Raw genomic sequence first — 57,671 nt, forward strand, 5'->3', positions numbered from 1 at the left:
GCCGTTTTTGGTCCTGGATCGGATATGGCACGATTATCACCGGTTTTCTCGTTAGTTCATTCTATAGTGTAGTTGCAGGTTGGATCCTCGGCTACTTGGTTGAATCGATTAGAGGCAATATCACAAGCTTAAGCTATGCAAGTGAAGCGATCGATCACTATAATGGATTAATTGAGAACCCTTTTTGGGGGGTTGGATTTCATGCTTTGTTTTTAGTGATTTGCGTTGGGGTTCTATTTTTGGGGGTTAAAAGAGGAATTGAACAAGGGAATAAAGTCATGATGCCCAGTCTTCTGATCATCCTTATTCTGCTTGTGATTAAAGGCGTTTCTCTTCCCAATGCAAGCGAGGGCATCCGTTATTTGCTCAGCCCGGACTGGAGCGAACTGACTCCAAAAGCGATCATGATTGCGCTAGGTCAGGCGTTTTTCACATTAAGCCTTGGGCAGGGGACTATGGTGACTTATGGCAGTTACTTAAACAAAGAGGAAAACCTGGTTACAAGCTGTTTTCCGGTTGTTATTGTGGATACGGGAGTTTCTCTTCTCGCGGCAATTGCAGTCTTTTCTATCGTGTTTGCTGGAGGAATGCAGCCTGATTCGGGACCGGGGCTGATCTTTCATACTTTGCCGTTGATTTTCAGCCAGATTCCTGGCGGTTATCTGTTTGCCGTGATGTTTTTCCTACTCGTTCTTTTAGCTGCAATCACTTCTCAAATTTCTGCGATGGAACCGACGATCGCCTACTTTCAGGATGAGTTGGGATGGGGCAGGCACTTGAGCACAACGGTTTGTGGAGCGCTTGTTTTCTTGGCAGGAATTCCCAGCGCTTTATCTTATAGCATGATGAGGAGCTGCACATTTTTCGACTGCAACTTTCTTGATTTTATGAGCATGCTTTGCAGCAGCTTTTTGATTCCTTTGGGAGGATTTTTTGCAGTGATTTTGGTTGGCTGGGTTTGGGGCACAAACAATGCGATTGCTCAGATCAAGCAAGGAGCATCCGATCTTTTTCAAAGAAAGCCTTGGTTGAAAACCTATTTTAGGTTTTGCTTTAAATACGCAGCACCTATTTTAATGCTGTTTGTTTTTTTAAATGCTTTGGGTCTCTTTTTGTGAGAACGTTTATTGAATCAACTCTAACAGAAGAGGATAAAACATTTGAGGTTCCTCTACGTCCTCAAAGCTTGTCCGATTTTCAAGGACAAGATCTTGTTCGAGAGCGGTTGGAGGTGTTGATTACTGCAGCCAAACAACGAGGAGATCCATTGACTCATTGTTTGTTTACAGGGCCTCCCGGTCTTGGAAAAACAACGCTTGCCAATATTTTAGCAAAGTCGATGGGAACTAACTTAGTTGTGACCAGCGGTCCCATGATCGAAAAACCGGGAGATTTGGCTGGAATCCTCACTAACTTGCATTGCGGCGATTTTTTGTTTATTGACGAACTTCATCGGCTTAACCGATCAGTTGAAGAGTACCTGTATTCTGCAATGGAAGATTTCACCTTGGATCTCATGATCGATACCGGTCCTAATGCACGCAGTGTGCAAGTAAAGCTGAATCCTTTTTCCCTTGTAGGAGCGACAACGCGTACCGGATTACTGACAGCGCCTTTGCGTTCCCGCTTTGGCTTTACCTGCCGTTTAGACTACTACACACCGCAAGTTTTGGAAAAGATCGTGTTGCGAGCAGCTAGCATCATCAATTTTTCCCTTAGTGCCGAAGAGGCTTACGAAATTGCCAGACGTTCCAGAGGCACCCCAAGAATTGCCAATAATTTACTGAAGTGGGTGCGAGATTTTTCTCAGGTGCGCAATGGAGGAAAAACCAACCTTGACCTGGTTGTCCAAGCTCTCGATATGCTGCATATCGATGAACAAGGCTTAGATGAGATGGACATTAAAATCCTGGAAGTGATGTTGGAGCAATACAATGGCGGACCTGTTGGAATCAGCACGATAGCGGTCGCCGTTGGAGAGGAAAAACATACCCTTGAAGAGGTTTATGAACCTTATCTGATTTTATTAGGTTTTATCAAGCGCACTCTAAGAGGAAGGGAGCTTACTCAGCTTGGGATGAAAGTTGTTGAAAAAACTAAAAAATGTTCCTGAAATCTTCTGGAAAATAAACTCCTTTCAAGGTATAAGATTTGGATGCATAGATTTAAGTCAGCTAATGAGCTGTGAGGAGAAAAGATAATGATCTTAAGAGCATGGTTACTTGTTGTCGCACTTTTGCCTTTCGCTGCGTCGGTAGAAGCTGGATTTTTGTCGAATATGCGGAATATCTTCGTCAAGCATCAGCATCCTGTTCCTGCCATCGATGTTTTGGTGGTGAATGACAAGCCTTCGGCGATGATTGAAGTAAGCGGGAAATATCAGCTCTATAATCCTCACACCAAGTCATTGATTAGCAAACGTTATATCGGTAAGAAAAAGCTCATGCAAACCGACTCTAGCGGACTTAAGTGGGGAGAAGGATTCCCTGGTATTTTTCAGCTAACGATTATTCCTGAAGATCCTTCTGTTGGCGTTTCGATTGACGGGGTTGCGTACAAAGGCAATGTGACAGTGTACGATATCGGAGGCTCGATCAGTATTGTCAATCGTGTGCCCATTGAAGAGTTCCTGAAATCTACCCTGCCTCGCATGTATAGCGAACCTATGCCTGAAGAGGCAATGGCTGCAATCGCTATTGTTGCCCGCACAAATACTTATTACTTTTCTTGCAATCCAAAGAGCAAATTTTGGTCGATAGATGCAGCTCAAGTTGGATATGAGGGGGTCGAATCGCAAAATCCTTCTTCACCGATGGATCAGGCTGTCAGCTCGACTCGGCACATGATTTTGAGTCAAACAGGTGCGTATGAAGGAAAAATTACCCCGTTCCCCGCTCAATGGAAAGAAGGGCATGGCGCACATTCAGGATCATCTTCTCGAATCATGCTCTATGAAGCAGAAGATATTGCTCGAACAGGTGGGCATGCCGCTCAAATTTTATCTAAAGCATTTCCCGGTTCTCATATCGAGTTGATTTATTAGCAGCGTGAGCCTGAATAGGCTCTTGTTTGCAACATGACCACGTCAAAAATCAAATTTTGAGTTATGTTAGACAAACTTGAATCATATCAATTCGATCTTCCCGAGGATCTCATTGCGAAAGTTCCCGTTACGCCTCGCGATCATTCACGCTTAATGGTGATCGACCGCTCAAGTGGAAAAATTGAAGAGATCCCCTTTTATGAACTGCCACAGTTTCTTGGAGACGGCGATCGCATTGTGTTTAACAACACAAAAGTGATTCCTGCGCGTTTGATCGGTCGTAAAGAGACTGGGGGACAAGTTGAACTTTTACTTTTAGAAGAGAAGACTGAGGGAGTCTGGCTAACCATGGCTAGGCCTGCGCGCAAGCTTAAAAAAGGAACAAAAGTGATCGTTTCAGACCGGCTATGCGCAGAAATGATTGAAGAGCTAGATGAAGGGATGCGGTTGGTGCGTTTTGATTATGAAGGCTTATTCTGGGAAGTTTTAGCAGCTCATGGAGAAATGCCTCTTCCTCCTTATTTGCAAAGAGATGAACTGCCGAAATTGGACAGAGAACGCTATCAAACCATCTATGCGAAGCACGCAGGTGCTGTTGCAGCTCCGACAGCTGGATTGCATTTTACAAAAACTTTATTGGAGGAGCTAACAGAAAAAGGAGTGGATATCGTCGAAATTACTCTGCATGTAGGGTTAGGGACTTTTCGACCTGTCACGGCAAAAACCATTACCGAACACAAAATGCATGAGGAAAGATATTGGATTACTCAAGAGGCTGCATCCAGATTAAATAGACCCGCTAAGCGTGAAATTTGCGTCGGAACAACGTGCTGCAGAGCTCTTGAAAGTGCTGTGAATGAACAAGGTAATGTTTTTTCTGGAGAGGGGCGAACAGATATTTTCATTCGTCCAGGTTATCAATTTAAAAAAGTGACATCTTTGTTAACGAATTTCCATCTGCCCGGATCGACTCTTATGATGCTGGTTTCGGCGTTTGCGGGATATGATTTAACGATGAATGCTTATAAAAAAGCCGTTTTGGATAAATTCCGCTTCTTTTCCTACGGGGATGCAATGCTCATTTTATGAACCTATCCTTATATTGATAGATTCATAGAAAAATACTCTCCCTTTTGTACCGAATCAAATTCAAGGCGACTCTTTGCGAAAATTCGGTACAAAAGGGAGAGTATTTTTTTAGTGCTTGCAATTATGGAATTAAACTTGCTAATGTATAAGTAGATAAATAAGAAAATATAGGACACAGTGACTTAGGTTGCTGATATTATCCTTTTGGAGGTTACAATTATGTCTTTTGAAAACGCTAAACAGAATTTAGCAGAGTTTGGAAAGGAACTGGGACTGGAAGGACTCGAATTTGATGAAAACAACACGTGTATTTTAGGGATTGATGATGAATTTTCCCTTCATTTAACTTACGAGCCAAATTCCAAGCGTCTTTACCTTTATTCTCCTCTTTTGGATGGTCTTCCTCGCGATGATAAAACCCGTTTAAAGCTGTACGAAACCCTTTTGGAAGGTTCCATGCTGGGTGGACAAATGGCTGGCGGCGGTGTCGGTGTTGCTGTGAAGGAAGAACTTATCTTAATGCACTGCACAATTGATATGGAGCATGCAGTTTCTTCCGCACTCCGTGCATTTGCACCGCTTTATGTTGAGACTGTAGAAAAGTGGAGAAAAATCTGCACAGACGTTTCTGAAGGGCGCGAGGTGACTCCTGAAATGACGAAAGCCGTTCCAGGTTCCGGATCTCCTGGTCAACGTGGAGACGAACCGAAAGGGATCAAAATTTAAGCTCAAGTCATGCTGCCCGTCTTTGCGGGCAGCATCGTGATTTAAGAGTGTTGATCAATCCAAAGATTGAGCATTTCTTCTTGGCTAGAGGCGTTTTTCTCTGCTTCTTTCTTAAACATTTCCATTTGATCAGCCAATGGTGTCAGGGTGCCTTTCAAAGGCATTAGCCGTTTATCGATTTTTCCATAGCTCCAGCGTTGTTGAGCAAATGATTGCAATTTAACAAAGATCCCTAATAACTGTTCAAAGCATTCTATAGCTTGATGATTGTCTTGCATTTTTTCTTCGATATCGTGGAGAAGGTTCAGGGCTTTGCCGCACAAAAGTTTGATCCCTTGTACGTTCTGAGAAATCTCGTAATAGGGGCTTACACCTAAAAAAAATTGCAGCAGCCTGAAAGGGCCTGCTCGTTTTCTCTCCTCCACTATTTTGTTGATGAGCGTGTCGATGTCTCTTGTTAAGGTGGACAGTGCCTGTAGCTTATCTTTAAGATCCATGGACTGATGAAATTGATTGTCAAGGTTGCGATAGGAGCTTTCTTGGCCAGGGTGCTTTTTTAAAATGTTGCTCACAAGCTGATTCTGCAAATAGGTGATGATATCATCTGAGAAATCTTCGTACTCATCAAGTTTTTCATCAATTGTCTGCTTGCTTTGTTTAATAGTATCGAGGACTTCTTTTTTATTTCCCCTGTTCTTGATCTCTTCATAAGCCTTTTGCGCCTGTTGATATTGCGCATTTTTTTCATCTTCGATTTCAGCCCTTAAGAAGGCAATTTTTTCTTCTAGTTTCTCTCTTTTTTCGATCAGAATATCCCAGAGCTGATGCGCTTGTTTGGCAACTGCAAGCTCTGATTTCAAGCGTTTTATTTTTTCTTCTATAGATTCTTCCATGATTTTTCCTTGATCATCGATGTTGCTTCAGTATATAGTCAACGTATAGCACAAGCAAATGAAGAGGTAAAGTTCATGAATTATGTCCATATCATCGGGAGACTCGGAAAAGATCCAGAAGTTCGCTACACATCGGATAATAAGAAAGTAACAACTTTCACTCTTGCCTCTAATTACGTTAAAGGAGGGCAGGAGGAAACGATTTGGTGGAGAGTGACGGTATGGGGCGATCGTTGGGATAAAATGATCTCTTATCTCTCTAAAGGAAAGCCTGTTATGGTTGGAGGGGAGATGAGGAAGCCTGAGACTTACGTTGACAAAAGCGGTCAAACGCAGCTTGGTTCGATTGATCTACAGGCAGACTATATTAAATTCGTCCCGTTTGGATCTAAAGAGGAAAATCAGCAAAACTCTCAAAACAGCTACCAGCAATCCGCCGGTACAGAATCGGGATCCGGCTCATTTGTCACTGATGAAGAACCCCTTCCTTTTTAGCCGCCGGAGATAATCGATGAAATTTTCAACAGTTGCTTCTCTAGATAAGAGAACAAAAAGCGATCTTTTAGTCATTCCCTTTTACCAAAATAAAAATCCGGAGCCGGCGGCTAAAATCGCTGCGCTTGATTCTGAGATACAAGCAGCTTTGTCCAGCGGCGATTTCAGTGCGAAGGAAGCGGAGGTGTTGGTCACTTATCCTGCTTCAAGCACTGATAAGCGGATTGCTCTTCTTGGCTTGGGAAAAAAGGATCAGGTTTCCACAGAGACGTTCAGAAGGGCGTTTGGAGCTGTTATTAAGGCTGCCCTTTCCCGTAAAGCTTGCTTGTTGAATGTGATTTTACCTGATGAAATGTCGGACGATACGCTTCATGGAATTGCCGAAGGGCTCTTTTTGGCAAATTACGCCTATGATGAATTAAAGGAAAAAGGGGAAGAAAACGTCAAGCTTGTCGATCAATGTACATTGATCGGAGGAAAAGCTTCTGATTTAAAAAAGGTGAAAAAGATTGGACTCATTGCTGAAGGTGTATACCTGGCACGGAATTTAATCAATGGAAACGCCGATGAGATTAATCCTCAGAAGCTGGCAGACGTCGCAAAGGAGATCGCGAAGAAGCATGCTGCGATGAAAGCAACGGTGTTTGATAAAAAGAGGATTGAAAAAGAAAAGATGGGGCTTTTGTTAGCAGTTAACAGAGGCTCATCGGTCGATCCTGCGTTGATCATTCTGGAGTATGCAGGCAATCCTCGATCCAAAGATAAAACAGTGATCGTGGGCAAAGGGATCACCTATGATACAGGCGGCTTGAATTTAAAGCCGACAGGCTCGATGGAAACGATGAAAAGCGATATGAGTGGAGCCGCTGTCGTTTTAGGCATCATGCAAGCCGTTGCAAGTGTAGGACTGAAAAAAAATATCACGATGGTGATTCCATCGACAGAAAACAGCATTGGAGCCAAAAGCTATAAACCTGGCGATGTCTACACCTCTTATTCAGGCAAAACGGTTGAAATTGGCAATACAGACGCTGAAGGGCGCCTTGTGCTTGCCGATGCATTGGCATATGCTGTGGATAAATTGAAACCATCTCGGATGATTGACTTTGCGACTCTGACCGGTGCAATGGTGATTGCTTTGGGTGAAGTGACCACAGGCATGATGAGCAATGATGATTCTTTGGCTTCTGCGTTGACAGAAGCAGGGCTGACAACGTATGAAAGAGTTTGGCGGCTGCCATTGTACGAAGAGTATAAAAAGGCATTAAAGTCGGATTTCGCAGATATCAAAAACGTTGGTGGGCGGGCAGGTGGATCGATCACTGCAGCGATGTTCCTTAGAGAGTTTGTTAAAGATGTCCCTTGGGTCCATTTTGATATTGCAGGAACGGCCTTTCTTTCAAAGCAGGGTCCCTACCATCCTAAAAATGGCACGGGAATCGGAGTGCGTTTGATGATGGAGTTTTTAGAAAACCATCTATGAACTTATCCGCATATTCAAATTTGACATCTTTCCCTTCTTTTCGGCTCTGTTTTTCGATCGCTTCTTGCAAAGCGATCGAAAAAATCTCTCAAAAAGAAAAAAAATTGCACAAATAGCAATATACGGATAGGTTCATGAAGCGTAAAATCCCTGTTGCCATTTTGGGAGCAACCGGAAGCGTCGGCCAAAGTTTTGTTCGTTTGCTTAAGGATCATCCTTGGTTTTATATTGCAGAGCTTGTCGCTTCTAAGCGATCAGCAGGAAAAAAATTCGGCGACTTTGTGCCAAATACTCATTTGGAAGATCACTTTATTAAAGCAGTTTCCGATTCGTTGAGCTCTAAAATCGTTTTTTCTGCTTTGGATGCCCAGGTAGCAGGAGAAATAGAGAGCAGTCTGGCTCGCAAAGGGCATTGGGTGATTTCCAACTGCCGCAATCATCGCTATGATCCTGATGTTCCTTTGCTCATCCCTGAAGTGAATCCTGAGCAGCTGCATTGGATTAAACGGCAACAATTCGGTGGCGGGGTGATTGTGACAAATCCAAACTGTTCTGTGATCGGATTGGCTCTCACTTTAAAACCTTTGGTAGAGGCATTTGGTGTTGAGCAAGTGCATGTGGTCACGCTTCAAGCAGTATCGGGAGCAGGTTTCCGAGCGCGCACTATTTTGGATATTGATGACAATGTCATCCCTTATATTTCAGGAGAAGAAGAAAAAATAGAGAAAGAGTTGGACAAAATTCTTTGCATCAAAAGAGTGAGTGCACAGTGCAACAGAGTTTCAGTCTCCGATGGCCATACGCAATGCGTATCTGTGAAGCTATCGCAAACCGCTTCTCTTGAGGAGATCAAATCTGCCTGGACTGCCTTTCGCTCTCCCGTTCTTCCTTCATCTCCTTCAAAACCTATCCATTATTTCAACGAAGAGAGTTATCCCCAGCCAAAGCTTCACAGGATGTTAGAAAAAGGAATGGCAGTTTCTGTTGGACGTTTGAGAAAGTGTTCTTTATTTGATATTAAATACGCAACCCTTTCGCACAATACAATCAGAGGGGCTGCAGGCTGTGCGATCATGAATGCGGAATTACTGATTGATCACCACTATAATGGAGACATTGTCGGTGCTTCCTCGCTGATAGGCCAATGTCCGTAAATGTTCTGCTGCTTCCAATGAGTTTTTTCCTTTGATGCTGTCAACAGCTGTTTGTCCCTCGATTACATCCCAAAGTCCGTCGCAAGCGATAATTAATGTGTGGTCTTTGCTGTCTATCTCTATTTTTTTTACCGTAGGCCTGGCAGAGACGCTTGGATGCGGCAGATCTCCGATTGAACGCGCCATATCCAAAGAGGCATCGACTCTTCCGTAACTGACAATGCCGCCGCGCATATAAATTTCTTGATAATAGCGAGGGTGTGTTGGTTTGGCTGCTTCGGTCAACTGGATCGCTTTGCCATTTAAATTGATGACCGCTCCTGAATCGCCGACATTAGCGACCCAAAGCTCTTTTTGATTGATATACAAAGCAATCGCTGCTGTGGTTCCAGAAATATCTTTCCACCCCTCAACTTGAAAGGAGAGTTGTTTCCAGGATTCATCAATTGACACGCATGTTTCAATAAGCGTTTGATAGATATGCTCATCGTTTAGCTCTGCAAGTTGATTGAAGCGGTTTTTTAATTGTTTTGGCAGTTCTTCAGCTGTGTATTGAGCACAAGTTTTTCCTCCATGTCCATCAAAAACAGCAAATAGATCGATGGAGGCTGTTTCTAACGAAAAATATTCTGTAACAAATGCGTCTTCCATCTCTTCCCGTATCCCCTGTCCGGCTGCTATGGCAGCATCAAATGAAGAGGAATTCAGCTGGCGGGAAAAAGTTGCTCCCATAGGCAGCTCTTCACGCGAGTCATCCGCTAGAGAGCAGGGGATTTCTTTGAAAAGCTCTTGGCAAATCTGTTCTTCAGACCATTTTCGATGATCCTGCCAATGGCGGACAACTGTGAAATATTGTTGAATATAGTTATCGTGAGGGGCGATCGTATAGGCGGGATTTAGTTTCAAATAACAATCGATTGCCTTTTCCATTGCTGTTTTTGTACATGCATGTTCTTTCGAATTGTAAATCAGAGAAAATGCAGCTTTTACAAAGAATTCCATCGCCTTGTTGTAGTCTTTTTTATCGTAAAAGATCTTAGCGGATCGAAGTGCATTTTCTGGATCAACGTCCATTTTGGATACCTAAAAATGATGTATACCGAATCATATGCGATTACAAATTTTTTTGGCACGTTTCTTGGATGTTTAATAGAAAATTGGAGGTACCAATGGCAGAAAATAAAAAGACGATTAAGACTCAGCCTTCTAAGAAATCGATCACATCTAAGAAAAAATCAACATCTGACAAAACTGTAGAATCTGAGAGGCTTCTTACGGCAGAAGGGTGGAAAAGAAGACGTCGGAAGGAAATGAAGTAGGTTTTGCATAAATACCCTTTTAATGCCTATTATTTAAATAAATGGGGAATTTATGATGGACCTTCAGCTCACACACATTCAATTGCCGAATGGGCGCATTCTTGGAAGGGGGTATCCAACTTATATTATTGCAGAAATTGGCAGCAACCACGACGGGGATCTTGGAAGGGCGAAGATGCTCATTCAAAAAGCAAAACAAGCTGGTGCCGATGCCGCTAAATTTCAGTCATTTCAAGTTGAAAACTTGATCAATCAAACCTGCTTGACCAACCAGCACTGGGGTCCTGATCCAGCATGGGATGCTCTGGAAAAATTATCCATGCCTTATGAATGGCATGCAGCTTTAAAGGAAGAAGCGGACCACGTCGGCATTGACTTTATCGCAACGCCGTTTGATATCGAAAGACTTCATTGGCTGATCGACTTAGGTGTTCCGGCAATTAAAATTGCCTCAGGAGATTTGACATACCACGAGCTGCTAAAAGAAGCGGGAAAAAGCGGTCGTCCCTTGCTTCTGGCAACCGGGCATGCAACTCTTAGCGAAGTGGATAGAGGATTAAAAGTTCTTTGGGAAGTAGGCTGTAAAGACATTGTACTCATGCATTGCACCTCTGCCTATCCGACAAATGTGGAAGACTCCAACATCAGGGCAATGACATCGATGCAGCATAGCTTTCAAGCTCAAGTGGGATATTCCGATCATTCTCCGGGAATTACAGTTCCTATTGCTGCGGTTTCCTTGGGAGCAACAGTCATTGAAAAGCATTTCACCGATGATCCGGCCAGGCAAGGGCCTGATCATAGCTTTGCGATGGATTTTGACAATTTTTCACACATGGTCGATCAGATTCGGCAGCTGGAGAAAGCTTTAGCCGGAGGCTCTAAATTTCCGCAAGAGGTAGAAGAGATCGAAAGAGTGATGGCGCGACGGGCGATCTACGCAAACCGCCATATTTCTCAAGGAACGAAACTCTCTAGAGATCTTGTGAAAATTGTCAGGCACAACTATCCTGAAGGGATCTCTGCTGATGAATGGAACTTTGTTTGCGGAAGATCTGTTGTTAAGGATATAGAGCCAGGTGAACTCATTACTTGGAGAATGGTTTAACCTTACGGAGTACTCTTTTGTGCCAAATGTCTTCATTTCCAGCATTTCAAAAAAAATTCCTTTGATACAAGCGGCAAGAGATGCCTTGAACCGTTTTTCCCCCAATTCTTTAATCATTGGAGGAGACCTCGATCCTAAGTGTTTAGGGCAGTATTTTGTCGATCGATTCTGGCAGATGCCTTCTATCAAAGAACTGACAATCCATGAATTGATCGCTTACTGTCAAAAGGAGGATGTCCAATTCATCATTCCAACGCGCGATGGGGAGCTTTCTTTTTATGCTGAACATCAAATGACGCTGCAAAAGGAGGGAGTTGGGGTCATGATCTCGCCTGGTACAAGCGTTGCGTTGGCACTTGATAAGTACGCATTTTCTCAAAAAATTGAACGCTCGATTCCTACATTTCTTGACGCTTGCCAGTTGACATTTCCTTGCGTGGCGAAGGAACGGTATGGAGCAGGAAGCCGTGCGATAGGTCTTAGATTGCAATATGAGCAAGCAGTTGAACATGGAAGGCAACTGGAAAATGCTGTCTATCAACCTTATATTGAAGGGAGTGAGATCAGCGTTGATCTCTATGTAAGAAAAGATGGCGGCATCCATGGGATGGTCTGCAGGGAAAGGAACGTGATTGTCAACGGAGAATCTCAGGTAACAACGACGTTTCGAAATGAAAAAATTGAAGCATTATGCATCTCGGCTGCTAAGCAGATGAAATTGTATGGACATGTAATGTTCCAGCTCATTCGCGAGGCGATTTCAGGATCGGTTTTTTTACTTGAATGCAATCCAAGATTCGGCGGTGCTTCAACTGCGAGTGTGAAAGCTGGCTTGGATAGTTTTTTTTGGTTTTATTGCGAAGCAAAGCGAAGAGAGCTTCCGCGATGCATGCGATTGGAAAAAGAGATCAAAATGGTTCGGCATGCAGAGGATATGTTCATTGAACTTTGAAAACAATCAAGACTACTCGCTGCGTTTGTTGCTGCATCAGGATATGGAACCGATCAGGAGATGGAGAAACTCTCAGATAGACATTTTAAGGCAGAGTTCGCATCTCTCGCATCAGGAGCAAGAGGCCTATTGGAAAGAAGTTGTTGCACCTTCTTATCAAATGAACCATCCGGATCAGCTGTTAGTCGCTTTTCTTGAAGGAAGCCAGTTGATCGGGTATGGCGGCATTACCCACATTGACTGGGAAAGAAAGGAAGGGGAGGTGAGCTTTCTTTTGAATCCGGAAGAGATTGAAAGTTCGAAAAATTATCGGAAGAAATTCGGCATTTTTTTAGAACTGATTAAAACGGCAGCTTTTGATAAACTCAATTTGATCAGGCTATTTACAGAGACTTACGATATTAGGCCTGATCACATTTCCGAGCTGGAGGCTCGCGGCTTTCAGCTAAAAAAGCGGTTGACCGATGCCATTGAGGTTCGAGGCCGCAAAGTTGACGCTTTAATTCATGAGTATATTGCAGATGAAAGGTAAGATTTTAGTGACCGGTGGAGCGGGAGTGATTGGACGCCCTCTCGTGGGAAAGTTATTGCAAAATGGAGCAGAGCTGTCTGTCATCGATCTTGCAGAGCGCCCAAAGGAGTGGCCCAAAGAGGTGTGCTATCTCCAAACAGATATTAACCAATTAGACAAAGATCAGCTGCTCAAAATCAACCCCGATTATTGTTTTCATTTAGCAGCAAGTTTTGAAAGAAGCGAGGAATCTCCCGAATTTTTTCAGAAAAATTTTTACAACAATATCTTATTAAGTCATGCACTTTTATATCATTTGCAACGGTGTGATTGCTTGAAAAAGATTATTTTTGCTTCAAGTTATTTAGTTTACAATCCGGAGGACTATTTTTTTAAAACTCCTCCGAAAAAGCGTGTGAATTTATCTGAGGTTTCATCATTATCACCCAGAAATCTTTGTGGCAATGCTAAGCTGCTTCATGAAAACGAGCTGAATTTTATCAGCAGGCATTCTTCTTTTAAAGCTGTTAGTGCGCGCATTTTTAGGGTTTACGGTAAAGGCTCGCACGATATCATTTCTCGATGGACTCGCTTATTAATCGCAGGAAAGGCAATTAAAATTTACGGGAAAGAGTCGGTTTTTGATTATATTTATGCTGACGACGTTGCCGAAGGCTTAATCAGGCTTGCTGAATCGGAGATCGAAGGAGTTGTGAATCTGGGCACAGGAAAATCTCGTCGAGTCGCAGAAGTATTGGCTATTCTGAAGGAGCATTTCCCGGAAATGGATGTGGAAGACGAGGAGCATAGCTCTTTATATGAGGCCTCTCAAGCCTGTATGGAAGAGTTTGTTAAAGCTGTTAAGTGGCGTCCGACAACAACTTTGGAAAAAGGAATTCCAAAAATCATCGCTTATGAAAAAACGACTGGTTTGAAATGAAATTTGGAAATCGCAAAGCCTTTGATAAACATCTAAAAGAAGCCGGCCCTCACCACTTTGCTTCGGTTTATCTGCTGATTTCTGCTGATTATTTCGAACGGAAACAGTTGGTTACAAAGCTTTGCGGCGCTGTTTTGAATGGCAGCCCTTTGGATGAACATCATTTAAAGAAACTTGATGGAGCCGTTCATTCCGTCCATGAGCTTATGCGTGAACTTGGATCTTTTAACTTTTTTGCAAAAAAGCGTGTTGTCATCTATGAGAATGCAGGAGAGCTGAAAAAAGAGGATGCAGGTGTTTTGAAATCCTATTATGAGCATCCGAACCCCTCTGTTTTCTTAGTGCTTTCCTCAAGCAGTGTGAATCGAGGTTCAAGCTTTTACAAACAGACCGAAAAAGCAGGAGTCATTCTCGATATTGAACCGGAAAAGCCTTGGGAAAAGGAGGCTGCGTTAAGTGATTATGCAGCTGCCTGGTTTAAGAAAAATGGAAAAAAAACAGCTTCAGGAGTTAATCAGGCACTGGTAAAATCGGTCAATAACGACCAAGCGCAGCTTCTGCAAGAGATGGAAAAAATCCTCTGTTATCTTGGAGAAAACGAAGAGGTTTCCTTTGAAGACCTTAGGGTAATCGGTTCCGGTCAGACCTCCTATACAGTGTGGCAGCTTGGCGATGCGGTTTTTTCTCGAAAAGGCAAAGAAGCCTTGGAAATTTCCAATCAACTGCTAGGTGATGGGGAGTCTTTGATCGGCTTGCTCCGAGCTTTGCGCATGCAGTTCCAAACACGCCTTCTAGGAGCGACAGCCCAGCCTGAAGAGGTGCAAAGCCGCGTGCCCTATTTAAGAGGGCCTCTGCTTCACAAACAAATTCAACAAGCATTGCAATATGGTGCGGAATCTTGTCGTGAAGGGGTATTATTAATCGATGAAGCAGAACGGTTGGCGAAAAATAGCGGAATCGCTGACCGCTGCATTTTAGAAACCTTAATGATCAAATTGGCAGTCTTATGAAACCGGCTCTTTTACTTTTGCCGAATTTGCTTGGAAATCACAAGCATCACGAATTATTTCTCCCTCCAAGCGTTGATAAGGCAGTCGCTTCTATTCACGGCTTGATTGCTGAAAGCGTCAAAGAGGGGCGTCGATATCTCAGCAGGTTTCAATTGGAAAAACCGCCTCATGAAATTCCTTTGGCCTTATGCAATAAACACACGCGTAGCGATGAGATTGATTTTTTGCTGGAACCTTTGAAAAAAGGGGAGAGGTGGGGAATTGTTTCCGACTGTGGACTTCCTTGTCTGGCAGACCCTGGAGCTCGTCTGGTAAAAAGAGCTAGAGAACTTGGAATTGCCGTCAAAGCCTTTGTTGGCCCGTCATCGATTGTCCTGGCTCTTATGCTATCAGGCCTGTCTGGACAGAATTTCTCTTTTCATGGATATCTGGATAAGAATGACAAGCAAATGCGCAAGCAGATTCAGCAGTTGGAACGCATGCCGGCCACTCATATTGTCATGGAGAGACCCTATCAAAATCAAAAAACTCTTGAAGCTCTTATCGAAACATTGGATGAAAGCACACAGCTTTGCATCGCTTGGGAACTGACTAATCCTGACCAGGGAATATTGACCCAGCCTGTTAAGCTCTGGAGAAAATCTCCTTTGCCTAATCTCGAAAAACGAAACGCCCTTTTTCTTTTTCAAAGAAATTTTGACTAAATTTCATTCTTTATGGTAAACACCCATCTTAGATGGAGAAAGCGATGTTTAAGTATTTTTTATACTTGTCTTTGATGTTTTTTTCAGCTCTTTGTGCAAAAACGACTTATCTTTTTCAAAAAGACTTCGATCAAGGAACGTATCTCATTGACCAGCCAGGAACATACATTCTTGCTGAGGAAATCACGTTCAATCCTCAACATGGCCGCAAGCCTTACGAAGTTGCCCAGGTTTCTCCAAGCCAGTTAAAATCCAATGGGGGTAAATATGACGATCAAGCTTTTGGTTTAGGATTTTTTGCTGCAATTGTCATTCAGGCGTCTGATGTCACTCTAGACTTGAATCAAAAAACCATTCAACAAAGTAAAGAGCATGCCTTATTGCAGAGGTTTTTTTCTGTTATTGAATTAGCAAATGTGCCTTTTATCCCCGGAGAAGGCCCGCATCATTTTGGAGCGAAGATCGTTTCAGCTTCTAAGGTCTTAATTAAAAACGGGAAGATCGGCCGCAGTTCACACCAAGGAATTCATGGAAATGGCAATCGCTTTATCTCAATAGAAGATGTTGACTTTGAAGATTTTGAGGTTGCAGCTGTTTCTTTAAACGGCGTAGACGGCCTTCGAATAAAAAACTGCACAGCGAAAAGTCGGGAGGATGTGCCGGTTTTAGGCATCTTTGCAACAACTCAATTTATTCTTCCTTATTTGGACTATCTGGTAGAGTCAGGTTCGCAAACAACACTGAGGGTAGATGGTAAAGAAATTTCTCCTATAGAGATGCGCAACAAACTGCGTCAAGCAATTCTGAATGTACACGAAGATTTGATTGTTAAAAATAAACCAACAATTGATAAGTTTGCACACCCTGAGGAATATGAGCTATTTCACAATGCTGCAGGCGTTATTGATGGAAACTGCTATGGGTTTCTTGTAAATTTTTATGGACAGGCGGTTGGCGGTTTTCCTATCTATCACCAAATTCCTGAGGATAAAAGGGCAAAAAATATTACCATTCAAAATACCCATGTCAAGCGCTTGAAGGGAAAGATCAATGAAATTGTTGCCATCAATCATGAAAATGATGCACTTGTCGATCCGTTAAATGCAATATTCCAAATCCACAATACACACCCCGATACTAAAGAAAATCTTTCGATTTTAATAGATGCAGATGGAAATTTCCTGTATAAAGGCAATATGGCTTCCAATGCTCAAGCGCTTGTGGCAAAAGCTCTGAAAAATGGGGATTTTAAACAATCTAAGCTGGATCTTTCCAGGTCGAATATCACTCCCGAGGTGATTGATTGGATTGAATCTGGCACGCATTCAACTCAAAAGCTCACCTTTATCTGCAATTCAGATAGTCAGTTTCATCTAAATAAAGGGGTAATCGGTTTCAAAATTGATGGAGCATATCAAGCAACCCTTGATAACACAACAGCGGAAAATATTATCAATTTAAGCGAAAGAGGATCCAGTCTTTGTGGAATGTATACAAAATCCAATCCTAGCGCAACTCTGGATGGATGCGGAGGCCCAAGAACTCGTGGGTATAGCATTGCGGGGTCAAATCATGTCAGCTTGCGCAATTGCTCAGCTTCTCATTTAGTCGCTTTATGCGGTACAGCGACAGGTTTTGATATCATCAATGATAGTTCAAATGTTTTATTGCAAAATTGCGCAGTCACTGACGTTTTAGCAGGAGAGAAATTCGAGCGCAATCATGCTCCAAACGAGCCTCCGATGGCAATTGGCTTTCGCATAGGACCTTCTGCACATGACATCGCATTAATAGGAGTTCACGCCAGTAAAATGAAAGGATTTTCAGGTGAGGAGATCGTTTTAGATGAAAGCTCTCGAGCCCAGCTCAAATGATTTCTGTTGCAACAGTATCATAGAAAAGAATCCCTTTTTCGGTTAGCCGCAGCACTCCTTTTTCCAAAGCGAGCAATTCAGATGCGATCATGCGCTTGATCCCATCAGAAGTTTCCCGGTCAATCTTGAATTCTGAAAGATTCACCCCTTCTAAAAGCCGTAATCGGATTGCCAGTTTTTCTTTCTGAGCAGCAGCAGGTGCAAGAGATTCAGAGTAGTCAACCGGTGATTTTCCTTCTTTCAATGCTTGATGCCATTGATGCAGCCTGGCGATATTTCTGAATCGCGATCCATTCCAATAACTGAAAGCTGAAGGTCCTAAACCGATAAACTCTCTTCCCGTCCAGTAACCGCTGTTATGAACTGATTGTCGATTCGGCTTGCAAAAGGCTGAAATTTCATATTGAATGAAACCGTTTGCTGTCAAAGTCTCAACCGCTGTTTTGTACATTGAAGCGCTTGTTTCCTCGGAAGGAAGGGAAGCTTTTAATCTCTCTCTATGTTTAAAAAACACTGTGTGTGGTTCAAAGGTTAAGTTGTATAAAGAAAGATGGGTGATTGGCAGATTTATTGCCAAACGAAGTGTCTCTTTCCAGTTTTCGAGTGTCTGTTCAGGAATATCGTACATGAGATCGATGGAGATATTTTCTATTCCTGCTGCAAAAGCTGCCTCGATGCCATCGATTGCTTTCTGTGCGCCATGTCCTCTGGTTAAAAGCTCAAGCTGCTTATCATCAAGAGATTGAATGCCAATACTCAAGCGGTTGATTCCTGCATCAGCGAACTCTCTAATGCGCTGCTCTGAAAGATTTTCCGGATTGGCTTCCAGTGTAATTTCAGTTGCCGAGCAGCAAGGGAGAAAAGAGAGGATCTTCTCGATTGAGCGCGGGTCGAAAAGAGAGGGGGTCCCTCCTCCAAAATACACTGAAGCTAGATTGCGGCCTTGAAAATGAGATCGATAAGCCTCCCACTCCAGCTTCAAGCCTTCGGAAAGAAGGGCGTGATAGGGTTCCTTGTCTGGGACGACATAAAAATGGCAATAATCACATTTTTTCGTACACAAAGGGATGTGCACATAAATCGAGTAATGAGAATTTCCTACCATTCATCCGCATCAGGATCGATGATGTTGCGTCCACGGCGCCACCGGTTTCGGTCGCTGAAGTAAGATTCGTCATCTTCATTGAATGTTTGATCTTCATCGTCCGCATCACCATCACCTTGTGTGGATTCGAACTCTCCGTGTTCGGTATCGATGCCATAAGATGTTTCCTTATAGTTTCCTGACTGCGTGTCTCCAACTTCAACATCCGGCAAGGTTGGCATTTCTGTATAGCCTGCGCGAGTAGGATTCCGTTTAGGAGCAATATACTCCTCTGCTTCACCGCTCTCTTTTAGAAATTGCAAACGCTCTTTTTCCTCATCGATCTTAGTATTAATGGATTGAATCTCTTCTTTATGCTTGTCAATGTCCCGTTTTGGAACTAATCCCAGCTTCAACCACTGTTCTAGATCAGCGAGTTCGGATTCTAATTTTTTTAATCGTTCACTTTTGTAGTGTTTCATATTTCTTGAAAAACCTTTTCTCTTAAATGCGTTGTCTTCTGGTCATCCATAGCACAGTTCCATAAAGAAAAAAAACATTCATGACAAGAGTTTTTTTTTGCTAATAGCTATGTATTTTTTTACCAAAGGGGGGTTATTATGCATTTATAACGAATTGTGCGCAAGGGGTTTTTCAATATGACAAAGCAGGAATACCGCATCTTAGTTGTAGAGGATCATTTTATCAACTTAGAAATGATTAGTGAAATGCTCAAAAGGCTTGGCTGCATTGTTGATACTGCATCCAATGGCAAGGAAGCGTTAGATTGCGTCACTAAAAATTTCTACGATGCCATTTTCATGGATTTGCAAATGCCTGTGATGGATGGATATGAAACAACACGTTTAATTCGCGAAGATAAGACTAGGCAAAAAATCCCCATTATCGCCCTCACTGCCAATCATGTGAAATCGGATTTGGACAGATGTTTGGAATCCGGTATGGATGGTTATCTGACCAAACCCTTTGAACTTAAAGATCTTAATAATGTTTTGAAAAAATATCTGGATGTTGCTTCAAATAGTTGATGATGGAAGTTGATCCAGCGATCGCTTTTCCATTGACAACCAGTACCGGAACTCCTCTTTGCCCCATTCGGTTCAGTTCGTCTCTGTAGGAAGCTTGGCTGGTGTTTTTCATTTGAACCGAAATGTTTTGAGAATCCAAGTATTTCATCACAGTTTTGCAATGCGGGCATTTAGGGTTGTAGTAAAGGACTGGGTTTGCGCTTTTACTAGAGAAGTCTTGTGCAGAAACGGTTGCAAAGCAAAAGATCAAAAAGAAAATATTTAGAAACTTGAGCATGTTTCCTCCTTAAAAAAAGTTGTTTAATTTACTCTATCGGTATATATCCAATTAATTTCAAGCACAGGCTTTAAATGGATAGAAAACGTTTTTTCTTATTTTTTATAAGTATTTTATTTTTATTGACTTCTGCTTTAATAGCTGATCAGGAGAAGGAAAAAGAACCTTCGACTCCCAGTCCTCTTGAATTAAAGCAGAACTGGTGGGAGTTCTTCGATGTTTCAGATGAAACACTGAAAAGTCGTTTGGACACCTTTAAAAAAGAAAATAAAGCCCTGTTGTCGTCTTTAAGCGACAAAGAGCATGAAGAGATTCATCGAAAAATGGATCAAGTTTTTTTAATGCTTGATCTCTATGCCAAGAAAAAAGAAGAGGTTCAACCTTCTTCAGCTCCTCAGTTGCAGCTTCTTGAATTTTATACTCTCGATCAATTAGTCGAAGTGTATGAGCGATTGCAGAGATCTGAAATGGAGATAGGCATTCTTCAAAGCAAGATCAAGATCCAGCAATCCAGAATAAACCGGCTTCAAAATACTTTGGATCGCTCAATCCTTTTGTATCAAAATCTTAGCCCGGCGACCTATGAAAAGCTTAAGCAAGGAGTGCTGTTAATTTCTCAAAGAGCTGAACACGCAACGTTAGACTTGGAGTTGCAAAGAGATAAGAAAGCGCTTACCAGTTTTTTGGAAAGGAGAGATCTTTATCGAAATGAATTAGTTGCGGCAAAGAAAAGGCTTAAAATCGACGCTCAGACTCTTGATGAGCTGAAGAAAAAGTCTGAAAAAGCAAAAAGTTCTTATTTTGAAGCTGAAGAAAAATTTTACCAATTAGAAAAGCAATCACGTCTCGTCGATAAAGACAAGCAAGAAAGCAAATTCACTTGCTGTATTCAGGATAGCCAAATCCTCTCACAAGCGATTTCTTTGGAAAATTTCAAGATTAAGCTGCTCATCAACGAAATGAAAACAACATTGGCAAAGCTTGCCTTGAATCATCGGGAGATAGATTCGGATGACATTCGGGAGTTTTTATCAGACTGGAAGCGTCGGTTGGGAAGTATTGAGGAACAGCGCGATTTTTGGGATACCGAAATTAAAAATTATCAGGCGCAAGTCAGCCAGATGACGGCGCAATCGATGCAAGAAGGCAGTAAAGGGCAAGTTGATCAAGAAGATTTGATTGGAGATATCCATTTTGAATTAGACAGATCTTTAGCTGAGCTGGAGCTATTGAAGCTCCATATTGAAAACGGAGAATTTCTTGAGCGTTTGGTCGGAGAACAGCTCGTGGAAAAGAAAAGTTTCATGCAAACTTGGCTGATCAGTTTAAAAAATTCATGGTCTAAGTTTAAAAACGTTGTGGATCATTGGATTCATGTCACGCTGTTCCATGTTAACGAGCAGCCGGTGACGCTGATGACTTTTATCAGTGCCCTACTGATTTTCCTGGGCGGAATTGTATTTTCCCATTACTTAAGAAAATTCCTTGTCAAACGCAAGATTGTTCAGCGTAAATTTTCCTATTCAACTGAATATATCGTTTTAAGAGTCATTCATTATGCAATCGTTATTCTTGCCTTTCTGGTTGCACTGAGCTTTATCGGACTAAACTTTACTAATCTGGCAATTATTGCCGGTGCTCTTGGTGTTGGTATCGGATTCGGTTTACAGACGATTGTCAGCAATGTTTCTTCGGGCTTTATGTTATTGCTTAAAAAATACCTCAAAGTTGGCGATATTATCGAACTATCTGACAAACAGCTGGGAACGATCACTGCAGTCAATTTGCAAAACACAATCATCCGTACTTTCGACGGCGCCGAAATCATGATTCCGAACTCTCAATTATCGAGCCAAAGGCTGACAAATTGGACGATGAAGGATAATGCTAAGCGTTTAAAAATTCCTTTCGGTGTTGCTTATGGGACAGATAAGAACCTGGTGCGTGAAGCAGTTGTTGACTCAATAAAAAAGCTTTCATTTGTCTATTCAGATGATTTTCGCTATCACGATCCGCAAGTTTGGTTGATGGGATTTGGAGAAAGCTCTGTTAATTTTGAGCTGGTCGCTTGGATAAATTTAAACGTTCCGGTGCCTTATGAAACCGCAAGCTCGGCATTGTTTTGGGAATTGGACACCACATTGAAAAACAAAGGGATTGAGATGCCGTTTTCTCAAAGAGACCTTTACATCAAATCATTTCCAAGTGGAATCTTGAGCTCAATAGATTAATTCTGATATACTGCGTTTCTTGTGAAACGGATGGAGATCAAAATGAAAAAAACAAAAGTCGCCATTATCGGCTCTGGCCCAGCGGGGTACACTGCAGCCATTTATGCATCCAGAGCAAATCTTGAACCTGTTCTTTATGAAGGATTTCAAACAGGTCCAGCTGGCGGCCAGTTGATGATTACAACAGATGTTGAGAATTTTCCAGGGTTTCCGGAAGGAGTGATGGGGCCGGAGTTGATGATGACCATGCGCAAGCAAGCCGAACGGTTTGGAACAGAAGTGATTACCGACGATGTTGTCAGCGTGGATTTCAGTGAATATCCTTATAAGATCAAAGGGAATAAGCATGAACATGAAGCGTTTGCTGTGATTATTGCGACAGGAGCAAGTGCTAAACGCCTGAACATTCCCGGGACAAGAGAAGGAGAGTTTTGGCAGAAGGGAGTGACCGCTTGCGCAGTATGCGATGGAGCAATGCCGATTTTCCGCAATCAAAAGTTATATGTGATTGGAGGAGGGGATTCTGCTTGCGAGGAAGCGATTTTTTTGACGAAGTTCGGAAGCGAAGTTTTCATTGTCCATCGTCGAGATGAGCTTAGGGCATCAAAAATCATGCAGGAGCGGGCGATGAACCACCCTAAGATCACAATTCTTTGGGATAGCGTTTTGACTAAAGTTGAAGGGGATCATGTTGTCAAGAAAGTGACGATTCAAAATGTAAAAACAAAAGAGGAAAATGTCCACGATGCCGGAGGAGTTTTCTTTGCGATCGGACACTTGCCAAATACTTCGTTTCTTAATGAGCAGATCGAACTGCACGACAATGGATATATAAAAGTCTCTCCAGGAACAACCCGCACGTCGAAAGCGCATGTCTATGCATGCGGGGATGTGCAGGATTTTACCTATCGCCAGGCGATTACAGCAGCTGGAACAGGCTGCATGGCTGCGCTTGAAGCAGAAAGGGAGCTAGCTGAGAAAGGGCATCTTGATTGAAGTTAATCAGCGTTTTTTTAGTTCTATTGACAACTGTTGCGACAGCGACAGATTATCAACCTTGGACAAAAGTTGATTTACAGCTTTATCCGCGTGTCGATTATATTTATCAACACTACAATAAGGTGAAAGGCTCAAACGGTTCCCTCAACCGATCGGGAAACGATCATATCCTTGGATTCGGTATGTATGCCTGTTATTCCTTCTATAGTTTGGAGTTTGAAGGAAGGCTTGCCCATACGCGAGATCTTCCCTGCGGGTTGGATCACTTCAAGCTAACAGGCAAGTATCAATTATGGAATGATATTGTCGGAGATCCTTTATCCGTTGCTGTTGGGGGGTCGGTCATCGCTGCGTCTAGGGATGCTGTCGAAGAGTATGGATTGTTTCATCATGCCAAGCTTGAGGGAGAGGTTTTTGTATCGTTAGGCAGAGAATGCTCTGACTTAAGCAACTGGCTTTCCCGCTGGTGGGCAATGGCGGGAATCGGCGTTGGAGATCGAGGATCTCCTTGGATTTTTTCGCAAATTGCCTGGGAAAAAAAGATCTTTTACGAGTGGCAATGGAGAGTTTTTGCCGATCTTTTATTTGGATTGGGAAATAAGGCCATTGACTTTAGCAGGCAGTTTCAGGGATATGGTTTAATTCGTCATCGCTCTGTTGACCTTGGAGCAGGGATCTATTATTCCTCTTTTTGCCGTGGAGATTTTTATTTAGAGTTTAAGCAGCGCGTGTGGGCATACAATTTTCCTTCTTATGCTCAGATCTTTCAAATCCGCTATATTTATCCTTTTGGCTTATGATTTTTTTATAAAATCAAGATTTCTATTTTTCTCCTAAAATATGGCGCCCTAAATCCGATCGCTTCCTGCAAAGCTTTTCTAAACTTTACTTGCAAGGCAATCGAAAAAATCTCTCAAAAAGAAAAAAAAATCTGCACAGATAGCAATATACGGATAGGTTCATATGAAAAAAATGGGAAAAATCCGACGAATCCGAGCGAAGATATCGATTTTTCCTTAGCGAAAAGAGTAGCGTTTGGACTTGATGAGCGATAATGCAATCGATAGAAAGATCGCTTCACAGGCAAGGTAGAGGTAATAATACCCTTCGCCGCCGCTTCCAAATCCGTAGCTATGCAGACCGGTTCCCAGGATGTAGTTAACCCCATACCAAGTGAAGCTAATTGCCATCAATCCAATAATAGAGCCTGCAGCCAAACCATCGTAACGAATATGATTGAAGCGGTAAGCGTGGATCCAAATGAGATAAACACAACTTGAGATAAAAGCCCAAGACTCTTTGGGATCCCAGTCCCAAAAACGGCCCCAGCTTTCAGCGGCCCAGACTCCCCCTAAAATTGTTCCTGGAATCAGTAAGCTTGTGCCTAAGTATATTGCCTGAAGGACTTGCCTTCCTTGCATTCTAGTTTTCTCTGTCTCTTTGCCGGCAACAATTCTGTTGATGAGATACAGATGGCCCAAGACTCCAGCCAAAGCAAACATTCCATAACTTCCGACCACCATTAAGACATGAATGAGCAGCCAATATTGGGAATCAAGGACAGCCTGAACGTTGTCGAGACGATTGTTGAGTTGTGTCGCTTCAAGAAGCAGTAGAAGCAAAACATTAACCAAAGAAGCTGAAAGGATAAGTTTTCTGTCTCTGGAAATCGCTTGGAGGATCATTCCTCCCGTCATTGCTACCCATGGCACATAAATCACTGTTTCAAACATATTCGATACAGGAGGACGTTCAAGAACAAAGCATCGGATAGCCAAAATTAACGTATGAAGGGCAAAGGCTCCAAAAGCAAATATTAAATAGACTGGTTTTTTAAACAAGATTCCACAGATGAAAGATAAGAAATACAAGGCAGTACAGATGAGCAGCCAAGGATAGCGGTATAGTAAACTTTCCGCATTGAGTTGAAGAGTTGTCGGATAGGTAAGAGACTTGCCTTTCAACTTTAAAAAGGCAACTCCTGCAATCTGTTTGTACCCCTCTTCTAACAATGAGGAAAGCTGTTTGGTATCTTGCTGACGGTAGGCTTCTTTTAACTGCTGATAGAGAAGATCGGAATAGGGAGTAAAATTGGGAATATCTAGCTGCAGCGCTTTCAAAGAAACCCACTCGCCTGGTTTTGCTTGATAGGGCAGCGCTTTGAAATCTTCTCCAGCTTTGCGTAAGCGCTCCTGAACCGGAAGAGATGGATCGTCTGGAAATGACTGTTGCTTCAAAAAGCGCATTTTTTCGATTAAAGATTCCGCTTCGGCTGCTGTTTTTTTGCCGTTCAACAACTTCTTAAAATCGGGATTTTTTAAAATCGCCTTGTCCACTTGTTCAAACGTAAAGTGTGATGCCTTGACAGGCAGTCCAAGAACCTCTTTTAATTGGGCCGAGTGGATATAAAGAAATGGAAATTTTTGAACATAAGGACCGTTGAAATGCAAATTCCAAATGAGCTTATCAGCACTGAATGCTGAGATCTTCCTCCCATGATAAAGGTCATATAATGTCTGTTTAATATAGACGTCGCTAGGATGAAACCGTCCTTGGTGGGCGACCGGAAATGTCCCAAATACATTTGAGATAAAGAACAAAAATAGTGAAAAAAAAACTGTACTGATGCGCATAAGCCTATTTCAAATTTATCCAAATCATTATTGGAAAATTGTATGTGATTCTTTTATTGAAAACAATCCTTTATGCATGTTAAAATTTTCTATTCATGAAAAAAAAGAGGGAGTCATAAAACTAATGAATTTTAAATCCTTTTTTCTCGGGGCGATTTTGTTTTTTCCGCTGGCAGCGCAAGTATCGGCTGATACAAAAAGACAAGAGGCTTTTCTGCAAGAACTGGAAGCTGCGAAATACACGCTGACTTTCAAATATGGGCCAACTGAATGGAAGTCGGAATACCTGCAATGGGATGCTGACGCTGCCTTTGAAGAAGCTAAAGCGCAGATGATTGAAAGTCCTCAGTTAACGATGCGCGATTATCAAAGGATTTATCGAGATTTCTTCGGCTCTCTAAAGGACTACCATGTCAGCACGCTTTTTTATTCGTCTGAGTGGTCAGCTTTTCCGATTGTTGTCAAAAGTGTTAACAATCGCTATTTTATCACGAAATTCGATTTTCAACTTTCGCTAAGTTATTCAGATCTTGCTTTCGATTTTGATGAGATTGATATTGAACGTTTGGAAGCAGAATTGCAGAAATGCAACCTTGGTGATGAGGTAATTGCTGTGAATGGCGTACCGGTTGCGACATTGATTGAAGAATTGATCGATAGCGAACTTAACGGCGACCGCACACCGACGGGATATGCATTGGCTGAAAAGATGCTGTTTACCCGTTATGGAAGAAGAGGCCATCAAGTTCCGAAAGGCGACTTTACACTGACAGTGAAGCCGATTTTTGGCAAGCAGCATACTGTCAATCTTGCCTGGATTCATGTTGCAGAGTGGGTTAATGATCCGCAAAAGAAAACAGTTGAACAAAAGCCGGCAACAAAATGGCAAAAGCTGGAAAAATATTTAGTTCGTGATTACAGCGTAGGTTTAGCTAAAGATATGCTGAAATCCCCTTTAGCTTCTTTGCAAGCAAATGATAATGACGAAGAGGAAGAAGAATATGATTGGAGGGAAAAGAGTTTTGTTCCTCCGCTTGGCCAGATTGTTTGGGAAACGGATATCGACGAGGCTTTTTATGCGTATATTTTCAAAAATCAACAAGGGAAGAAATTCGGCTATCTTTATCTCCCGGATTTTTCTGCCTCAGGTTGGTCGGCTGAAGATTTTATGGGACAGTTAATCACGATCATCGACAAGTTTGAGTCCGAAACCGAAGCGCTTGTTGTTGACATCAATGACAATCCAGGAGGAAATCTCTTCTACATGTATGGAGTTTTATCTCTGCTTGCAGACAAACCATTGGAGACGTGTAAAAATACCGAAGTGCTTGTTCAAGAAGATATCTATAACATGGCAGTCATTTATAATGAACTAATCGAAATGTTAAATGATGGTGAAGTCGAAGGAACGATAAGCGGATATCCGATTGATGAAACGGTCATTCGAAAAATTATCGGTTACGCCAAATCGCTCATCGACCAGTGGAACTCAGGAGAGACTCGTACTATACCTGATTATGTTTTTGGAATCGATACTCTTAATCCGCATCATGAAGTTCATTACACTAAGCCAATTTTAGTATTGATTAACGAACTGGACTTTTCTTGTGGAGACTTCTTTCCGGCAATTCTTCAGGATAACGGAAGAGCCACGCTTTTTGGCAGGAAGACTGCGGGAGCTGGAGGTTATGTTCGACCTTATCAGCAAACAAGTCAGTTTGGGGTGGCGTTGTACACATTGACAGGTTCTCTTGCCTATAGAGTCGACGGCAAAGTTGTTGAAAATCTAGGCGTCACTCCTGATATTGAAAATCAATTGACTGAAAAGGATCTTCAGCATGGATTTATTGATTACGTGCGTTCAGTTAATAAACAACTAAATGCTTTAGTTAAATAAGTTCTTTTAACATAAGGGGGATTTCCCCCTTATATTTTTGTTCTACTTTAATCTTTAATCTTATCTTTACCTGTTCTTAATGCCGTTCGGTTATAATAATTGGCATAAATAGATTAATTTTTATTAAGAAAAGCCATGATACCAGAAATAGATAGATCTTCAAATTCAGTAAAAGTACAAATCACTGATTCTCAAGAGGATATAAAAAATGCCTCTGATGTTGATGAACGCGTTTCTGCATGCGCGTTCAAACGTTTTGGGCAATCGGTATTTGAACTAGGCAAATCTTTTGGTCAGAAGGTTGTAAAAGCAGTGCAAGTTGTTGCCGGTTGGGTTGGATACGCAATAAGGACAATTTTCTGCTGTAGATCCGCTCCAATAGATGAAGAAGATGAAGAAATAGATAAAGAAATTGAAGAGCCCAATCCGGTGGCTGAGGAAATTGAAGAAACTGAACAAGTTAATGAAGTTAATGATGTTGCTAGATTGATCAATCCAAGGACTCTTGATTTTCATCCTCAAAATCCTCAAGCAATCACTTCACAGTCGCTAAGGGAAAGGCTGATTGAAACGCCGCAGCTTGTTTTCCGTTTTGGCAATCAAGAATATTGGGTCCAGAATCCTGTTTTTGGCAGCAGACGTCCTGGTGGAGAATTTCAAAAAATATTTTCCCAGCTGATGAAAGAGGCTGCCAAGCATCCTTTTTATGAGATTCAAATTGATCCCGATTTATTGGTCCGCATACAAAATCCTGGCTATGGCAGAGCAATAGATGGAGAAACGCTTCAACAACACACTCTGCATCAGCTCCAGAACATCATGGGCTCAGAGAAAAATCAAACGTTGGCAACAAATAGCCATCAGGGATGTTCATGCAGATTTTGCATGCAAAATGCGATCGTGCTGCGTTCACAGTATTTTCAATTGGAGATTGGAAGCGAATCTTTTCGTCTTGATAATCCGTTCCAATCCACGATGCCTCCTTCAGACAGCACAGTATTTCAGTTTAGAATCGATTTGGGAAGATTGCTTGAGAAAGCAAAGCATGAGGGTTCATTTGCGATTAGTATAGAAAATGGTCCTGCGACGCAAATCTCATTGCAAGGAAACAGGACGGTGACGCGTGAGCAGTTCGGTCAGATGCTATTGACAATCGCAGATTCTCAAAAAACCGATTCTCTGGCAAGAAAGGCAATTGCTTATCCTGAACGACTCGAAGTTATCCCAAGACAAATCACGTTGATTGAATCGCGGCAAGATTTATCTGTCATTCCTTTGCCTAAAAATCCAACTACTCCGAGCGCATTATCCCTTCCTCACAAGAATTTGAACCAATCTCTTCAGAATCTGGCAAAGCAGTCGTACCCTTCTTTAAGCGCATTAGAAATTGATGAAAAGACTTCAGATCAAAGTCTCTATCCGGCTCTGGAATTTGCACATGGCCGCAACCTGTTGACACACTTCATTGAAGATTCAACCACTGTTTGGAATCAACCAGAGATCAGCTTGCAGGAGGCCATTGAATATTGCATCAAGCTTTCAACATCAGACATTCAGCTTTCAGAAGAACAAAAAGAGGGAATTCGCACATTTTTCGAAAAATTAAAGGCGCATGAAGGGATTGATCTTCGGTTTTGGCTGAGCGGCAAAGAGGATTTGCAACGGATTCTTTCTCCCCGACTTGATAAGTTGCTTAAAAACGGGCCTTTTAATCGCGAGCAGGAGATTGAAATTGACTTGGCTCGTGCAGAGCTGGCGACAAGCTTTGGCTGCGGCATCGTTCCAACCGAAGGGGGAAAAAACGGAGCTGTTTTTATTCAGACATTTGAAGGGCGTTCTGTAGGAGTTTTCAAAGCTCCTCGAGAACTAGGTATTTTCGATTTTGTGGAAAGAATGAAGCGTTATTTTGGCCAGGCAAGACTCTTAAGCGATCGTAAAATGGCTCAAGAAGAAGCAGAGGTGATTGCAGGAAACCTTTCCAGGTTTTTAGGTTTTGGCGACATGGCTCCTGAAGCGATCATGGCTGAATTTGGCGGTGAAAAAGGTGCTTTTATCACTTTTCTCGATGGTTACAAAGAGCTTTCTAAAATCAGGGAAGCATTCGACAGTCGTGAAGAGTACACAGATGAAGAAGTGGTGATGTGGCAGAAGAAAGAGATCTGGAACAAGCTGATTGGCAATCTCGATCCTCATGACGAAAACGTTTTTGTTAAAGGAACCGGAGAGCGACTTGAAAAGATCGCCATGATCGATGCCGGAAATAGTTTCCCCGAATACAATCCCGGATACTTTGGTGCGAGAGGGAATCTATCAGCATCGGCAGAATTTAAAATCTCACAAATTCCATTTCATGATGAAGTGAAAATGTTTATCAAGAAAAATATTACTGTAGAGAAAATGGAAGAGTTTATGAATAACTCTCCAATAAAAGGATTTTTTACTAAAAAAGTGCGGCAGCTGCAATTGGAACGAGTGCGTTTGCTACAACAGGTAGCCAGTGGAAAGATTGAAACACCTGTTCAATTAGCAATGGTTCAAACCGATAGCGATTATGAAGAAAAGCTGTATTATTAAAAAAAATGAGGAGTGAATAATTTATGTCAGTTAACAATCATCATACAGATTTAACTTCCAGTGTTGTCCCGCTTCGACTTAATCAGGTGGGTTTCACCTCTCAGTCGGACGGACGTCAATATGCGATCATTTGTCCTGATTTAATGGATCTTTTCGCCGAGCAAATGGGACTGATGGCTTCAAGTGAAAAAATCGACCAAACTGTTCGCAGCGGATATACTCTATGGCTTTCCTCCTGCATTAATCCAGCTTTTGTAACAGAAGTGAATAAAACTTTAAACAGTTTGGACGCTTTATTGAAAACCCCCGACCAGTTAGATCGTATTGATGACAAAACCAGACAGCTTTTTTTGGCAAGAGTGCTTCAATGGACAGACGCTGTCAGCTTGGCTAATGGGCTTAATGATTGCAAAGATTTTGAAAATGGAAAAATGCAGATGCTGCAGCAGCGTTTAGTGAAAGCTGGCGCTTCAAGAAAATATTTGAAGGTGATTAACTTTTTCAACGAAGTTTCACAAATCGCTTTTGCAAAGAACGGCCCTCTTTTTAAGTACCCAAGTTTTGGAGAGATCAGCGAGGTTGCAAAAACGTCTCCTAATGGGATTTTAAAAAGAGAAGGCGGAAATTGGTTGCTGGTTCCATCAAGCGCCAATCCGAATCAAAAAGCGGTATTCGATGAACTTAAATTGATTGTTGATTCCTTTAGAGATCTATCTGATAAAGGCATTCCTGCAATGATGACGGAACAAGAACTTTTGTATGGAATCGCTCTTGTTGGGCAAATGATGACAAATTATCTTTCACAAATCGATGACGCTCCCAGCACCAGTCTTCAGGTTTTCAGGCAATTGGCCGAACTTCACAATTTAATGTATGAAGCCCTGGAGAGCAGATCTTCGGAAAAAGGAGTTTCGCTGGCTCTCAACGAAAGCGGCAAGGAATCTCTTCTCTATACATACGGTGTTCTAAATAATGTCTTAAGGGATGAAAAATTCTCCGGTTTTTATTCTGAAAAAGAAGCTTCTCAACTTCTTAAAAATGCAGAGCCTTTTGTGAAGCCATTTATCACTTTTCATTTAAATCCTGAGCTTATCCATAAAAAACATCAATGGACGTTTGTTTCTGAAAAAGAGGGTGTCAACGTTTTTAAAACACCATCAAATGAACTTGTTGTGATTTTCAATGGAAACAATGCATTTTGGGAACGTAAAAAATTCGATGCTTTCGCATTTATTGGAAGCAGAGGCACTGCATTCGATCTGAATGGAATGGTGCACAGCCAAGCATTAGAGAATGCAGAAAAGGCAAGAAAAGCTTTATCTGCAATTATGGGAGCAAGATCTTCTGAGATCGGCACGTTTGATTCGATTAAATTTATGGGATATGGACTTGATGGTGCAACGGCCCAGTTATTGGGGCAAGAGTACAAGCGTTCTTCAGAAGGAAAAGATAAAGATGTCACTGTCATTGGAACCGGCGTGCCTCCGTTTCTAGATGAAGAGGCTTCAGCTTCTATGGGGCTTGCGATGACAGAAATGACCGGATTCAAGTGTTTGAACTTTGCGATGGCTGGAGATCCGAATATTCGTAATTTAGGAATTACCGGCCCTCTTGGAATGCGTTATGACAACACCTCTTTTACAACAATTCCTGTTCCTCAAGGAGTGGTATTTGCCTCAGAAGCGCTAGCTGGAGATCATCGAAAAGCTTATCTGGCGATGTTGGAAAACAGTATTTTTATGCATCGCACGATGCGTACTGTCTTTTCTCGCACAGAAAGAGCTTATGACTTAATTGATGGTGTCAAGCCGACTCTTGAGGAAAAAAAGCAGTTGCCTTCAATTACTGAAGTGAGTAGCGATGAGGAAGACTTTGAGTTTATCGGCTCATAGGCCGCCACCAAAAGAGCAGAAAAATTCCAAGCGAAACTAGAGAGCCTCCGGGATAGGTAAGCCAGTATTTTGCCGGATCCCGGTTGACGATTAACTGCACTCTTTTTGCGTGGGAGACATCTGAAGAAGAGATGCTCGATAAGTAAAAGCGATATCCGTCCCAGGTTTCATGAACTTGGTTCATGCTCAAGGTTTTCTCCTTGCCATTGATGTAAATTTCAGCTTCATAACTGAATGGCTGCTGAGAATTGGCATATGTGATCGCTTTTGCATTGCGCAGCCGAATATGGTAGGGAATTTTTTTTTCTTCGGGCTGAAATCTGACAAGATATTGACCATTGCATGCTGGCCTGCAAAGCCCTGTTCCAGCTGCATCGTAACTTAAGGTTACAGATTTTCCATCCTCAAATTTGAGACTGGCGATTGGTTGGTTCTCTTCGATTTTTTTGCCGGCTTGCTTGATGCGATATCGGAAAGTTAACGGGGTCTCTAAGAAAATGTGTTTAGGTTCAATTCCCAAAACACTAGAAGGAGGAGTGATTGCTGAAGGATAGATGCCGTAGAGCAGAAGATAGGCTTTTAGCAATGCAGCATCGTTGTTAAAGGAAAGAGGGGGCAGGCGATCTCCAATGCTTGCAAGTTGTTGAACAAGCGCAGCTTTTTGTTCTTCACCGCTTCCTTGGGGAACAGCAATCGGCCAATCATCCACATTCCCTTCTTCTTCAAGATAGCGGGCCGCCCATTGCAGGCTGCGCAGCAGGTGTTGATCAGTTAAGCTCCAGTCAAGGGAGGGCATATTAGCTTTTTCTGTCTGCGACCAGTTTCTGAAGAGATTAGAGATCACCTTGTCATAGTCTTTGCCGATTTGTTGAAAAAGGAGCTTAAAAGGGGGAGCAAGTGCCTTGGGGTCTGCATTTTGCAGTTCTGCACACAACTTCTCTAAAAATTGTTCCTGTATCTCTTTTCTGCCTTGAGGATAGTATGGAATATCGGCAACGGCATGATATCCTGAAAATCCTTCATCATAAACGGCAAGTGTCGGGAGTTGATCTCCTCGATATTTTTGGTAAAAAACCCTTCCAAACCGATCAAAGAAAAACAGATGCGTGTCTTCTTGAACATCCTGCATGAACGCCAGTGTCGGAGAAAGGGTTAGATCGATCCCTTGATCGTTGACAAGGCTTTGTTCCCCTTTTAAAGGGATGGAGACGCCATCGATCTTTACGGTTGGATTGATCAAACCTTCTTCTGAATGAAAGTCCAGATCGGCAACTCCTCGATCCATTCTTTGCTGGTAAAGCGCCTCAGCAGCTTTTCCAACATCATCTGTTCGCAACGCTACAAGATTCCACACTTCATCTTCTGTAAATTTTGCCCTGCCGCTTAAAGGAATTTCCCCTCCATCCCATTGAAATACAGGAAAAGGAGGAAGTCCTTGAATCGTTGCGCTATTGCCTTTGATCCAATAATTGTAGGTTTCAGTTGAATGGGGAGCGTATCCAACCAGTTGAAAAGGAGCCTTGCGATCATCAAGGGAAAAGAAAACGATTTGATGTTCTCTGCTTTCCATGCGAAGCGCTTTCGTATGAGGAATTCGGACCTGATCAGAGCCGCTTCCTTCGATCAGCATCATCACTCCTTGCAGTCCATAGAAGGTCTTAACGACAACTCCTGCGATGATCATCAGCAATCCTAAATGGGTGATTAGAAAAGGGATATGCTTAGGTCGAAAAGGCCATCTGCGTAAAGCGGCAAAAAGGATGTTAATAAAAAAGAAAAAGAGGAGAACTAGAAATGCGGGGTGTTCATAAGTTAAGGAGGCGGCATATTGATGAGAATCTGCCCACGATTCAATTAAAGTGCCGGCAATCACAAAGAGTGCAGTTGTCGCAATGAGGCTAATGGCAAAATGGATGCTGCCAAAGAAATGAAACAATTTTTTCATCGCGGAATAGGGATCTCCTCGATGAGCTCAAAGCTTTGCGCGACAGCCATCAGTTCCAGACGGTATTGTGCAATCTCTTCCGGTGAACCTGTCGCTTTGATTGTGATGTCGGCGCGCATCTGCTCGGGCATTTCCGTGCAGGCAAGATTGCGGTAGTGGTCATTGTCGATCTGCAAGGCGTATCCAATCACAGCAGTTTCTTTTTCTTGAGCTTCTAGCCGCAATCCGATGTAACCGCTAAATGATTGAGGAGTGACGAGAACAGATGCAGGGTGTAATTCTTTTAATTGTTTTTTCCACCGTTCGATTTGCGCCCCCGGCGGTATCCGCTGTTTCGGGTCGGAAGTTGGGAAATTATGAAAAACGATTCTTAGCGTTTCTCCGACTCGGCACTCAAGAAGCGGCAGGCGGGAATCTGTTAATGGCAGCCTTTCATCAGGCTTGATCACTTCCCAGTGTTCCGGAATGTTTACCCTGTATAGAGGGATTCTTTCCGGTTCCCTTCCTGTGACTTCAATAAAGCTGCCTGCGTTGTCTATATCATTGGAACAACTGGAAAAAATTAGAGATAAGAGAATAAAAAAACGAATCATGTTTTCCAAGCATAGCCTTCTTGTTGAAATTTCTACAAGAGCCTTGTAACATGAACATGATGGAAAAAGTAAGTATCATTATTCAAGCAAGATCTGGGTCTTCCAGGCTCAGTCAAAAGGCGTTTGCAGAGGTCTGCGGCAAGCCGCTTCTTTGGCATGTGATTGAAAGAGCGAAATTGTCAAAGCGTATCTCTGATATTATTGTCGCAACAACAACGCGTTCCGAAGATCGCGCGATTTTGGAACTGGCTAAATCCTGCAATGTGCACGCTTACGCCGGCTCCGAAGAGGATGTCCTTCAGCGCTATTATGAAGCAGCTTTGAAAAATGGAGCAGATGTCATTGTGAGAATGACAGGAGATTGCCCTTTGATCCATCCTCCCACGGTGGATGCAATGATTGCCCTGCTCCAAGAAAAAAAAGCAGACTATGTCTGTCCCGATCCACGCCACCGAAGTTTAGAAACAGGCCTTGAAGTGTTCACAATGAAAACGCTTAGAGAAATGCACGAAAAAGCTGTCGAAAATTACCAAAGAGAGCATGTGACACTCTATTTAAGGGAGCATCCCGAATCGTTTAAAATAGCGCTTCATATTCCTGATCAAATCTTCCAGAGAAAAGACATACGCATTACCGTAGATTATCTTGAAGATTTAGAGTTGATCCGCATCATTTATCGGGAACTTTATCGCGAAGGGGAAATTATCGACCTGAAAAAGGTGGTTGAATTTCTTGATCAACATCCTGAATTTAAGGATCTTAATATCCACGCAAAACTTAGCAAGGCGAATCGATTGTCGATTTCAGACGCCATTTCTGAAAAGATCATTCGCTCTGTAGAAAAGGAAAAAAATGGATAATACCTTTTAAATTGACCGAACGCTTTTAGTGTGGTAAATATAGTCTGACGAATCATGAGAGACGTAAAATGGGATTTGAAAGATTAACTCTTTCCGGGTACGGCAACCTGGATCTGATTGAAGAACTATACGATCGCTACCAACAGGATCCTTCCAGTGTCGATCCAACATGGCGTGCAGCTTTTACAAGCATGATCTCCGATGAAGTGCCAGCAGCAATTGTTATTGATCAGTCCGCTCCGGCAGATTTACGCATAGATCGATTGATCCGCTCTTATCGTACTTGGGGGCATTTAAAAGCCGATATCAATCCTATCCGAACAACTCCGATAAAGCCGCCTTGGCAGCTGGATTTGGGGGTGATAGGATTTAAGGAAAGCGAGTTAAAGACAACCTTCCCCACAAACGGACTGCTTCATAAACCGGAAGCGCCTCTTCAGGAAATGATCGATGTGTTGGAAGCGATCTACTGCTCCAAAATCGGCGTCGAATATATGGGAATCCAAAACCTTGAAATGCAACACTGGATCCAGAAAAAAATCGAACCGAACAAGTTTCAAATTGCATTGACAATCGACCAAAAACGCTCGATTTTGCAACATCTAAATAAATCAGAGCTTTTTGAAGTTTTCTTGCATACAAAATATGTCGGGCAGAAACGTTTCTCTTTGGAAGGGGGAGAAACGCTGATTCCAATACTGGCAGCATTAATTGATACGGGCTCTGGCCTTGATATAGAGGAATTCGTGATCGGAATGGCCCATCGAGGCCGGCTCAACGTTTTATCCAATATATTAAAAAAATCTTACTCATTGATTTTCAGTGAATTCGAAGAAGGATATATTCCTTTGTCTTTCGAAGGGAGCGGCGATGTGAAGTATCACAAAGGCTTCAGTTCCAAAATCGATTTGAACGGAAAAAAGATCGATATTCGCTTAACTCCGAATCCAAGCCATCTTGAGGCAGTAAATCCTGTTGTACTTGGCCAAGTTAGAGCGTATCAGGATTCCATCGGAGACGAGAAAAGAGAGCATTCCTTGCCGATCCTCATTCATGGAGATGCTGCGATTGCGGGCCAGGGAATTATTTATGAAACGTTGCAGCTGTATGGGTTGGAAGGGTATGCGACAGGAGGTTCCATCCATCTCGTTATCAATAATCAGATCGGATTCACGACGACGCCTGAAAACGGTCGGTCGACTGGCTACTGCACAGATATCGCAAGGGCATTCGACGCTCCCGTTTTTCATGTAAATGCCGAAGATCCCGAAGGATGTGTCGCAGCTATTCATCTTGCAATCGAGCTTCGGCAAAAATTCCAATGCGACGTTTTTATCGATCTGAACTGCTACCGCAAGTATGGGCATAACGAAGGGGATGAGCCAGCGTTTACCCAGCCTCATGAGTACGACTTAATCCGCTCTAAAAAATCGATTCGTGAAATCTATCGCGATGACCTGATCAGTCAGGGCGTTCTTGAAAGAAAGATGGCTGAAGCATTGGAAGTGGAGTTCAAAGAAGCGCTTCAAGAAGCGTTGACGGGGCTGCGTCTGCCTGAGAAGAAATTTAATCAGGATGAGCCCCCCAAAAGGCATCAAAAGAAAAAAGGTCCCTTTGCTCCGGTTCAAACGGGAGTAGATCTTAAAACGTTGAAATTTGTTGCTGAGAAAATCTGCACTATTCCGAAAAATGTGACGGTACATCGCAAGCTGAAAAAGTTGATCAAAGAGCGCATGGAGATGGTGGAAGGCAAGAAAGGAGTTGACTGGGGCATGGGAGAAACACTTGCTTATGCAACTCTTTTGAATGAGAATCGGACGATCCGTCTTTCAGGTCAAGATTCATGCCGCGGCACATTCAGCCACCGTCACGCTGTATGGATGGATCAGAAAGAAGAAAAAGAATATTGTCCGTTTGATCGTTTAAACGGGAATTTTTACGTTTACAACTCTCCATTGTCGGAATATGCCGTCTTGGGATTTGAATTCGGTTATAGCTTTGCCAGACCTGACGCTCTTGTCTTGTGGGAGGCGCAGTTCGGCGATTTTTGCAACGGAGCACAAATCATTATTGATCAATTTATCTCGACGTCTGAAATGAAGTGGGGGCAGGTCAATAGCGTGACGTTATTGCTTCCTCACGGTTATGAAGGACAAGGACCTGAGCATTCGTCTGCCCGTATGGAACGCTTTCTTTCGCTTTGCGGCGATTGGAACATGCAAATTGTCAATCCCACACTTCCGGTACAAATGTTTCATCTTTTGCGAAGGCAATTGCACAAGCCAATGGAAAAGCCGCTTGTCATTTTTACTCCGAAAGGACTTTTGCGCCATCCTGAATGTGTGAACGATATCGGGGACTTTACAAAAGGGCATTTTCAGGAAGTTTTAGATGATCCTCTCAAACCAAAGAATATTGAGACTCTTGTTTTATGCAGCGGCCGCATGTTCTACGACCTCAATGCAGAAAGGCGCAAGCGAAAGAACGAGAAGATGGCGATTTTGCGGATCGAACAACTTTATCCCCTGTATAAAGAGAAGTTAACCGAGCTAATCGAATCGTATAAAGGGTTCAAGACCTGTTATTGGGTTCAAGAGGAGCCTGAGAACATGGGAGCCTGGGATTTTATCCGCCCCCAATTACTCAGTCTGCTTCCTAAAGGGGTTCAGCTGGAATATATTGGCCGCAGCCAGTCCGCATCGCCTGCGGTTGGCTCGTTCGCGCTGCACCAAAAACAGCACAAAAAAATCATCGAGGCGTTATTTGGAAAAGAGGAAGCATGAGATCATGAAAGAAGAAATAAAAGTTCCTGCGATGGGGGAGTCGATTACAGAAGCGACAGTTGGTCAGATTTTGAAACCTTCAGGATCGCACGTGAAAATGGATGAGGAGATCCTCGAACTGGAAACAGATAAAGTCAATCAAGTTTTGTATGCCAGTCAGACAGGTGTCTTGACGTTGACAGTTGAGACAGACGATGTCGTGAAAATCGACCAGGTGATTGGCTTAATTGACAGCGATGGTGGGAAACCGGAGAAAAAAGAAGAAAAAGCGTCCGCGCCTGTCCTTAAAAAAGAAGAGAAGAAGCCTGAAAAGGGGATTAGGCACTCTAGAGAAGCGTTTGTTGCGGAAATCGGCAAGCAGGAAAAGTCAGCGCCGCCGCCAACCATGAAAAAAGAACGAGGCGAGACACGCCGCCGCATGACTAAAATCCGCAAGGTAATTGCAAAGCGGCTAGTGGAAGCTCAAGCGGCAACTGCGATGCTTACGACATTCAATGAAGCGGATCTTTCACAGGTGATGAAGCTGCGTACCAAGTATAAGGAAGCGTTCATCAAAGAGCATGATGCAAAGCTCGGATTCATGTCTTTTTTCGTTAAGGCTGTTGTCTCTGCTCTGGAAACTTTTCCCGATATTAACTCCTATATTGACGGAGATGAAATTGTTCATCGAGACTATTACGATATCGGCATTGCCGTTGGAACAGAGCGCGGACTCATTGTTCCGGTTTTGCGTGATTGCGATCAGAAAAATTTTGCCGACATCGAAAAGGGGATTATCGAGTTTGCGGAAAAAGCGCGCGCAGGCACAATTTCCGTTGACGACCTTCAAGGAGGTGGATTTACCATTACTAATGGGGGAATTTACGGTTCCATGCTTTCAACACCGATTTTAAACCACCCGCAGGTGGGGATATTAGGAATGCACAACATTCAAAAGCGCGCGGTTGTCGTAAATGACGAGATTGTCATTCGGCCAATGATGTATTTGGCGCTTAGCTACGACCATCGCATTGTTGATGGAAAAGAGGCAGTTTCTTTCCTCGTTCATGTCAAGAACTGCCTGGAAGATCCATCCAGATTGCTATTGGGAGTGTAAAATGGAAGATTTAATTGTGATCGGATCAGGGCCTGCCGGATATGTCGCAGCCATTCGTGCAAGCCAGCTTGGATTATCTGTCGCTATTGTCGAAAAATATTCCACTTTTGGAGGGACATGTCTGAATGTCGGCTGCATTCCTTCAAAAGCATTGCTGCAATCTTCCGAACATTTTGCATTCATTGAAAAACATGCAGATGAACATGGAATTCAACTGAAAAATGCAACAGTTGACTTTAGCAAGATGATGAAGCGCAAAGAAGAGGTGGTTGCTAGTCTTGTTGGCGGGATTGAAGGGCTTTTGAAGCGGAACAAAGTGAAAACCGTGCAAGGGAGTGCCCGCTTTGTATCGCCTGAAGAGATTGAGGTGAATGGCAAAAAGATGCGGGCAAAGCACTTTCTGATTGCAACGGGATCCAAGCCGATCGAACTTCCTTTTTTACCTTTTGATGAAAAGGTCGTGGTCTCATCCACAGGAGCGCTTAGCCTGCCGTCTGTTCCAAAGAAAATGGTTGTTGTCGGAGCCGGAGTGATTGGGGTAGAACTTGCTTCGGTATATAGTCGACTCGGGTCGGAAGTGGCGATCGTCGAAATGTTGGATCGTATCACCCCTGCAATGGATAATCAGATTGGAAAAACTTTTCAGAAAATCTTATCAGCGCAAGGGTTGACGTTTCACCTTGGCGCGCAAGTGACTGATGCCAAAGTGTCAAAGAAAGGAGCCGAGCTCTCTGTTCGGATAAAGGGCAAAGAAAGCACCTTGAAAGCCGATGTTGTTTTGGTGGCCATTGGAAGAAAGCCTTATTCTGAAGGATTAGGGGTAGAAGAGATCGGCATTGCAAAAACAAAACAGGGCTTCATCGTTGTCGATGGCAATTTCTGTACGAACCATCCCAACATTTTAGCTGTTGGCGATATTATCGACGGTCCAATGCTTGCACACAGGGCATCGGAAGAAGCTGTTGCTGCTGTTGAGTCTTTGGCAGGCAAGTCCTCACATATCAACTACATGGCAATTCCCAACGTCATTTATACGATGCCGGAGGTTGCTGCTGTCGGTCTGACAGAAGAAGAGGGAAAGGAGATGGGGCTTGAGCTGATAACAGGCGTGTTTCCTTTCAAAGGGAATGCAAGGGCTCGTTGCGCAGGGGAAACAGAAGGAATAGTTAAGGTGATTGGGGAAAAAAACAGCGGCCGCCTGTTGGGAGTTCATCTCGTTGGCGCGAATGCTTCGGAAATGATTGGAGAGGGAGTTGTTGCAATTGAGAAAAGAGCAACGGTTAGGGAATTAGCCTACACATCTCATGCTCATCCAACGTTAAGTGAAGCGATTAAGGAGGCAGCTTTAGCTGCCTGCGAAAAACCCATTCACTTATGATCTAGTAACCGTGCGATGTACCGCATCCGCAAGCAGAGCGGACATTTGGATTGGTGACCTTGAAGCCGGAGTTTTGCAGAGCATCGATATAATCGATTTCGGCGCCCAATAAACGATCGACAAGAGCCTTATTGACATGGATTTCGATCTCCTGAGAAATGAATACCTCGTCATCTTCTTGAGCTTTTTCGGAATAATCCAAGACATATTCAAAACCGTTGCAGCCGGCCATCTTTTCTGTAAAGCGGATGCCCCAGCCGTTCTTCCCTTCTTCTTCAAGAATTTGGACGTACTTTCTTGCGGCGCGTGGAGTTAATGTAATCGTCGTACGGTCCGTTTCTTCGAGAAGTACTTGATTAAGTTTTTTGGTCAATCGTTGAATAGATTCCTGAGACATTCCATGTCCAAGCATGCCCACTTCAAGAGTTTCCCAGGTTGCAGCCTGGCAGCCGACGCAGTGAAGGCCTGCATTGGTAAGTTCTTGCGCAAGTTTTTGCGCTTTATGAGGATATTTACTGAGAATTTCCTCGATGGTCATTTGGGGATGGATCATTTCTTGTGTCGTCATTAGAAGGATACCGTAACTTCGCCTTGTTTAATTTTGCACTGGCAAGCCAAACGCTCATCTTGCGGATCATCCCCAAGAAAGTCAATCTCTTCTTGAGTAGGGTCGGAGAGATTTTCGCCGCCCTCCTTAATTTCAATGACGCAAGTCCCGCAAACACCTTCTGTGCAGGCAAAGGGGATTCCAGCTTCTTCGCACACTTCTTGAATAGCGGAGTTATCGGGAAGCTCGACTTCTTCTCCGGTTGTTTCAAATTTTAACTTTGCCATAAGAAAGACCTTCTATGAACTTAAACTAAGCATGATAGAGGATTTTACTGTAAATTTCAATGAATTATTCTCTCTGTTGTGCTTGGAGAGAGAGTGCGTATAGAGTGTTATCGTCTTGCTTACTGGCTAACTTAATCTCTTCTTCGATATTTCTTTTAGGTCGCATCATCGTTCTTCCTTGCTGGCCTTGAAGTGCAGTTTTGATGGTTGTTGAAAACTTTTCGATCAGATCATTGTTGACTACTTCGGAATCATCTTCTTGATAGAGCTTGTTCCCATCGTTAAAAAATGTAAGATCTTGAAGAAAAATACCCATAAATGGAATGCCTCCAGGATGTCCTTCCTGAAATTCTCTTGCAGCTTTATAACTAGACTCAGGGCTTGTATATGAGGCATTTCTTTTTTGTTGAGCTATTTTTTTTATAGGAACATCGTTCCATGCTTTCTTTAATCGAAAAATAGAAGAACTATCAAGAGCACTATTGATGATCGCAACTGTATTAAGGTCACCTTGCTTGACTGCCTTTGTTTGTAAATCAATGAAAAACTCGATCATACGGGCTTGCTCTTCGATAGTAGAGGGTTTACGTCCACCTTTGCCGTCAGGAACAGTTAAGATCACATACTGAAAATATTGGTTAAGATTATTAAACTGTGTAGAAAATTTTGAAAGATTTGGGCTTGTTGAAGCCTTTTCTGATTTAGACCATGCAAGCTTTGCAAATTCTGAAGGGAGAATCTTGAGGTAGGTGTTGCTGGTGAAAGCGGTGATATCTGCAAGATATTTATTAAGCAGTTCTTCACGTTTTTTGCTTTTGATCTTGCCTGCTGCAACGCCTGCAAGATCCGCTTGGAAATCTTGAGTTGCATCTTCAGGAGTGACATCCGATACAGCAGGAACTTCTTTTTTTTCAATTTTATTTTTTATTTCTAGGATAATTTTTTGTTCTTCTTCCAAATTTTTTTTATCTAAAATTTCCTCATCTTTGAGTTTTTCTTCATTTGATTGATAGCGATCATCTAATAATCCAACAAAATCTGATAATAGTTCAATTTCAGATGGGGCGATTTTATCGCTGAAACTCCAATTAAAAACCATTTTTAGGATAATTTCTTGTTCTTCTTTCAAATATTTTTTATCTAAAATTTCCTCATCTTTGAGTTTTTTTTCATTTGATTGATAACGATTCTTTAATAAGTCAATGTATTCTGAAGAACTCATCATCCAACGATAATTTATTTCAAAATTAGATCTGAGCTCTTCTTCTTCAGGATTAAAAACCTGATTAAAAAATTTCTCTTTTTTTAACCATTTATCTTTTGGAGATTTAAGCGGTTGAATCTCAGAGATTATCGGTTTAAGCGTCTGATTATAATTTTCCATTATTGCTTTACCCCATGTGGAGAGCTTTGTCAATGATGTGACAATACGGATAATTTTTTGAGATTCCTGATTCAATGAATTAAGCTTAGTTTTTAATTGCTTCTCTAAGTTTTTTTTTGCATCTTTTATTTTTGAAAGATCTTTTTTCTCTTTGTATTCCTCTAAGGCAGTTTTTAGATCTTGTAATTCCTGTGATTTTTTAATTTCTTCTGGTACATTTTTTTCTATTTCTGAAAGCCATTGATCAATGTCAAAATATTCCTCCTTTATTTCCATCTTAACGAACTTTTCTAATACAGAGCTGTAGAGTGTGTGTTGCTCTTTAACATCTGAATAGTGATGTTGACAAGCCTTTAAAACAACTTTCATTGCTTCAAGAGACTTCTTTCCTGTTCCGACTCCTCTCTCTCTCTTTTTCAGCTTTCCTATTCTGTGTCCGGCTCTAATAAAAGACTGTTTCTTTTCTTTTCGAATTTTGACCTTTCCATCAATATTTACCGTTTCAGAAGCGATTTTCTCCAACGCTTTCAGGCTAAGAGTTGTATGGTCAAACTCATCTGTTTCGCTATTTTTAGAGAGAGGGCACTTCGTGAATTCTCTTCCGATTTCTTTATCAAGTTCATCTGATTCATCTGATTTTCCGATTTTATCTAATTCTATTTCAATAGAAGGCGTTTTCGTTTTATGATCAGTTTTTTTAAACTTTTCGATTAGAAAATTGGCAGACCTGCTAACAAACTGAAGAACGCGCTCTTTAACTTGTTTTAGCTTTTCTCTCTTCGTTTGCGGCACAGGACTGAATGATACTACCTTTTCAGTAGTTTCCGGAAGTTTTCCTCTCTCCAATACTTCAAATTCCACTTCCAGAAAGCCAGAGCTTGAGCCCGATTGTTTTGTAAGATCTTCAACATTTTGTCCTTTACCTTCTTCTGCAACTAGTCTTCCTGAATCAACGGGCGGTTTCGATAACACTTTTTGAGCAATTTCTGTAATCTTTTTATAACTTTCATCATGTGTTTCTATTTTATATGTTCTTGGCTCCTCTTCTTTTTGATCAGTTTTCACCCCTTCATCAGTAATTGTTGTCTGGCTTAAATCTTTATACTCGAATTCTTCTTGCTGACCCACTTGATCCAGAATGTCTGTGATCATTTTAATCAGTTCTTTATTATTGCGATCTAAGGTACTACCGCCAATTTGGACAGTATATTTTTTGCCACTCGCCGCCAGCTTAACGGTTCCATCTTTCTCATTGAATGTAAATTGGGAGTGTGTGAGTGCTCCTGAATCAAAACCTGTAGAACTGTCGATGCTCATCTTTCCTCCGTTACTAATACTAATTACCTCACAAGAGTAATTATATTAATTTTTTTTTAAAATATCAATTAAAAAATTGAAGACTTTGAAAGCTTCTTTCCACAAAAGAGAAGGAAAATACCTAGGATAATAAACGGCAGGCTTAAATATTGTCCTGTAAGAAGGAACGATTCGTCAATCATCAATCCCTTGGAAACTTTGACAAATTCGACAAAGAAACGGGAGCCGAAAACAAGAATCATAAAAAGGCCAATCAAAACTCCCGGTTTTAATTGATTCCGTTTTCTACTCCACAATGTATAGAGAAAAATGAATGTGATTAGATAGCAGAAAGCTTCATATAACTGTGTTGGATGGCGGGGCAGCCCTCCTTCAGCTTCAAGAGGGTGAGCAAAGACGACAGCCCAAGGAGCTGTGGTTACTGGACCGATAATCTCCTGATTCATAAAATTGCCTATCCGTATCCAAACCGCCGTCATTGCTGTCGGAACGCAAAGGATGTCCAACAAGCAAAGAAAATTAAATTCGGGAAATTTTTCACGAATACTGCGTTGATATAAAAACAGGGCAAGAATGACACCAAGCGCACCGCCGTGGCTGGCTAGGCCTCCTTCCCAAACTTTAATGATTTCCAGAGGATTTTGTTGATAACGGGGCCATTCATAAAAAAAGACATGACCTAAGCGAGCGCCTACAACAGTGCCAATCACGATATACCAAGTAAGCCTGTCTGTAAGAAGAACAGCAAGTTCTTTAAGGGTTAACAACCCTTTGCCGAACAGTTTCTCCAGTTTTTCTCGTCCATAAGCAAGATAGGAGTGATTGACCGCTTGCAAAATGTCGTTTTTTGTTAACTCTACAGGCTCTTGCTTGATTTTCAAGCGATTCAAATTCTCTCGCGTTTTTTGCGAGAGCTTTTGATAAATAGGATAAAGAGGGTGTTCTTTTTTTCCGCTAACCTGTCTAAGAGATTGAACAACATGAGGCCAGCTAGCGATATCTCTCGGTAAGATCTTTTCTGTTTGAGACAACTTTTGGCGTATCATGGGGAGGATGATAAAAAATCCCAAGATAAACCCTATTGCAAAACAGACTCCATACCACGCAATCGGGTGATGGATGAAGGGAAGTGTAAAAATAAATCTAGGCGGATCCCAATGTAACCAAGCTAAATGCATAAGCAAAAAAAAAGCTCCAACAAATAGTTATTGGAGCAGTTAATCGGAGTAGAGGGATTCGAACCCCCGACCTACTGCTCCCAAAGCAGCCGCGCTAGCCAAACTGCGCTATACTCCGTATCAAACGAAGCTTAGATCTTATCAATTTGTCCTTTTTTCTACAAGATCTAATACAAATATTGATCGCTTTTGTAAGGGCCCTCTATGGAAATCCCTAGATATTCGGCTTGTTCCTCAGAGAGCGTTGTCAGGTGTACGCTGAGTTTGTTTAAATGCAGCCTGGCAACTTTTTCATCGAGCAGCTTGGGAAGGCGGTGGACTCCGATCGGATAATCGCCTTGGTTCGTCCACAACTCGATTTGGGCAAGGATCTGATTGCAAAATGAATTGGACATGACAAAAGAAGGATGGCCATGGGCACAGCCTAAATTGACTAATCGACCTTGAGCCAATAAAAGAAGTGATTTTTCTCCGCCTTTCCAGATGTACTGATCCACTTGAGGCTTGATATTCACGCAGGAGAGATCGGGATTGCTGTTTAACCAATCGACATCGATTTCGCAGTCAAAATGTCCAATATTGCAAAGAATGGCTCCGTCTTTGATCATCTCCATGTGCTCAGCTCTGACAACTCCTTTACATCCTGTTGCGGTAATTACAATATCTGCCATGGGCGCTGCCATCTCAACTGTCACAACAGGAAAACCGTTCATTGCTGCTTGATATGCGCAAATGGGATCGATTTCTGTGACATATACTCGGGCACCCAAACCAGCCATCGCTTCCGCACACCCTTTGCCAACATCGCCATAGCCGCAAACAACAACGATCTTTCCTGCAATCATAGTGTCTGTTGCACGTTTGATTCCGTCAATGACAGACTCTTTACAGCCATAATAGTTGTCAAATTTCGATTTTGTCACAGAATCATTGACGTTGATTGCAGGCACCTTCAAAGCGCCGCTTTTAAACCGTTTTTCAAGATTGCGAACTCCTGTGGTGGTTTCCTCCGATAATCCGACCACTTTTGAAAGGAGGTTCGGAAATTTATCGTGAACAACGTTGGTGAGATCTCCGCCGTCGTCTATGATCAAATTCAGAGGGCCGTCTTCAAACATCAATGTCTGTTCAATGCACCAAAAATACTCTTCTTCAGTCATTCCTTTCCAGGCAAACACAGGAACGCCTTGATGAGCAATCGCAGCAGCAGCGTGGTCTTGGGTAGAGTAGATGTTACAAGAAGACCATCTGACCTCTGCACCTAAAAGAAGAAGAGTTTCGATCAAGACCGCTGTTTCGATAGTCATGTGCAAGCACCCGGCGATCCTCGCACCCTCCAAAGGTTTGCTTTTGCTATATTCCCTCCTTAAGGCCATTAACCCCGGCATCTCTTTTTCTGCCAGCTGAATTTCACGGCGCCCCCATTCGGCAAGGCGTAATCCTTCGCCGGTTTGGGGATCGAGATTGTCTTTGATTTTGAAAGGTTTCATCGCTTGTTCTTATTTGTGAAGAATTTTAGTAATTCCGTTTAATTGGTCGATCACTTCTTTATTGTTTTCATCCAACTGTGATTGAACGGTTTTGATACTGGAAATCACTGTTGAATGATCTCTGCCAAATACCGCTCCCAATTTTGTATAAGGAATTTTAAGTTTTTGACGGCAAAAATACATCGCCAGCTGACGAGGAACAACATATTCCCTTTTTTGGTTTTTCGAAAGAATATCCTGCTTGCAGATGCCAAAATATTCGGCAACAATCTGAATAATTTTTTCTGGAGTCAGCGCGGAGAGACTTTCTTTTTCGATCAAGTCTTTCAGTAAATGTTTTGCCAGCTGAACTGTGATTGGCGCAGACGCCTTTTTCTGTTCCCGCATGCGTAAATGATGCCGCATCAACAAAGATTCAAGGGCAGCAGCAATCGAATTGGTTGTACTGGAAAACATCTCAAGCAAAAATTCTTCCACTTTTGGATGAAGCTGAGTATCAAACGCTTTGGCTTTCCGTTGAATCACTTTTCGCATATCTTCTTTGGGAAGGGGATTGAGCGGCAGCACAATTCCCCACTCAAAACGGCTGATAAGACGTGGCTCAATATGCTGCAATTCTTGAGGCGCGCAATTTGCGCTCAGTATGATTTGCTTTCCGGCAAGATGAAGAGCATTGAAAGTGTGGAAAAGCTCCTCTTGAGTCGCCCATTTTTTGGAAAATAGATGCACGTCATCAATCAACAATACATCAACACTACGGTAAGCTTGTCGAAATAAGCTCATTTCGCCGGCACGGATTGCCGAAACTACGTGCACAGTGAAAGTTTCTGATCGAACGTAAAGCGCTTTTTTATGGCTGCAATTGATTGCATGGGCTGTCGCCATGAGTAAATGGGTTTTTCCAGTTCCTTTGCCGCCAAATAAAAAAATTGGATTAAATGACGCAAGCTCACTGGGATTGGAAACGACTTGTGATGAAATGGGGTCGTAATTTGTCGTTTTAAACAAGAGCTTATGAGCAAGAAGGTTTGATTCTGAGGGGATGAAGTGGTCGAAAGTAAAAAGAGGGTCTAATTCATCAAAAGCCAATGTGAAGGCGGGAGGAATATTTTTGACTTTTGAAGCCGCCTTTTTAGGTTTGCCCAATCCTTTGACCGATAAATGAACTTTAATCTGTTTCCGGTTATTGTTAACAAGATGCTTATTCGCTTTCTTACGGACATGCTCCTCGAACCACATCACTTGAAAAGCGTCTTTAGCTTCCAAATAAAGATTGCAGGCATCGAAATCGGCCACTTTAAGGGAATACAGCCATTTCTTAGCTGTTTCCAGACCGATCTCTCTTTCCATCTCCTTAAGAAAAAGATCCCAAGCTTGCATTTTTCCAACTTTTTGATATATACCGATCATGCTTCAGAATTAAATTCCGGGCGCCTCCTTGCCTGAAAATTTAATTTTGAAACATGATCGGTATAAGAGACGTTCTCTAAAATGTATTTTTTAAAATTTTTTATTTAAAAATACAAGGAAAAAGCTACCTTTTTTTTCTTTTTTGCTTTCCTTTTGCTAATGGAACTGTCTGAATTTCAATCGGATTTGCTTTGAATTTTCTCTGCGTCCACCATTGCTGCAAAATGCCTAGCAGCATAGATGAAAGCCAGTAAATGTTTAATCCGGATGGAAAGTGGTAGAACATGACAGAGAATACTGCTGTCATCATTGTTCCCATTGTCCTTTGCTGTCTTTGCTGCTCAGTCATTAAATTCGGATCCTTGGGAGCATTAGACATCGTCCGTTGCTGAATGAACATGACAACTCCAAGTAGGATCGGGAGCAAGTGAAATTGGTTTCCGATAAAGAAAATCGGCGTTTTCCAGCTGAAAAGAACATCCGGCGCTGCAAGGTTGTCTATCCATCCGGGAATAAAAGGAGCCCCTCGAAGTTCAAAGGTCGATTTTAACAGGTCGAACATTCCAATGAGAAATGGCAGCTGGATTAACATGGGAAAACAACCGGAGATTGGATTCACCCCGCGAGACATGTAGAGATTAGTCACTTCCAGTTGCGCTTTTTTCGGATCTTTTTTGTGTTTTTCCTGAATCGCTTGCACTTCCGGTTGAAGCTGCTGCATTTTCAGCATCGATTTTGTCGACCATGCATTAAGAGGGTAGAGCATCACGCGCAAGGCAATTGTAAGCAGGATGATAGAAATACCCCAAGATCCTGTCAGATGATGAAAAAATTTCATGAGGACAAAAAGAAACTTGGAGAAAGGAGCGGAAATGAATGAAAACCATCCGTGGAATGTTTGCGACCCTTTGTAATCCGGATTGTAGCCGGTCTCTGGATTAGAGTAGAGATGATCAACTGTTGTCAAGGTTTTATCTCCGAACGGTCCGGCAAAAATGCGAAAATTCATGGTTCCCCCTTTTGAATTTAAAGGGAGCATCATGAGATAGCCCGGGAGTTTGGATGCTTGAAAACGGTCGTACTCTTCTCCAACAAGCACAAGGCGTGAAGGCATCTCTTCACCATCGATATGCAGCACTCTTAGTCCATCGTCAATGGGCGATAAAGGATCCAGGATAATTCCAAAAAAACCGTTTGAATTGCAGATCCAATCGGGAACTACAGTACTCATGGTGAGTGAATCCTTGGGTTTATCGAGGTTGTTCACCTCGACCTTTCCTTGTCGTGTCAGCCGGTATTTCAAAGCCGGAGCAGGTGCATTAGAAATCCATTCGACATCGGGAACTCCAGTCGTCAGCCAAAGGCCTCTGGAGTCTCCTTCAACAGTGATGGATAAGTTAACAATATAAGGTGCGTTCTTTTGCTCGTCGAACGAGTAGGTTTTAATGATTTTTCGATTATTTTGAGATGCTTCGAAAACAATTTTGTTTTTGTCGAAATGAGTGACTCGGTAAGGAAGCGTTGCAATTTCCGGGTATTTTGAGACGATGTTGAGTGCATAGTTTTCCGGCAGTACTTGAATGGAAGGTTTTGCTCCTTTTTGAATGAGATCCCGTCTTAACAATGGATAATAGCCGCCTAAGCGTCCTTTGCTGTTCTCTACGAAAGGACCGGTTGGCGACTCTCCGGGGGTATAGTAGGATTGGAGTGGAAAACGAGCGTCATAAGGATGCTGTTCTTCAATTTCCTTGTCAAATTCGATCTCTTTGACAACGCTTTTTTGATTTTCACCTGTTTCAAAAGGAAGGTTGATTTCAACCAACGCTCCTCCAGTAGTTGAGAAAACGAGCTGTTGATAGTCGTTTTCCAAAACATAGTATGCCTCCTCGACTTCTTGCTGCAGCTCGGGAACCATCGGCTTTTTGGTTTCAGTAGCCAACCCCTTGAACTGTTCCAACTGGATGAGTGCATTCCCTTTTGATAAATAAAGACCGACAGGCAAATAAGCGTTTCCACTTTTCATTAGGGCGATTGCAGAGTGCGGCAGTTTAACTTCTTCGACATTTTCTTCGACGTCGGCTTTTAGTGATTGCAATTCTACGACAGGTATGCTGAATGCGCCATCGATGTAGCTCCCAAGCAAAACCTGATCCGGGTTAAATGAGACAAGCTGCAGTTCATAATTGCCGAAATAGGGGAGATCGGCGGTCTTGAGAAGCTGGCGATCGTTTTTTGCGTAGACAACCGGGCCTTCAGCGGATTGAAAAATCAACTTGAGTTCTTCATCCTCAACGAGAACAGTTTCCGGCAGTTGAGATGTCCAGCGGGTTGTGATCACGGCATCGCCGATGCGCAGCGCTTTGGCGAGAGGTTTGCCGTCATTGCTTGCAAGAGAAACAGTCGGCATCTCTTGAAAAGAAACTGTTTTATTGGCAACTTCGGCTTGAAGTTCGATCATTTTTTGCTGTTTTTTAGCCTTTTCTTGTGCATGCCACTCCTTTAAATGATCCCGATTGCGGTGCTCAAAAAACATATTGACGGCAAGAAGGGTTAAGGAAAGGGATAAAACAAAAAAGATCGTACGTCTGTCCATATACTCTCAACTTTATAGTGAAATAAAAAGGGAGATCATATCATGGGAAATCTGTTAAATAAAAGGGAAATTTTCCATTGAAACATTGTTTGGGATGATGGTATGGTTTCTATCCGAGGTGTAAGATAATGAATGGAACGTTGCGGATTTTAGGCGATTACGAAATCGTTAAGCAAATTGGGCAAGGAGCATTGGGAAGCGTGTTTCTTGCTGAACATCGGTTTATGAAAAAGCCATTTGCGTTGAAAGTTTTCCCTGAAGATCTCTGTTCGGATCGGGGGTTTATCCAACGGTTTGAAGAAGAGGTAGCGCATCTGGCGACTCTCAATCATCCCCATATTGTTAAGATCCATAATATTTCATACGATCAAGGCATCTATTTTCTCGTTTCTGATTGCATCGTAGATGCGGATGGTGAACACACGAACCTCTACCACCATCAACAAGGACAAAGCCGCCCTCTTCAAGAAGATGAAATTTACCAAATGCTCCATCAGATCGCTTCAGCGCTCGACTACGCCCATAATATTAAGGGGAAAGGAGCGGGAATTGCTCATAGAGGCATTAAATTGAATAATATCTTAGTTGGAAGAGGAAGTGAAGGGATTCACCTTTATCTTTCCGACTTTGGCCTTTCCAAAGTGATGGGATCAGGCACATTCCTTACCCGCACTTACCACTCCATTGCAGAAACGCTTGGTATTTCGCTGCAGCAGGGCACTATTGAGATGGAGAAAGCAATTCCTCTCCATCAATCATTTATTCAGGGATATGCATTTTTGGCGCCGGAACAAAAAGATGCAGCTCTTAAAATCGAGCAGAATTCGCTTACAGACAGTTATGCATTCGGAGTCTTAGCCTACTACTTACTGACTAAAGAACTGCCAGAAGGATATTTTGATCTTCCAAGCGTCCGGCTAGATCGTCCAGCATATGACTGGGACCAACTTGTTAAATTTTGCATGCAGAAACGTCCTGAAGAACGTCCTGCACAGCTTGTTTCGTTGATGGAATCTTTAAAGAAGGGGTCTCGAACAGAGCCACTTAAAGAAAAAAATCAGGTTGCAGAGGTTAATTTAAAACCCGTGCTTCATCACGCAACGTTAGAAAGGCCCATTCTCGATCCTAATCCCGCATCTGTTTTCCAAGTTGATCCGATGGTCAAACAATACACTCCTGAGCAAAAAGAGAATATCGAGATAGAGCCTATCCATACAGAAATGGTAGTGATTGAAGGGGGAACCTTTACTCGAGGAAGCAGTCAAGGCAACCGCGATGAGATGCCTAAGCACGAGATCTCGATAGACAGTTTTGCAATTGATATCCATCCCGTGACCAACGAACAATTTGTCAGATTCCTCGAAGCGATGGAAGGGATCAAAGATAGCAACCACAATGACTTGATCAATCTTAAAGAATCGCGCATCCATCGCAGCAGGGGGAAGTGCACGATTGAATCGGGCTATCTCAAACACCCCGTTGTTGGAGTCACTTGGTACGGGGCTGTTGCTTATGCAAAATGGTTAGGCAAACGGCTTCCGACAGAGGCTGAGTGGGAAGTTGCTAGCCAAAGCCATAAAGATCATGCGGAATATCCGACGGGAAACGATATTGAAAAGACGCAAGCGAATTTTTTCAGTTCCGATACAACATCCGTCATGAGTTACCCTTCAAATGACAACGGTCTTTATGACATGGCAGGAAATGTCTATGAATGGTGCCAAGACTGGTATGGCTATAATTATTACGAGATCTCTGTTCAAGAACCTTTTAACCCTACCGGGCCGCTGCAAGGGGTTTATCGTGTGCTTCGCGGCGGCTGTTGGAAAGGGTTGAAAGAAGATTTAAGGAGTGCAAAGCGGCACCGCAACAATCCGGGAACCGGCAATAGCACTTACGGTTTCCGATGTGCAGCGGATGTGAGGTGAGATAGATCCATATGGTCTCCATTTTATTTGTTTGCTTAGGAAATATTTGCCGCTCTCCTTGTGCTGAAGGGGTTTTGAAGCATTTCGCAAAAGAGGACGGACTTGACCTTCATGTGGAAAGTTGCGGTTTGGGAGATTGGCATGAAGGGCAGCTCCCGGATGAAAGGATGCGAAAAACAGCTCAAGCTAGAGGGATTGTTTTAAATAGCCGGGCAAAGGGGTTCCGTCCAGAATTTTTCGATGTTTTCGATTGGATTTTAGCTGCTGACAAAAGCGTTCTCGATGAGCTGCATAAGAAGACTGACTCTCCTACACACAAAGCAAAAATTCATCTAATGACCAAGTTCAGCAAAAGCCATTTAGGAAAAGATGTTCCCGATCCCTATTACCATGAAATTGCGCAATTCGAATACGCAATGGATATCATCGAAGATGCATGCAGAGGGATTTCCGAGCGCTTAAAAAAAAAATCCTAACCCGCTCTTTATCTCGATTTTCAACAAAAAAAAATACCCTGTTTTCTCTTCCCCCTTTACCATGAAATATGGTACAATGGCTTTTTCATGATACAAGGTCAAACATGGCAAATGAGTATTTAAAAAGGCGGTATCGCGGACGTTATGAAACAGCATTGACAACTCGTGATTTAGGTTCCGTTTTAACAAAAGTGCTCATTAATATTAACGCCAGGCAGCAAGAACGGCCGGATCTGATTTTAGCCTATTGGCCTCAAGTCGTCGGCCCTGCAATTGCTCCTTTGACACGCGCTGTTTCCTTTTATGAAGGGGTCTTAACGATAAAAGTTAAAAACTCAACACTGCACAGTCTTTTATCGCTTGAAGAAAAACCAAGAATATTAGCTGCCTTAAGGCAAAAATTTCCCAATGTAACCCTTTCCGATATTGCATTCAAAATCGGATAATAGAAAAACAGGCTGTTTCATGAGCAATCAAACTTTAGAGACAAAGGAACCAGAGCCAATGAGCAAGGAGTACAACGCAAGTTCGATCACGGTTTTAGAGGGCTTGCAAGCAGTTAGGGAACGGCCAGGAATGTATGTCGGCGACACCTCCACCTCCGGGCTTCATCAACTTGTTTACGAGGTGGTTGACAACTCTATTGATGAGGCGATGGCAGGCCATTGCTCTGAAATTTATGTCATCATTAACGCAGACGGATCAATTACTCTTGAAGACAACGGACGAGGAATTCCCATTCAGAAGCATGAGAAAGAGTCGCAAAAGCAAGGAAGGGAAGTCTCTGCGCTTGAAGTTGTCATGACAACTTTGCATGCAGGAGGTAAATTCGATAAAGAAACCTATAAAGTCTCCGGCGGTCTCCATGGTGTGGGCGTCTCTTGCGTGTGTGCTCTTTCTTCAAAAATGATTGTTAACGTCTATAAGGACGGGCGCGTTTGGGAGATGCATTTTTCTCAAGGGAAAGTGATTAAATCGCTTGCTGACATGGGAGCAACATCGAAAAAAGGAACGCGCATCACTTTTTGGCCGGATGAAACGGTCATGACAGTCACAGAATTTGATTACGACATTCTTGCCAAACGTTTAAGAGAGCTGGCTTTTCTTAACCGGGGAATCAGCATTTTCTTTCAAGATGAAAGGCATGACGATAAAGACGATGTGAATTTCAGATATGATGGAGGTTTAAAGTCATTCGTCAGCTATCTGAATGAAAATAAGAACGCCATTTTTCCCGAGCCGATCTATTTCTACGGCACCAGAGAAGGCGATGACGGGCCGATCGATATTGAAGTTGCGATGCAATGGAACGACGGCTACAACGAAACAATTTTTTCTTACGTCAATAACATCAGCACGGCTCATGGTGGAACTCATCTTACAGGGTTTTCCACTGCGTTAACTCGGGTTTTAAACAATTACATTAAAACCCATAATCTGTTGAGAAGCGATAAGATCGGGATTTCGGGCGAGGATATGCGCGAGGGATTGACTGCTGTGATCTCGGCAAAGGTCGCTAATCCTCAATTTGAAGGGCAGACAAAACAACGATTGGGCAATAGCGACGTTGGGTCTGTCGTTCAGCAAATTACTGGAGAGGAGTTGGGAATTTTCCTCGATGAACACCCATCGATTGCCAAGACGATTTCCGACAAAGCAATTTTAGCAGCCAAAGCGCGCGAAGCGGCACGCAAAGCCAGGGAGCTGACATTGCGGAAATCCGCTTTAGACAGCGCTCGTCTTCCAGGAAAACTGACAGATTGCCAGGAAAGAAATCCGGAGCTGTGCGAACTTTACATCGTTGAGGGTGATTCGGCAGGAGGATCGGCAAAATCCGGTCGCGACAGAAGATTTCAGGCGATCCTGCCGATTCGCGGTAAAATTCTCAATGTCGAAAAGGCAAGATTGGAAAAAGTCTTGCAAAACACTGAAGTAGGCACAATCATTTCCGCATTAGGCTGTGGAATCGGAACAGAAGGATTCGATTTAGGCAAGCTCCGCTACCACAAAATTATTATCATGACTGACGCCGATGTGGACGGTTCTCACATTAGAACGTTGCTTTTGACATTTTTCTATCGTCATATGCCGGCGCTGGTGGAGAACAACCATATTTATATTGCGCAGCCGCCTCTCTATCTGGTGACTCGGAAAAAAAGCAAACAGTACATCCACTCGGAGAAAGAAATGGATGAATATTTGTTAAAGCTTGGAATCAGCGACATTGTCCTGAAAAAAGAGACCGATGAGCAGCCGATGGATAAAGAGTCTGTTGAAGCCTTGATGAATGTGATTGTCGATCTCGAATCGTTTCTCACACGGATCGAGAAGAAGGGGATGAGCTTTCGCGAGTTTCTCGAAGCGAAAAATGAAGAGGGGCAATATCCTCGCTTCCAAATTGAAACAGTAGAAGGTTTTCGATTTGCCTATTCTTCCGATGAGTTCGAAGCATTAAAAACTGCTGATGAGGAAGCTCAAAAGCTGCAGCATGAGCAGAAACTTGCTTCCATGCCCGAAGCGGAAATTACCGACGATATGCGAGTGTTTAAAGCTAAGAGGCTTCATTTTATCGAACTCTACGAGCCTGAAAACTTGGAGAAGTTGATCAACCGCATCAAGCCGTTCAATTTTAGCTTTGAGAATTATTTACTTGTGAATGGCCCCTTATTGACGGTTCGGACTGAGAATGGAGAGGATGTTCTCTGCCACACTTTACGCGAAGTGATCGATTTAATCAGAGATAACGGGCGAAAAGGGATTGAGATCCAACGTTACAAAGGTTTGGGTGAAATGAATGCGGATCAGTTGTGGGAAACAACAATGGATCCTGAGAAGAGAACTTTAATTAAAGTGACTCTTCCTGATGCTGTTGCGGCCGACCATATGTTTACGATGTTGATGGGCGATGAAGTGCCTCCAAGGCGCGCTTTCATCGAGCAGCACGCTTTATCAGTCAAAGATCTGGACATCTAAGAAGGAAATAGGAAGTCAAACATGAGTTATACGGAAAATGAATTAATTATCCCTCGCAATGTCGAAGATGAAATGAAAGACAGTTACCTTAGGTATTCGATGTCTGTGATCATCTCACGCGCTCTTCCCGATGCACGTGACGGTCTAAAGCCTTCTCAGAGACGCATCTTGTATGCGATGCGTTTGTTGAACTTGAGTCCTGGCGGCAAGCATCGTAAGTGTGCGAAAATTTCAGGAGACACCTCAGGAGATTTCCACCCTCACGGTGAACAGGTGATCTATCCAACGCTTGTCAGAATGGCGCAACCTTGGATGATGAGGTATCGGCTTGTCGACGGACAGGGAAACTTTGGTTCTGTCGATGGCGATCCACCGGCTGCCATGCGTTATACTGAAGCGCGTCTGACTCACGCATCCATTCAGTTGATGGACGACCTTGATAAGAATACTGTCGATATGGTGCCGAACTATGATGAGACGCGAAGTGAGCCAACTGTTTTTCCGGCAAAATTCCCCAACCTGTTATGCAACGGCTCCTCTGGAATTGCTGTCGGGATGGCAACAAATATTCCTCCTCATAATCTCAAGGAATTGATCAATGCAACAAAACTTGTGCTTGACAATCCAAATACGTCTATCCAAGAAATTATGCAGGTAATGCCTGCTCCCGATTTCCCAACAGGCGGTATCATTTGCGGATATCGCGGGGTCAAAGAAGCCTATCACACCGGCCGCGGTAAAATTATTTTGCGCGGAGTGGTCAATATTGAAGAGAAAAAAGACCGAGAGATCCTGGTCATTGACCAGATCCCTTACAACGTGAACAAATCCCGGCTGATCGAACAAATTGCGGAGCTGACAAATAATAAATCTGTCACGGGAATATCTGACTTGCGCGATGAATCCGATAAAAGCGGAATGCGGATTGTGATCGAGTTAAAGCGAGGGGAAATTCCCGATGTAATCATCAACCAGCTCTACAAATTTACCGATCTTCAGGTCACATTCGGCTGCAACATGCTCGCGCTGGATAAAGGGCTTCCTCGAACAATGAACATCAAGCAGTTGATCGGCTCGTGGGTGGATCACAGGATAGAGGTTGTTCGCCGCCGTACGCGCTACGAGCTTCAAAAAGCCGAAGCGCGCTTACATATCCTTGAAGGGTATTTGAAGGCAATTGACAATCTTGATGAAGTGGTCAAAATCATCCGTGCGAGTAATCATAGAGAAGAAGCCAAGGATGCCTTGATCGAGCATTTTGAATTCTCGATCAAACAAGCGAACGCTGTTCTCGATCTGAGATTGTATCAGTTGACAGGATTAGAAAGGGATAAGATTCAATCTGAGTACGACGAGCTTTTGAAAAAAATCGAATATTACAGGGCTGTTTTGGCAAGCGAACAGATGGTGCGCGACATCATCAAAGAGGAGCTTGACGAGATACAGGTGAAACATAAATCCGAACGCGCAACACAAATTGTTGAAGCGGAAGGGGA

47 protein-coding genes and 1 tRNA gene (2 of these 48 only partly in view) are annotated in these 57,671 nt (G+C 42.7%); 32 read left to right on the forward strand and 16 right to left on the reverse strand.

Annotated features, from left to right (window positions below; all coding sequences use genetic code 11):
• From WCW_RS04675 to WCW_RS04695, 5 genes are all read left to right on the forward strand, one after another.
• Window positions 1–1,118 carry the 3' portion of a sodium-dependent transporter gene (locus WCW_RS04675; protein ID WP_013182039.1) on the forward strand. Its footprint begins 244 nt before the window's first position, so the window shows 1,118 of its 1,362 coding nt (coding positions 245–1,362); the start codon falls outside the window, past its left edge; it ends in the stop codon at window positions 1,116–1,118.
• The gene (gene ruvB / locus WCW_RS04680) at window positions 1,115–2,113 is read left to right on the forward strand and encodes a Holliday junction branch migration DNA helicase RuvB (RefSeq protein ID WP_013182040.1); all 999 of its coding nucleotides are present in this window, start codon (window positions 1,115–1,117) and stop codon (window positions 2,111–2,113) included. Before WCW_RS04675 ends, ruvB begins: the two co-directional genes overlap by 4 nt.
• Before the next feature lie 87 nt (window positions 2,114–2,200).
• Complete coding sequence (locus WCW_RS04685; protein ID WP_013182041.1) at window positions 2,201–3,043, forward strand: SpoIID/LytB domain-containing protein; 843 nt, start codon at window positions 2,201–2,203, stop codon at window positions 3,041–3,043.
• A 63-nt stretch (window positions 3,044–3,106) separates the two neighbouring features.
• Window positions 3,107–4,132: a tRNA preQ1(34) S-adenosylmethionine ribosyltransferase-isomerase QueA gene (gene queA, locus WCW_RS04690; RefSeq protein WP_013182042.1), complete on the forward strand. Its 1,026-nt coding sequence runs from the start codon at window positions 3,107–3,109 to the stop codon at window positions 4,130–4,132.
• Between the two features lie 219 nt (window positions 4,133–4,351).
• Window positions 4,352–4,858 (forward strand): CesT family type III secretion system chaperone, encoded by a 507-nt coding sequence (locus tag WCW_RS04695; protein WP_013182043.1) that lies wholly within the window; start codon window positions 4,352–4,354, stop codon window positions 4,856–4,858.
• 41 nt (window positions 4,859–4,899) lie between these two features.
• Here the strand turns inward: WCW_RS04695 and WCW_RS04700 are convergent, their stop codons facing one another.
• Window positions 4,900–5,751 carry an AAA family ATPase gene (locus tag WCW_RS04700; RefSeq protein WP_013182044.1) on the reverse strand — a complete coding sequence of 284 codons (852 nt, stop codon included), beginning with the start codon at window positions 5,749–5,751 and terminating at the stop codon, window positions 4,900–4,902.
• A gap of 75 nt (window positions 5,752–5,826) precedes the next feature.
• Between WCW_RS04700 and ssb the strand changes: the two genes are divergently transcribed.
• The 3 genes from ssb (at window position 5,827) to asd (ending at window position 8,883) form a co-directional block, all read left to right on the forward strand.
• Window positions 5,827–6,246: a single-stranded DNA-binding protein gene (gene ssb, locus WCW_RS04705; protein WP_013182045.1), complete on the forward strand. Its 420-nt coding sequence runs from the start codon at window positions 5,827–5,829 to the stop codon at window positions 6,244–6,246.
• A 16-nt stretch (window positions 6,247–6,262) separates the two neighbouring features.
• Window positions 6,263–7,729 (forward strand): leucyl aminopeptidase, encoded by a 1,467-nt coding sequence (locus WCW_RS04710; RefSeq protein WP_013182046.1) that lies wholly within the window; start codon window positions 6,263–6,265, stop codon window positions 7,727–7,729.
• A 134-nt stretch (window positions 7,730–7,863) separates the two neighbouring features.
• Window positions 7,864–8,883: an aspartate-semialdehyde dehydrogenase gene (gene asd / locus WCW_RS04715; protein ID WP_013182047.1), complete on the forward strand. Its 1,020-nt coding sequence runs from the start codon at window positions 7,864–7,866 to the stop codon at window positions 8,881–8,883.
• On the opposite strand, the gene WCW_RS04720 is transcribed toward asd, so the two are convergent.
• The gene (locus tag WCW_RS04720; RefSeq protein ID WP_013182048.1) at window positions 8,815–9,957 is read right to left on the reverse strand and encodes a PP2C family serine/threonine-protein phosphatase; all 1,143 of its coding nucleotides are present in this window, start codon (window positions 9,955–9,957) and stop codon (window positions 8,815–8,817) included. The genes asd and WCW_RS04720 overlap by 69 nt on opposite strands.
• A 95-nt stretch (window positions 9,958–10,052) precedes the next feature.
• Here WCW_RS04720 and WCW_RS10260 point away from each other — a divergent pair, with 95 nt between their 5' ends.
• From WCW_RS10260 to WCW_RS04755, 8 genes are read left to right on the forward strand one after another with little or no spacing between them, the layout of a single operon-like run.
• Window positions 10,053–10,202 carry a hypothetical protein gene (locus WCW_RS10260; protein WP_013182049.1) on the forward strand — a complete coding sequence of 50 codons (150 nt, stop codon included), beginning with the start codon at window positions 10,053–10,055 and terminating at the stop codon, window positions 10,200–10,202.
• Window positions 10,203–10,254: 52 nt separating this feature from the next.
• Complete coding sequence (locus WCW_RS04725) at window positions 10,255–11,310, forward strand: N-acetylneuraminate synthase family protein (protein WP_013182050.1); 1,056 nt, start codon at window positions 10,255–10,257, stop codon at window positions 11,308–11,310.
• On the forward strand, window positions 11,282–12,262 hold the full coding sequence (locus tag WCW_RS04730) for an ATP-grasp domain-containing protein (protein WP_013182051.1): 981 nt from the start codon (window positions 11,282–11,284) through the stop codon (window positions 12,260–12,262). Before WCW_RS04725 ends, WCW_RS04730 begins: the two co-directional genes overlap by 29 nt.
• Window positions 12,252–12,794 carry a GNAT family N-acetyltransferase gene (locus WCW_RS04735; RefSeq protein WP_049767120.1) on the forward strand — a complete coding sequence of 181 codons (543 nt, stop codon included), beginning with the start codon at window positions 12,252–12,254 and terminating at the stop codon, window positions 12,792–12,794. The genes WCW_RS04730 and WCW_RS04735 overlap by 11 nt, the downstream gene beginning before the upstream one ends.
• The gene (locus WCW_RS04740; protein ID WP_049767121.1) at window positions 12,784–13,713 is read left to right on the forward strand and encodes an NAD-dependent epimerase/dehydratase family protein; all 930 of its coding nucleotides are present in this window, start codon (window positions 12,784–12,786) and stop codon (window positions 13,711–13,713) included. Before WCW_RS04735 ends, WCW_RS04740 begins: the two co-directional genes overlap by 11 nt.
• Window positions 13,710–14,723, forward strand: coding sequence for a DNA polymerase III subunit delta (gene holA / locus WCW_RS04745; protein WP_013182054.1), 1,014 nt, complete (start codon window positions 13,710–13,712; stop codon window positions 14,721–14,723). The genes WCW_RS04740 and holA overlap by 4 nt, the downstream gene beginning before the upstream one ends.
• On the forward strand, window positions 14,720–15,427 hold the full coding sequence (locus tag WCW_RS04750; RefSeq protein ID WP_013182055.1) for an SAM-dependent methyltransferase: 708 nt from the start codon (window positions 14,720–14,722) through the stop codon (window positions 15,425–15,427). The genes holA and WCW_RS04750 overlap by 4 nt, the downstream gene beginning before the upstream one ends.
• Before the next feature lie 44 nt (window positions 15,428–15,471).
• Window positions 15,472–17,301 carry a hypothetical protein gene (locus WCW_RS04755; RefSeq protein WP_013182056.1) on the forward strand — a complete coding sequence of 610 codons (1,830 nt, stop codon included), beginning with the start codon at window positions 15,472–15,474 and terminating at the stop codon, window positions 17,299–17,301.
• Here WCW_RS04755 and hemW read toward each other — a convergent pair.
• Window positions 17,294–18,406: a radical SAM family heme chaperone HemW gene (gene hemW, locus WCW_RS04760; RefSeq protein WP_013182057.1), complete on the reverse strand. Its 1,113-nt coding sequence runs from the start codon at window positions 18,404–18,406 to the stop codon at window positions 17,294–17,296. The two genes, WCW_RS04755 and hemW, sit on opposite strands and share 8 nt — an antisense overlap.
• Window positions 18,400–18,867, reverse strand: a complete 468-nt coding sequence (locus tag WCW_RS04765) for a hypothetical protein (RefSeq protein WP_013182058.1) — start codon at window positions 18,865–18,867, stop codon at window positions 18,400–18,402. The genes hemW and WCW_RS04765 overlap by 7 nt, the downstream gene beginning before the upstream one ends.
• Before the next feature lie 177 nt (window positions 18,868–19,044).
• Between WCW_RS04765 and WCW_RS04770 the strand changes: the two genes are divergently transcribed.
• Entirely contained in the window at window positions 19,045–19,434 is a 390-nt protein-coding gene (locus WCW_RS04770; protein ID WP_013182059.1) for a response regulator, read from the forward strand.
• Here the strand turns inward: WCW_RS04770 and WCW_RS04775 are convergent.
• Window positions 19,388–19,711, reverse strand: coding sequence for a glutaredoxin family protein (locus WCW_RS04775; RefSeq protein WP_013182060.1), 324 nt, complete (start codon window positions 19,709–19,711; stop codon window positions 19,388–19,390). The two genes, WCW_RS04770 and WCW_RS04775, sit on opposite strands and share 47 nt — an antisense overlap.
• Window positions 19,712–19,785: 74 nt before the next feature.
• On the opposite strand from WCW_RS04775, the gene WCW_RS09710 reads away from it, so the two are divergent.
• From WCW_RS09710 to WCW_RS04790, 3 genes are read left to right on the forward strand one after another with little or no spacing between them, the layout of a single operon-like run.
• Entirely contained in the window at window positions 19,786–21,942 is a 2,157-nt protein-coding gene (locus WCW_RS09710; protein ID WP_013182061.1) for a mechanosensitive ion channel domain-containing protein, read from the forward strand.
• 42 nt (window positions 21,943–21,984) lie between these two features.
• Window positions 21,985–22,938, forward strand: coding sequence for a thioredoxin-disulfide reductase (gene trxB, locus WCW_RS04785; RefSeq protein ID WP_041941527.1), 954 nt, complete (start codon window positions 21,985–21,987; stop codon window positions 22,936–22,938).
• Window positions 22,935–23,741: a hypothetical protein gene (locus WCW_RS04790; RefSeq protein WP_013182063.1), complete on the forward strand. Its 807-nt coding sequence runs from the start codon at window positions 22,935–22,937 to the stop codon at window positions 23,739–23,741. Before trxB ends, WCW_RS04790 begins: the two co-directional genes overlap by 4 nt.
• A 216-nt stretch (window positions 23,742–23,957) precedes the next feature.
• Here WCW_RS04790 and WCW_RS04795 read toward each other — a convergent pair whose 3' ends face one another.
• Window positions 23,958–25,574: a cytochrome c biogenesis protein gene (locus WCW_RS04795; protein ID WP_013182064.1), complete on the reverse strand. Its 1,617-nt coding sequence runs from the start codon at window positions 25,572–25,574 to the stop codon at window positions 23,958–23,960.
• A gap of 124 nt (window positions 25,575–25,698) precedes the next feature.
• On the opposite strand from WCW_RS04795, the gene WCW_RS04800 reads away from it, so the two are divergent.
• From WCW_RS04800 to WCW_RS04810, 3 genes are all read left to right on the forward strand, one after another.
• Window positions 25,699–27,471: a protease-like activity factor CPAF gene (locus tag WCW_RS04800; RefSeq protein WP_013182065.1), complete on the forward strand. Its 1,773-nt coding sequence runs from the start codon at window positions 25,699–25,701 to the stop codon at window positions 27,469–27,471.
• Window positions 27,472–27,606: 135 nt separating this feature from the next.
• Window positions 27,607–30,045, forward strand: coding sequence for a hypothetical protein (locus WCW_RS04805; RefSeq protein WP_013182066.1), 2,439 nt, complete (start codon window positions 27,607–27,609; stop codon window positions 30,043–30,045).
• Between the two features lie 23 nt (window positions 30,046–30,068).
• Complete coding sequence (locus tag WCW_RS04810; protein ID WP_013182067.1) at window positions 30,069–31,937, forward strand: hypothetical protein; 1,869 nt, start codon at window positions 30,069–30,071, stop codon at window positions 31,935–31,937.
• Here WCW_RS04810 and WCW_RS04815 read toward each other — a convergent pair.
• Window positions 31,924–33,882 (reverse strand): hypothetical protein, encoded by a 1,959-nt coding sequence (locus WCW_RS04815; protein WP_013182068.1) that lies wholly within the window; start codon window positions 33,880–33,882, stop codon window positions 31,924–31,926. The two genes, WCW_RS04810 and WCW_RS04815, sit on opposite strands and share 14 nt — an antisense overlap.
• Window positions 33,879–34,475, reverse strand: coding sequence for a hypothetical protein (locus tag WCW_RS04820; protein ID WP_013182069.1), 597 nt, complete (start codon window positions 34,473–34,475; stop codon window positions 33,879–33,881). Before WCW_RS04820 ends, WCW_RS04815 begins: the two co-directional genes overlap by 4 nt.
• Before the next feature lie 50 nt (window positions 34,476–34,525).
• Here WCW_RS04820 and WCW_RS04825 point away from each other — a divergent pair, with 50 nt between their 5' ends.
• The 4 genes from WCW_RS04825 to lpdA all read left to right on the forward strand — a co-directional run bounded on the left by WCW_RS04825 (window position 34,526) and on the right by lpdA (window position 40,592).
• Window positions 34,526–35,335 (forward strand): cytidylyltransferase domain-containing protein, encoded by an 810-nt coding sequence (locus WCW_RS04825; RefSeq protein WP_013182070.1) that lies wholly within the window; start codon window positions 34,526–34,528, stop codon window positions 35,333–35,335.
• Between the two features lie 68 nt (window positions 35,336–35,403).
• Window positions 35,404–38,118, forward strand: coding sequence for a 2-oxoglutarate dehydrogenase E1 component (locus WCW_RS04830; RefSeq protein WP_013182071.1), 2,715 nt, complete (start codon window positions 35,404–35,406; stop codon window positions 38,116–38,118).
• 4 nt (window positions 38,119–38,122) lie between these two features.
• Window positions 38,123–39,214: a dihydrolipoyllysine-residue succinyltransferase gene (sucB, locus tag WCW_RS04835; protein WP_013182072.1), complete on the forward strand. Its 1,092-nt coding sequence runs from the start codon at window positions 38,123–38,125 to the stop codon at window positions 39,212–39,214.
• A gap of 1 nt (window position 39,215) precedes the next feature.
• Window positions 39,216–40,592 carry a dihydrolipoyl dehydrogenase gene (lpdA, locus tag WCW_RS04840; protein ID WP_013182073.1) on the forward strand — a complete coding sequence of 459 codons (1,377 nt, stop codon included), beginning with the start codon at window positions 39,216–39,218 and terminating at the stop codon, window positions 40,590–40,592.
• A gap of 1 nt (window position 40,593) precedes the next feature.
• On the opposite strand, the gene WCW_RS04845 is transcribed toward lpdA, so the two are convergent.
• The 8 genes from WCW_RS04845 to yidC form a co-directional block, all read right to left on the reverse strand.
• Window positions 40,594–41,160 (reverse strand): iron-sulfur cluster assembly accessory protein, encoded by a 567-nt coding sequence (locus tag WCW_RS04845; protein WP_013182074.1) that lies wholly within the window; start codon window positions 41,158–41,160, stop codon window positions 40,594–40,596.
• Entirely contained in the window at window positions 41,160–41,426 is a 267-nt protein-coding gene (locus WCW_RS04850) for a 2Fe-2S iron-sulfur cluster-binding protein (RefSeq protein WP_013182075.1), read from the reverse strand. The genes WCW_RS04845 and WCW_RS04850 overlap by 1 nt, the downstream gene beginning before the upstream one ends.
• A 64-nt stretch (window positions 41,427–41,490) precedes the next feature.
• On the reverse strand, window positions 41,491–44,127 hold the full coding sequence (locus WCW_RS04855) for a RasGEF domain-containing protein (RefSeq protein ID WP_013182076.1): 2,637 nt from the start codon (window positions 44,125–44,127) through the stop codon (window positions 41,491–41,493).
• Between the two features lie 68 nt (window positions 44,128–44,195).
• Window positions 44,196–45,305 carry a prolipoprotein diacylglyceryl transferase gene (gene lgt, locus WCW_RS04860; RefSeq protein WP_013182077.1) on the reverse strand — a complete coding sequence of 370 codons (1,110 nt, stop codon included), beginning with the start codon at window positions 45,303–45,305 and terminating at the stop codon, window positions 44,196–44,198.
• 43 nt (window positions 45,306–45,348) lie between these two features.
• Window positions 45,349–45,423, reverse strand: a tRNA-Pro gene (locus WCW_RS04865).
• 49 nt (window positions 45,424–45,472) lie between these two features.
• Window positions 45,473–46,795 (reverse strand): adenosylhomocysteinase, encoded by a 1,323-nt coding sequence (ahcY, locus tag WCW_RS10145; protein WP_013182078.1) that lies wholly within the window; start codon window positions 46,793–46,795, stop codon window positions 45,473–45,475.
• Between the two features lie 9 nt (window positions 46,796–46,804).
• A complete protein-coding gene (gene dnaA, locus WCW_RS10150) occupies window positions 46,805–48,205 on the reverse strand; it encodes a chromosomal replication initiator protein DnaA (RefSeq protein ID WP_013182079.1) in 1,401 nt (466 codons plus the stop codon).
• Between the two features lie 124 nt (window positions 48,206–48,329).
• Window positions 48,330–50,798: a membrane protein insertase YidC gene (yidC, locus tag WCW_RS04880; protein ID WP_013182080.1), complete on the reverse strand. Its 2,469-nt coding sequence runs from the start codon at window positions 50,796–50,798 to the stop codon at window positions 48,330–48,332.
• 128 nt (window positions 50,799–50,926) lie between these two features.
• Here yidC and WCW_RS04885 point away from each other — a divergent pair, with 128 nt between their 5' ends.
• From WCW_RS04885 to gyrA, 5 genes are all read left to right on the forward strand, one after another.
• On the forward strand, window positions 50,927–52,726 hold the full coding sequence (locus WCW_RS04885; protein ID WP_013182081.1) for a bifunctional serine/threonine-protein kinase/formylglycine-generating enzyme family protein: 1,800 nt from the start codon (window positions 50,927–50,929) through the stop codon (window positions 52,724–52,726).
• Between the two features lie 11 nt (window positions 52,727–52,737).
• The gene (locus WCW_RS04890) at window positions 52,738–53,202 is read left to right on the forward strand and encodes a low molecular weight protein-tyrosine-phosphatase (RefSeq protein WP_013182082.1); all 465 of its coding nucleotides are present in this window, start codon (window positions 52,738–52,740) and stop codon (window positions 53,200–53,202) included.
• Between the two features lie 104 nt (window positions 53,203–53,306).
• A complete protein-coding gene (locus WCW_RS04895; protein WP_013182083.1) occupies window positions 53,307–53,648 on the forward strand; it encodes a DciA family protein in 342 nt (113 codons plus the stop codon).
• A gap of 19 nt (window positions 53,649–53,667) precedes the next feature.
• Window positions 53,668–56,175, forward strand: a complete 2,508-nt coding sequence (gene gyrB, locus WCW_RS04900; protein ID WP_041941529.1) for a DNA topoisomerase (ATP-hydrolyzing) subunit B — start codon at window positions 53,668–53,670, stop codon at window positions 56,173–56,175.
• A 21-nt stretch (window positions 56,176–56,196) separates the two neighbouring features.
• Window positions 56,197–57,671: the 5' portion of a DNA topoisomerase (ATP-hydrolyzing) subunit A gene (gene gyrA / locus WCW_RS04905; RefSeq protein WP_013182085.1), read on the forward strand. The gene runs 988 nt beyond the window's last position; the window shows 1,475 of its 2,463 coding nt (coding positions 1–1,475); it begins with the start codon at window positions 56,197–56,199; its stop codon lies off the right edge, out of view.

The organism is Waddlia chondrophila WSU 86-1044 (assembly GCF_000092785.1).
GTDB classification, from domain to species: Bacteria; Chlamydiota; Chlamydiia; order Chlamydiales; family Waddliaceae; genus Waddlia; species Waddlia chondrophila.

Bases quoted from the DNA above. Each gene is read 5' to 3' on its own strand.
- WCW_RS04685 (WP_013182041.1), top strand. From the start codon at position 2,201: ATGATCTTAAGAGCATGGTTACTTGTTGTCGCACTTTTGCCTTTCGCT.
- queA (WP_013182042.1), top strand. From the start codon at position 3,107: ATGTTAGACAAACTTGAATCATATCAATTCGATCTTCCCGAGGATCTC.
- WCW_RS04695 (WP_013182043.1), top strand. From the start codon at position 4,352: ATGTCTTTTGAAAACGCTAAACAGAATTTAGCAGAGTTTGGAAAGGAA.
- WCW_RS04700 (WP_013182044.1), bottom strand. From the start codon at position 5,751: ATGGAAGAATCTATAGAAGAAAAAATAAAACGCTTGAAATCAGAGCTT.
- ssb (WP_013182045.1), top strand. From the start codon at position 5,827: ATGAATTATGTCCATATCATCGGGAGACTCGGAAAAGATCCAGAAGTT.
- WCW_RS04710 (WP_013182046.1), top strand. From the start codon at position 6,263: ATGAAATTTTCAACAGTTGCTTCTCTAGATAAGAGAACAAAAAGCGAT.
- asd (WP_013182047.1), top strand. From the start codon at position 7,864: ATGAAGCGTAAAATCCCTGTTGCCATTTTGGGAGCAACCGGAAGCGTC.
- WCW_RS04720 (WP_013182048.1), bottom strand. From the start codon at position 9,957: ATGGACGTTGATCCAGAAAATGCACTTCGATCCGCTAAGATCTTTTAC.
- WCW_RS10260 (WP_013182049.1), top strand. From the start codon at position 10,053: ATGGCAGAAAATAAAAAGACGATTAAGACTCAGCCTTCTAAGAAATCG.
- WCW_RS04725 (WP_013182050.1), top strand. From the start codon at position 10,255: ATGATGGACCTTCAGCTCACACACATTCAATTGCCGAATGGGCGCATT.
- WCW_RS04740 (WP_049767121.1), top strand. From the start codon at position 12,784: ATGAAAGGTAAGATTTTAGTGACCGGTGGAGCGGGAGTGATTGGACGC.
- holA (WP_013182054.1), top strand. From the start codon at position 13,710: ATGAAATTTGGAAATCGCAAAGCCTTTGATAAACATCTAAAAGAAGCC.
- WCW_RS04750 (WP_013182055.1), top strand. From the start codon at position 14,720: ATGAAACCGGCTCTTTTACTTTTGCCGAATTTGCTTGGAAATCACAAG.
- WCW_RS04755 (WP_013182056.1), top strand. From the start codon at position 15,472: ATGTTTAAGTATTTTTTATACTTGTCTTTGATGTTTTTTTCAGCTCTT.
- hemW (WP_013182057.1), bottom strand. From the start codon at position 18,406: ATGGTAGGAAATTCTCATTACTCGATTTATGTGCACATCCCTTTGTGT.
- WCW_RS04765 (WP_013182058.1), bottom strand. From the start codon at position 18,867: ATGAAACACTACAAAAGTGAACGATTAAAAAAATTAGAATCCGAACTC.
- WCW_RS04770 (WP_013182059.1), top strand. From the start codon at position 19,045: ATGACAAAGCAGGAATACCGCATCTTAGTTGTAGAGGATCATTTTATC.
- WCW_RS04775 (WP_013182060.1), bottom strand. From the start codon at position 19,711: ATGCTCAAGTTTCTAAATATTTTCTTTTTGATCTTTTGCTTTGCAACC.
- WCW_RS09710 (WP_013182061.1), top strand. From the start codon at position 19,786: ATGGATAGAAAACGTTTTTTCTTATTTTTTATAAGTATTTTATTTTTA.
- trxB (WP_041941527.1), top strand. From the start codon at position 21,985: ATGAAAAAAACAAAAGTCGCCATTATCGGCTCTGGCCCAGCGGGGTAC.
- WCW_RS04795 (WP_013182064.1), bottom strand. From the start codon at position 25,574: ATGCGCATCAGTACAGTTTTTTTTTCACTATTTTTGTTCTTTATCTCA.
- WCW_RS04800 (WP_013182065.1), top strand. From the start codon at position 25,699: ATGAATTTTAAATCCTTTTTTCTCGGGGCGATTTTGTTTTTTCCGCTG.
- WCW_RS04805 (WP_013182066.1), top strand. From the start codon at position 27,607: ATGATACCAGAAATAGATAGATCTTCAAATTCAGTAAAAGTACAAATC.
- WCW_RS04810 (WP_013182067.1), top strand. From the start codon at position 30,069: ATGTCAGTTAACAATCATCATACAGATTTAACTTCCAGTGTTGTCCCG.
- WCW_RS04815 (WP_013182068.1), bottom strand. From the start codon at position 33,882: ATGAAAAAATTGTTTCATTTCTTTGGCAGCATCCATTTTGCCATTAGC.
- WCW_RS04820 (WP_013182069.1), bottom strand. From the start codon at position 34,475: ATGATTCGTTTTTTTATTCTCTTATCTCTAATTTTTTCCAGTTGTTCC.
- WCW_RS04825 (WP_013182070.1), top strand. From the start codon at position 34,526: ATGAACATGATGGAAAAAGTAAGTATCATTATTCAAGCAAGATCTGGG.
- WCW_RS04830 (WP_013182071.1), top strand. From the start codon at position 35,404: ATGGGATTTGAAAGATTAACTCTTTCCGGGTACGGCAACCTGGATCTG.
- sucB (WP_013182072.1), top strand. From the start codon at position 38,123: ATGAAAGAAGAAATAAAAGTTCCTGCGATGGGGGAGTCGATTACAGAA.
- lpdA (WP_013182073.1), top strand. From the start codon at position 39,216: ATGGAAGATTTAATTGTGATCGGATCAGGGCCTGCCGGATATGTCGCA.
- WCW_RS04845 (WP_013182074.1), bottom strand. From the start codon at position 41,160: ATGACGACACAAGAAATGATCCATCCCCAAATGACCATCGAGGAAATT.
- WCW_RS04850 (WP_013182075.1), bottom strand. From the start codon at position 41,426: ATGGCAAAGTTAAAATTTGAAACAACCGGAGAAGAAGTCGAGCTTCCC.
- WCW_RS04855 (WP_013182076.1), bottom strand. From the start codon at position 44,127: ATGAGCATCGACAGTTCTACAGGTTTTGATTCAGGAGCACTCACACAC.
- lgt (WP_013182077.1), bottom strand. From the start codon at position 45,305: ATGCATTTAGCTTGGTTACATTGGGATCCGCCTAGATTTATTTTTACA.
- ahcY (WP_013182078.1), bottom strand. From the start codon at position 46,795: ATGAAACCTTTCAAAATCAAAGACAATCTCGATCCCCAAACCGGCGAA.
- dnaA (WP_013182079.1), bottom strand. From the start codon at position 48,205: ATGATCGGTATATATCAAAAAGTTGGAAAAATGCAAGCTTGGGATCTT.
- yidC (WP_013182080.1), bottom strand. From the start codon at position 50,798: ATGGACAGACGTACGATCTTTTTTGTTTTATCCCTTTCCTTAACCCTT.
- WCW_RS04885 (WP_013182081.1), top strand. From the start codon at position 50,927: ATGAATGGAACGTTGCGGATTTTAGGCGATTACGAAATCGTTAAGCAA.
- WCW_RS04890 (WP_013182082.1), top strand. From the start codon at position 52,738: ATGGTCTCCATTTTATTTGTTTGCTTAGGAAATATTTGCCGCTCTCCT.
- WCW_RS04895 (WP_013182083.1), top strand. From the start codon at position 53,307: ATGGCAAATGAGTATTTAAAAAGGCGGTATCGCGGACGTTATGAAACA.
- gyrB (WP_041941529.1), top strand. From the start codon at position 53,668: ATGAGCAATCAAACTTTAGAGACAAAGGAACCAGAGCCAATGAGCAAG.